This window comes from Rhodoplanes sp. (assembly GCF_013377085.1).
GTDB lineage: Bacteria > Pseudomonadota > Alphaproteobacteria > Rhizobiales > Xanthobacteraceae > Rhodoplanes.
Genome location: NZ_JACAAX010000023.1, coordinates 1 through 57195 on the forward strand (window position 1 = coordinate 1; position 57195 = coordinate 57195).

General features: G+C 69.5%; 50 protein-coding genes and 1 riboswitch (1 of these 51 only partly in view). Of the genes, 14 read left to right on the forward strand and 36 right to left on the reverse strand.

All coding sequences use genetic code 11. The features are described from left to right. Positions 1-188: 188 nt before the first annotated feature. From HXX10_RS16525 to HXX10_RS16535, 3 genes are all read right to left on the reverse strand, one after another. The gene (locus tag HXX10_RS16525; RefSeq protein ID WP_296523869.1) at positions 189-1043 is read right to left on the reverse strand and encodes an MlaD family protein; all 855 of its coding nucleotides are present in this window, start codon (positions 1041-1043) and stop codon (positions 189-191) included. Between the two features lie 111 nt (positions 1044-1154). Further along, complete coding sequence (locus HXX10_RS16530) at positions 1155-1967, reverse strand: ABC transporter ATP-binding protein (protein ID WP_296523870.1); 813 nt, start codon at positions 1965-1967, stop codon at positions 1155-1157. A gap of 152 nt (positions 1968-2119) precedes the next feature. Continuing rightward, entirely contained in the window at positions 2120-3250 is a 1131-nt protein-coding gene (locus HXX10_RS16535) for an ABC transporter permease (RefSeq protein ID WP_296523871.1), read from the reverse strand. A gap of 532 nt (positions 3251-3782) precedes the next feature. Between HXX10_RS16535 and dgcA the strand changes: the two genes are divergently transcribed. Together dgcA and HXX10_RS16545 are read left to right on the forward strand one after the other, a co-directional pair. Further along, complete coding sequence (dgcA, locus tag HXX10_RS16540) at positions 3783-4766, forward strand: N-acetyl-D-Glu racemase DgcA (RefSeq protein ID WP_296523872.1); 984 nt, start codon at positions 3783-3785, stop codon at positions 4764-4766. A 114-nt stretch (positions 4767-4880) separates the two neighbouring features. After that, positions 4881-5411 carry a hypothetical protein gene (locus tag HXX10_RS16545; RefSeq protein ID WP_296523873.1) on the forward strand — a complete coding sequence of 177 codons (531 nt, stop codon included), beginning with the start codon at positions 4881-4883 and terminating at the stop codon, positions 5409-5411. Here HXX10_RS16545 and HXX10_RS16550 read toward each other — a convergent pair. Then, positions 5336-6442 (reverse strand): MFS transporter, encoded by a 1107-nt coding sequence (locus HXX10_RS16550; RefSeq protein ID WP_296523874.1) that lies wholly within the window; start codon positions 6440-6442, stop codon positions 5336-5338. The genes HXX10_RS16545 and HXX10_RS16550 overlap by 76 nt on opposite strands. 166 nt (positions 6443-6608) lie before the next feature. On the opposite strand from HXX10_RS16550, the gene HXX10_RS16555 reads away from it, so the two are divergent. After that, positions 6609-9164, forward strand: coding sequence for a hypothetical protein (locus HXX10_RS16555; protein WP_296523875.1), 2556 nt, complete (start codon positions 6609-6611; stop codon positions 9162-9164). Positions 9165-9273: 109 nt separating this feature from the next. Here HXX10_RS16555 and HXX10_RS16560 read toward each other — a convergent pair whose 3' ends face one another. From HXX10_RS16560 to HXX10_RS16570, 3 genes are read right to left on the reverse strand one after another with little or no spacing between them, the layout of a single operon-like run. Then, positions 9274-10281 (reverse strand): threonine/serine dehydratase, encoded by a 1008-nt coding sequence (locus HXX10_RS16560; RefSeq protein ID WP_296523876.1) that lies wholly within the window; start codon positions 10279-10281, stop codon positions 9274-9276. Positions 10282-10324: 43 nt separating this feature from the next. Beyond that, a complete protein-coding gene (locus HXX10_RS16565; protein WP_296523877.1) occupies positions 10325-11014 on the reverse strand; it encodes a class I SAM-dependent methyltransferase in 690 nt (229 codons plus the stop codon). 46 nt (positions 11015-11060) lie between these two features. Next, positions 11061-11858, reverse strand: a complete 798-nt coding sequence (locus HXX10_RS16570) for a UDP-2,3-diacylglucosamine diphosphatase (RefSeq protein WP_296523959.1) — start codon at positions 11856-11858, stop codon at positions 11061-11063. Between the two features lie 132 nt (positions 11859-11990). Between HXX10_RS16570 and HXX10_RS16575 the strand changes: the two genes are divergently transcribed. Together HXX10_RS16575 and HXX10_RS16580 are read left to right on the forward strand one after the other, a co-directional pair. Further along, positions 11991-13133 carry a ceramide glucosyltransferase gene (locus tag HXX10_RS16575; protein ID WP_296523878.1) on the forward strand — a complete coding sequence of 381 codons (1143 nt, stop codon included), beginning with the start codon at positions 11991-11993 and terminating at the stop codon, positions 13131-13133. 85 nt (positions 13134-13218) lie between these two features. Then, positions 13219-13998, forward strand: coding sequence for an SDR family oxidoreductase (locus HXX10_RS16580; protein WP_296523879.1), 780 nt, complete (start codon positions 13219-13221; stop codon positions 13996-13998). Here the strand turns inward: HXX10_RS16580 and HXX10_RS16585 are convergent. From HXX10_RS16585 to thiM, 9 genes are all read right to left on the reverse strand, one after another. Continuing rightward, positions 13995-14741 carry a secretin N-terminal domain-containing protein gene (locus HXX10_RS16585; protein ID WP_296523880.1) on the reverse strand — a complete coding sequence of 249 codons (747 nt, stop codon included), beginning with the start codon at positions 14739-14741 and terminating at the stop codon, positions 13995-13997. The two genes, HXX10_RS16580 and HXX10_RS16585, sit on opposite strands and share 4 nt — an antisense overlap. Positions 14742-15288: 547 nt before the next feature. Continuing rightward, positions 15289-16494 carry an RHS repeat-associated core domain-containing protein gene (locus tag HXX10_RS16590; protein ID WP_296523881.1) on the reverse strand — a complete coding sequence of 402 codons (1206 nt, stop codon included), beginning with the start codon at positions 16492-16494 and terminating at the stop codon, positions 15289-15291. Further along, complete coding sequence (locus HXX10_RS16595) at positions 16491-16655, reverse strand: hypothetical protein (protein WP_296523882.1); 165 nt, start codon at positions 16653-16655, stop codon at positions 16491-16493. The genes HXX10_RS16590 and HXX10_RS16595 overlap by 4 nt, the downstream gene beginning before the upstream one ends. Positions 16656-16998: 343 nt before the next feature. After that, complete coding sequence (locus HXX10_RS16600) at positions 16999-18192, reverse strand: hypothetical protein (RefSeq protein WP_296523883.1); 1194 nt, start codon at positions 18190-18192, stop codon at positions 16999-17001. Positions 18193-18544: 352 nt separating this feature from the next. After that, a complete protein-coding gene (locus HXX10_RS16605; RefSeq protein WP_296523884.1) occupies positions 18545-19411 on the reverse strand; it encodes a fumarylacetoacetate hydrolase family protein in 867 nt (288 codons plus the stop codon). A 153-nt stretch (positions 19412-19564) separates the two neighbouring features. Then, on the reverse strand, positions 19565-20638 hold the full coding sequence (locus HXX10_RS16610) for a TRAP transporter substrate-binding protein (protein WP_296523885.1): 1074 nt from the start codon (positions 20636-20638) through the stop codon (positions 19565-19567). A gap of 170 nt (positions 20639-20808) precedes the next feature. Beyond that, on the reverse strand, positions 20809-21606 hold the full coding sequence (thiD, locus tag HXX10_RS16615) for a bifunctional hydroxymethylpyrimidine kinase/phosphomethylpyrimidine kinase (RefSeq protein ID WP_296523886.1): 798 nt from the start codon (positions 21604-21606) through the stop codon (positions 20809-20811). Beyond that, complete coding sequence (gene thiE, locus HXX10_RS16620; protein ID WP_296523887.1) at positions 21606-22265, reverse strand: thiamine phosphate synthase; 660 nt, start codon at positions 22263-22265, stop codon at positions 21606-21608. The genes thiD and thiE overlap by 1 nt, the downstream gene beginning before the upstream one ends. Next, positions 22265-23053, reverse strand: coding sequence for a hydroxyethylthiazole kinase (thiM, locus tag HXX10_RS16625; RefSeq protein WP_296523888.1), 789 nt, complete (start codon positions 23051-23053; stop codon positions 22265-22267). Before thiM ends, thiE begins: the two co-directional genes overlap by 1 nt. Then, positions 23043-23185, reverse strand: a riboswitch (TPP riboswitch). It overlaps the preceding gene by 11 nt. Positions 23186-23393: 208 nt before the next feature. Here thiM and HXX10_RS16630 point away from each other — a divergent pair. After that, positions 23394-23630, forward strand: a complete 237-nt coding sequence (locus HXX10_RS16630; RefSeq protein WP_296523889.1) for an Lrp/AsnC ligand binding domain-containing protein — start codon at positions 23394-23396, stop codon at positions 23628-23630. 129 nt (positions 23631-23759) lie between these two features. Here the strand turns inward: HXX10_RS16630 and HXX10_RS16635 are convergent, their stop codons facing one another. The 5 genes from HXX10_RS16635 to HXX10_RS16655 form a co-directional block, all read right to left on the reverse strand. After that, entirely contained in the window at positions 23760-25124 is a 1365-nt protein-coding gene (locus HXX10_RS16635) for an outer membrane beta-barrel protein (RefSeq protein ID WP_296523890.1), read from the reverse strand. A 204-nt stretch (positions 25125-25328) separates the two neighbouring features. After that, the gene (locus HXX10_RS16640) at positions 25329-26285 is read right to left on the reverse strand and encodes a DMT family transporter (protein WP_296523891.1); all 957 of its coding nucleotides are present in this window, start codon (positions 26283-26285) and stop codon (positions 25329-25331) included. Between the two features lie 146 nt (positions 26286-26431). Then, positions 26432-27346, reverse strand: a complete 915-nt coding sequence (locus tag HXX10_RS16645; RefSeq protein ID WP_296523892.1) for a cytochrome c — start codon at positions 27344-27346, stop codon at positions 26432-26434. A gap of 17 nt (positions 27347-27363) precedes the next feature. Then, positions 27364-27801, reverse strand: coding sequence for a cytochrome c (locus HXX10_RS16650; protein WP_296523893.1), 438 nt, complete (start codon positions 27799-27801; stop codon positions 27364-27366). Between the two features lie 274 nt (positions 27802-28075). After that, complete coding sequence (locus HXX10_RS16655) at positions 28076-30376, reverse strand: xanthine dehydrogenase family protein molybdopterin-binding subunit (protein ID WP_296523894.1); 2301 nt, start codon at positions 30374-30376, stop codon at positions 28076-28078. Positions 30377-30475: 99 nt separating this feature from the next. Here HXX10_RS16655 and HXX10_RS16660 point away from each other — a divergent pair, with 99 nt between their 5' ends. Further along, entirely contained in the window at positions 30476-30826 is a 351-nt protein-coding gene (locus HXX10_RS16660) for a hypothetical protein (protein ID WP_296523895.1), read from the forward strand. Between the two features lie 348 nt (positions 30827-31174). On the opposite strand, the gene HXX10_RS16665 is transcribed toward HXX10_RS16660, so the two are convergent. Together HXX10_RS16665 and HXX10_RS16670 are read right to left on the reverse strand one after the other, a co-directional pair. Next, positions 31175-34351: an efflux RND transporter permease subunit gene (locus tag HXX10_RS16665; RefSeq protein WP_296523896.1), complete on the reverse strand. Its 3177-nt coding sequence runs from the start codon at positions 34349-34351 to the stop codon at positions 31175-31177. 10 nt (positions 34352-34361) lie between these two features. Further along, positions 34362-35552: an efflux RND transporter periplasmic adaptor subunit gene (locus HXX10_RS16670; protein ID WP_296523897.1), complete on the reverse strand. Its 1191-nt coding sequence runs from the start codon at positions 35550-35552 to the stop codon at positions 34362-34364. 334 nt (positions 35553-35886) lie between these two features. Between HXX10_RS16670 and HXX10_RS16675 the strand changes: the two genes are divergently transcribed. The 3 genes from HXX10_RS16675 to HXX10_RS16685 all read left to right on the forward strand — a co-directional run bounded on the left by HXX10_RS16675 (position 35887) and on the right by HXX10_RS16685 (position 38831). Beyond that, positions 35887-36786, forward strand: coding sequence for a trypsin-like peptidase domain-containing protein (locus tag HXX10_RS16675; protein ID WP_296523898.1), 900 nt, complete (start codon positions 35887-35889; stop codon positions 36784-36786). A gap of 220 nt (positions 36787-37006) precedes the next feature. After that, positions 37007-37756: a nuclear transport factor 2 family protein gene (locus HXX10_RS16680; protein ID WP_296523899.1), complete on the forward strand. Its 750-nt coding sequence runs from the start codon at positions 37007-37009 to the stop codon at positions 37754-37756. A 7-nt stretch (positions 37757-37763) separates the two neighbouring features. After that, positions 37764-38831, forward strand: a complete 1068-nt coding sequence (locus HXX10_RS16685; RefSeq protein WP_296523900.1) for an ankyrin repeat domain-containing protein — start codon at positions 37764-37766, stop codon at positions 38829-38831. 10 nt (positions 38832-38841) lie between these two features. Here HXX10_RS16685 and murJ read toward each other — a convergent pair whose 3' ends face one another. The 9 genes from murJ to HXX10_RS16730 form a co-directional block, all read right to left on the reverse strand. After that, entirely contained in the window at positions 38842-40425 is a 1584-nt protein-coding gene (gene murJ, locus HXX10_RS16690) for a murein biosynthesis integral membrane protein MurJ (protein WP_296523901.1), read from the reverse strand. A 143-nt stretch (positions 40426-40568) separates the two neighbouring features. After that, positions 40569-41729, reverse strand: coding sequence for a DegT/DnrJ/EryC1/StrS aminotransferase family protein (locus HXX10_RS16695; protein ID WP_296523902.1), 1161 nt, complete (start codon positions 41727-41729; stop codon positions 40569-40571). 41 nt (positions 41730-41770) lie between these two features. Next, positions 41771-42769 (reverse strand): Gfo/Idh/MocA family oxidoreductase, encoded by a 999-nt coding sequence (locus HXX10_RS16700; protein ID WP_296523903.1) that lies wholly within the window; start codon positions 42767-42769, stop codon positions 41771-41773. 186 nt (positions 42770-42955) lie between these two features. After that, positions 42956-44203 (reverse strand): D-amino acid dehydrogenase, encoded by a 1248-nt coding sequence (locus tag HXX10_RS16705; RefSeq protein WP_296523904.1) that lies wholly within the window; start codon positions 44201-44203, stop codon positions 42956-42958. A 246-nt stretch (positions 44204-44449) separates the two neighbouring features. Further along, a complete protein-coding gene (locus HXX10_RS16710) occupies positions 44450-45436 on the reverse strand; it encodes a tripartite tricarboxylate transporter substrate binding protein (RefSeq protein ID WP_296523905.1) in 987 nt (328 codons plus the stop codon). Between the two features lie 40 nt (positions 45437-45476). After that, positions 45477-46256 carry an SDR family oxidoreductase gene (locus HXX10_RS16715; protein WP_296523906.1) on the reverse strand — a complete coding sequence of 260 codons (780 nt, stop codon included), beginning with the start codon at positions 46254-46256 and terminating at the stop codon, positions 45477-45479. A 36-nt stretch (positions 46257-46292) separates the two neighbouring features. Further along, a complete protein-coding gene (locus HXX10_RS16720) occupies positions 46293-47234 on the reverse strand; it encodes a 4-hydroxy-tetrahydrodipicolinate synthase (protein WP_296523907.1) in 942 nt (313 codons plus the stop codon). Positions 47235-47267: 33 nt separating this feature from the next. Then, a complete protein-coding gene (locus tag HXX10_RS16725; RefSeq protein ID WP_296523908.1) occupies positions 47268-49571 on the reverse strand; it encodes a molybdopterin-dependent oxidoreductase in 2304 nt (767 codons plus the stop codon). Between the two features lie 88 nt (positions 49572-49659). Then, complete coding sequence (locus tag HXX10_RS16730; protein ID WP_296523909.1) at positions 49660-50430, reverse strand: aspartate/glutamate racemase family protein; 771 nt, start codon at positions 50428-50430, stop codon at positions 49660-49662. Between the two features lie 114 nt (positions 50431-50544). On the opposite strand from HXX10_RS16730, the gene HXX10_RS16735 reads away from it, so the two are divergent. Beyond that, positions 50545-51018 (forward strand): Lrp/AsnC family transcriptional regulator, encoded by a 474-nt coding sequence (locus HXX10_RS16735; protein WP_296523910.1) that lies wholly within the window; start codon positions 50545-50547, stop codon positions 51016-51018. 198 nt (positions 51019-51216) lie between these two features. Here HXX10_RS16735 and HXX10_RS16740 read toward each other — a convergent pair whose 3' ends face one another. The 3 genes from HXX10_RS16740 to HXX10_RS16750 all read right to left on the reverse strand — a co-directional run bounded on the left by HXX10_RS16740 (position 51217) and on the right by HXX10_RS16750 (position 53595). Next, on the reverse strand, positions 51217-51726 hold the full coding sequence (locus HXX10_RS16740; RefSeq protein WP_296523912.1) for a RidA family protein: 510 nt from the start codon (positions 51724-51726) through the stop codon (positions 51217-51219). A gap of 97 nt (positions 51727-51823) precedes the next feature. Then, positions 51824-52843, reverse strand: a complete 1020-nt coding sequence (locus tag HXX10_RS16745) for a putative sulfate exporter family transporter (protein WP_296523913.1) — start codon at positions 52841-52843, stop codon at positions 51824-51826. A gap of 209 nt (positions 52844-53052) precedes the next feature. After that, positions 53053-53595 carry a hypothetical protein gene (locus HXX10_RS16750; protein ID WP_296523915.1) on the reverse strand — a complete coding sequence of 181 codons (543 nt, stop codon included), beginning with the start codon at positions 53593-53595 and terminating at the stop codon, positions 53053-53055. A 227-nt stretch (positions 53596-53822) separates the two neighbouring features. On the opposite strand from HXX10_RS16750, the gene modB reads away from it, so the two are divergent. From modB to HXX10_RS16765, 3 genes are all read left to right on the forward strand, one after another. Next, entirely contained in the window at positions 53823-54518 is a 696-nt protein-coding gene (modB, locus tag HXX10_RS16755) for a molybdate ABC transporter permease subunit (RefSeq protein ID WP_296523960.1), read from the forward strand. Beyond that, positions 54515-55612, forward strand: coding sequence for a molybdenum ABC transporter ATP-binding protein (gene modC, locus HXX10_RS16760; protein ID WP_296523917.1), 1098 nt, complete (start codon positions 54515-54517; stop codon positions 55610-55612). The genes modB and modC overlap by 4 nt, the downstream gene beginning before the upstream one ends. Before the next feature lie 264 nt (positions 55613-55876). Further along, the gene (locus tag HXX10_RS16765; RefSeq protein ID WP_296523918.1) at positions 55877-56332 is read left to right on the forward strand and encodes a hypothetical protein; all 456 of its coding nucleotides are present in this window, start codon (positions 55877-55879) and stop codon (positions 56330-56332) included. A gap of 81 nt (positions 56333-56413) precedes the next feature. On the opposite strand, the gene HXX10_RS16770 is transcribed toward HXX10_RS16765, so the two are convergent. After that, a protein-coding gene (locus tag HXX10_RS16770) for a tripartite tricarboxylate transporter substrate binding protein (RefSeq protein WP_296523919.1) crosses the window boundary here: on the reverse strand, positions 56414-57195 show its 3' portion. It continues 232 nt past the right edge of the window; only the last 782 of its 1014 coding nucleotides appear in the window; the start codon falls outside the window, past its right edge; it ends in the stop codon at positions 56414-56416.

A 57195-nucleotide genomic window follows, 5' to 3' on the forward strand; every position in this document is an offset into this window, starting at 1 on the left:
TGAGGTCGACGAACGCCCTCTGGTCCGGCGCGAGGCGTCGTAGCCGCGTAGCGGCGTAGGGCGCAATGAGCGTGAGCGAATTGCGCCGGAAAGGCGCGGACGTCGGCCGGCTCATCCGACGGACTGAATTCGGAAGTCGTTCCGGTGCAATTCGCTCGCGCTCATTGCACCCTACTCGTTCGTCCCGCCTACTGCGCCCGCGTCGCGGGCCGTCCGGCCGGCTGGGCCGGCGAGCCGCCGAACAGCAGCCTGCTCGGGTTCTGGTCGATGTTGCGCACCGCCTGCTCGAGCGTCGAGATGGCGCGGCGTCCGTCGACCGCGAGGCGCTCCCATTCGCGCAGGCCGGTCTGGCTGAAGCGCGTCAGCCCGCTCGACATCTGGGTGACGTTCTTGTCGAGATTGTCGGCGAGGACGCGGATCGAGCGCGCCGCCTGGGCGATGTCGTCGAGCTTGCCCTCGGCGCCGTTCATCACCGACTCGGCCGTCGCCATGATGCGGTCGATCCGCCCCGAGTTGTCGGCGAGCGTCTGGGTGAACGCTTCCATGTTCTTCAGCGTGGTGCGGAACGAGGTCTCGTTGTCGGCGACCAGCGCGTCGAGCCGGCGCAGCACGCTGCGCGCCGCCGAGGTGACGTCCTGGCTGGCCGTGAGGTCGGCGCGCAGGATCGGCGGATCGAGCATCGGCGCGCTCGCCGAGCCGCCGCGCAGCGCCACCGAGGCGAAGCCGGTGAGCCCCTGGAACTCCAGCCCGACCCAGGTGTCGGTGCGCAACGTCACGGTCTTGTCGACCGTGATGCCGACGATCACCTGGCGCGGTGCGTCCGGATCGATGCGGACCGAGGTCACGTCGCCGACGCGAATCCCATTGAACAGCACCCAGGAGCCGGGCCGCAGGCCCGACACGGCGCCTTCGAAGACGACGTCGTAGCGAGCCCGGTTGGTGCCGCCGGGCGGCGCGCTGAACCAGTAGACGAAGGCGAAGCCGCCGATCATCACGGCCAGCGTGAACAGGCCCACCAGGATGTAGTTCGCTCGCGTTTCCATCGTCGGCCGGCCCGCACCTTTCAACGTCGCGCACGGCCGTGGCCTGGCCGGCGTCTTCTTTGCCCGTACGTGCCGTTCGGCCGCGTCGGACCTCCGCTTCAGACCGCCGCTTCAGACCGCCGCGGCGGCGTGCCCGACCCGCGAGCGCGTCCCGCGGAAGTAGGATCGGATCCACGGATGATCCGATGCCAGCATGGCCGCCATGGGGCCGACCGTGATGACGCGCCGATCAGCCAGCACGGCGATCCGGTCGCAAACCGCATGCAGGCTGTCGAGATCGTGGGTTACCATGAAAACCGTGAGTCCTAAAGTCTGCTGTAAGGTCTTGATCAGAATATCGAATTCTGCGGCCCCGATGGGGTCCAGCCCGGATGTCGGCTCGTCCAGGAAGACAATCTCGGGATCCAGCGCCAGCGCGCGGGCGAGCGCCGCCCGCTTGATCATGCCGCCCGACAGCTCGGCCGGGAACTTCTCGCACACGCTGGCGTCGAGCCCGACCATCTCGAGCTTGGCGACCGCCACCTCGTCCATCAGCCGGCGCGACAGCCGCAGGTGCTCGCGCATCGGGAACTGCACGTTCTGCCGCACGGTGAGCGAGGAGAACAGCGCGCCCTGCTGGAACAGCACGCCCCAGCGCCGCTCCAGCGCGCGGCGCGCCCGCGCCCCCAGCGCCAGCGGGTCCTCGCCGAACACCGCGATGCGCCCGGCCCGCCGCGGCAGCAGCCCGACGATGGTGCGCAGCAGCACCGACTTGCCGATACCGGAGGCACCGACGCAGGCGAAGATCTCGCCGCGCTCGACGTCGAGCGAGACGCCGTCCAGCACGGTCCCCTCACCGAACCCGGTGACCAGGTCGCGCACGCTGATGACCGTCTCGCGGATCCCGGCATCGCCGGTTGCGGCCTCGCGGGTTGCGGCGTCCATGGTCACTCCCGTCTCCAGAAAACTCCGACTCGTCATGCGCGGGCTCGACCCGCGCATCCATCGCTCGAAAGAAGAGCGTCTTTCGAAGGTCGATGGATTGCCGGGTCAAGCCCGGCAATGACGGTGTTGGTCGAGGATGACAAAGGTTGGTATCACATCCCGATCGAGGCGAAGAAGATGGCGAACAGGCCGTCGAGCCCGACCATCAGGAAGATCGACTTCACCACCGACGAGGTGGTGTTGAGGCCGAGCGACTCGGCCGAGCCCTTCACCTCCAGGCCCTCGACGCTGGCCACGATGCCGATCACGACGGCCATGAACGGCGCCTTCAGCAGGCCGACCGCGAAGTCGTCGACCGAGATCGCATCGCGCAGCCGTGACAGGAAGATGTCCGGGCTCATGCCGCCATAGAGCCAGCACACCAGGCCGGCCCCGTAGAGCGCCGCCATCGAGCCGACGAAGGCGAGCGCCGGCAGCGCGATCACCAGCGCGACGAGGCGCGGCAGCACCAGTACCTCGAGCGGGTCGAAGCCCATGGTGCGCAGCGCGTCGATCTCCTCGCGCATCTTCATCGAGCCGAGCTCGGCCGTGTAGGCGCTGCCCGAGCGGCCGGCGACCATGATGGCGACCATCAGCACGCCGATCTCGCGCAGCACCAGGATGCCGACCATGTCGACCACGTAGATGTCGACGCCGAAACGGCGGAAATGAAACAGGCCCTGCTGGGCGATGATGCAGCCGAGCAGGAAGGTCATCAGCAGGATCACCGGAACGGCGCGCCAGCCGACCCGGTCGAGATGATGAACCATCGAGGTGAGGCGGAACGTCCACGGCCGCGCCAGCGTGCGCAGCGTCACGATCGCCATGGCGCCGAACATCTGCATGATCAGCAGAAGGTCGCGGGCGATGTCGACGACGGTGTGGCCGAGCCTCGCGAGCGCGTCGGCGATCGGATTGGTCCGCCGCCGCGGCACCGGAGTGCGATTGAGATGATGAGCTTCCTCGACCAGGCCGCGATATCGTTCCGGCAGGTCGAGCACGGCCGCCTCGCGCCCGTCGGCTGCGAGCGTGCGCACCAGCCGCTCCAACAGCCACGCCCCGAACGTGTCGAGCCGCTCGACCTGCCCCATGCGGATCTCGACGGCCGCGACGCCACGGGCGCGGCGCACCGCGGTCTCGATCAGGCGCTCGAGATCGCCGGCACGGTCGGCCGTCCACGAGCCCGCCGCGGCGAGCGCGAGGCGCCCTTCGGTGACGCTGAGATCGAGCAGGCGATCGCGCATGGTGAGGCTCCGGCCGGCCCGCGCCCAGGTCGTTCGAGTCGCAGCGGCGGCCGATACTTGACACCGCCCCGCCGGCCTGTCGAGGTCTCGCTCTTCAGCAGAACAGTGCAGTTGCGCGCTGCGCTTGGCCATGGCACGGCGTTGCCGCACCTCCCCCTGGGCAGCGCGGCGGAGCCGCGCCAGGGAGGTCGGACCGCGAAGCGGTCCGGGAGGGGGTGACAGGCGAAGCCTGCGTTCGCGGCTTCACCCCACCCCGGTCGTGCGCTGACGCGCACGCCCGACCCTCCCCTCCAGCCGACCTTGGGCACACATCGCTGGTGCCGCATCCGAGCGTCATGCGCGGGCTCGACCCGCGCATCCATCACTCTTCACAAAACGCCCTGTTTCGCAGAGAGATGGATCGCCGGGTCAAGCCCGGCGATGACGCCGAGGAAAATCGCCGACGCCTCGGATCACTCCGAATTTCAGAGGCTTTTCGAGATCTGTGCTCAAGCTGGCCCTCCAGGGGAGGGTGACACAACCGAGGCCACCAATGCCGCTCCGTGTTTCCGTCGCCACCGAATCCTGGCCGATCGCCGGCACCTTCACGATCAGCCGCGGCGCCAAGACCGAGGCGCGCGTCGTGGTGGCGAGCTTGACGGACGGCACCCGCACGGGCCGCGGCGAATGCGTCCCCTACCCGCGCTACGGCGAGAGCGTCGAGAGCGTCCTCGCCGCGATCGAGCGGGCGGCGCCTGCGGTCGCGGCCGGTTGCGGCCGCGCAGGACTCGCCGATGTTCTTCCGGCCGGCGCGGCCCGCAACGCGCTCGACTGCGCGCTGATCGATCTCGACGCCAAGCAGCAAGGCGTGCCGGCCCATGCGCTGCTCGGCCTGCCGGCACCAAAGCCGCTCGTCACCGCCTACACGATCTCGCTCGCCGCACCCGACGTGATGGCGCGGGCTGCCGCCGCCTCGGCGCAGCGCCCGCTGCTCAAGGTGAAGCTCGGCGGACCGGAGGATCGCGACCGCATCGCCGCGGTGCGCCGTGCCGCGCCCGCCGCGACCCTGATCGTCGACGCCAACGAAGGCTGGACGGTCGCAGACCTCGCCGACAATCTCGCGGCCTGCGCCGAGGCCGACGTAAGACTCGTCGAGCAGCCGCTGCCGGCCGGCGACGACGCGGCGCTCGCGCGCGTGCCGCATCCGGTGCCGGTCTGCGCCGACGAGAGCGTGCACGACCGCGCGACGCTCGCGGCGCTCCGTGATCGCTATGACGCCGTCAACATCAAGCTCGACAAGACCGGCGGGCTCGACGAGGCGCTCGCCGTCGCGGCCGAGGCGCGGCGGCTGGGCTTCGACATCATGGTCGGCTGCATGGTCTCGACATCGCTCGCCATCGCGCCCGCCGTGCTGCTGGCGCAGGGTGCACGCTTCGTCGACCTCGACGGACCGCTGCTGCTTGTGGGCGACAGGCCACACGGTCTGACTTATGACGGCAGCATCCTCCATCCTGCTACCTCCGTGCTGTGGGGGTAAGGCCTTCCCCCATTGAGCGTCAGGAGTTCGCCTTGTAGCTCTTGAGTCAGGTGGACTTGGGGACGGCTCATTCGGGGGAGTGGGACCATGCGGGCATCAGCCTGGATTCTAGGCGTGTCACTCGCGTGCGCCGTGGCGGCGCCGGCCGGTGCGGAGATCCTGATCGGGTCGGACGCCGGCGGCATGATCGGCGACTATGTGGCGCGCTATCAGCGCGTCCGCCAGACCGGCGAGCGCGTCGTCATCGACGGCACCTGCCTCTCCGCCTGCACCATCGTGGTCGGCATGATCCCGCGCGACCGGCTGTGCGCGACCCGCAACGCCGTGCTCGGCTTTCACGCGGCCTGGGTGCCGGACGCCGCCGGCCGGCGGGTGACCAGCGCGGTGGCGACGCAGGCGCTGTGGGGCCTCTATCCGAGCGGCGTGCGCCAGTGGATCGCCCGGCGCGGCGGGCTCACGCCGAACATGCTGATGATGCAGGGCCGCGAGCTCGCCGCCATCGTGCCGCCCTGCGACGGCGCGGCGCAGCGGGTCGCCGCCTCGCCGCGGCAGACGTCGGCGACGGGGCGTCAGGCGCGGGCGTATCGGCGGGCGCCGAGCGCGATCACGGCACCGGCCGTCGCCGAAGCCGCCATGGCCAGATAGGCGAGGCTGCCGAACGCCGAGACCAGCAGGCCGGAGGCGCCCATCGTCACGGCGAACACCACGGCGACGACGCTCGCATAGTCGCCCTGGGCCGTGGCGCCGCGCCGTTCGTCGGCGAGAAACTGCATGGCCCCGAGATGGGTCGCCCCGAACGACAGTGCGTGCAGGCACTGCAGCGCCGGCAGCATCGCGGTCGGCGGATCGAACGCCATCACGATCCAGCGCAGCACCGCGCCGAGCGCGCCGAGCGCCAGCATGTCGAGCGGGCGCAGCCGGGCCTGCAGCCGGCCCGAGACCGCGAACAGCGCGATCTCGGCGACGACGCCGATCCCCCACAGGGCGCCGATCTCCAGCCCGTCGAGCCCCTTGGCGGCCCATTGCAGGCTGGCGAAGCCGTACAGCACCGCGTGGCTCGCCTGCACCAGGCTGCCGGTCGCGACCACGGCGACGAATGTCCGCGACCGCCACAGGCTCGGCCCCGCCGCATGGGCGGCAACCGCTTCGGGACGCGGTCGCAGCGGCCGCAGCGTCGTCGCCGTGAGCGCCGTGACGGCGAGCGCCGCGACCAGGGCCCAGACGACATTGGGGGCGCCGAGCCGCTCCAGCAGCAGGCCGCCGCCCAGATTGGCGGCGATGAAGCTCGCCGAGCCCCACATCCGCACCGGCCCGTAGGCGCGGCCGCGCTCAGTGAGCCCGCGCAGCGCATAGGCGTCGGCGAAGGGCAGGATCACGGCCTGGGTCAGCGAGGCGAGCGCGTAGGCGGCGAGGATCGGCGGGAAGCCGTGGCAGGCCTCCAGCAGCACGAAGGCCGCCGCCGTCACCCAGGCGGAGGCGACCAGCGGGCCCTTCAGCCAACCGAAGCGATCGGCGAGGCGGGTCGCGAGGGGCACGACGGCAGGTCGCGCCGCCATCGCGAGCGCCAGCACGAGGCCGATCTGGCGCGAATCGAGGCCGCGATCGGCGAGCCAGACCGGCAGGAAGGGGAGCTGGATGCCGCCGAAGACGAAATAGGCCGCGTAGAAAAGCCCCATACGCCGGGCGAATCCGTCGTCCGGCGAATGGGTGGGGCGTAACGGCATCTGGCGGATTGCACTCCGGTGGCGAGTCGTGCAGATGCTTTAAATCGCGGTCGCCGAAAGTGGAATCCGGTTTTGCGTCCGGCCCGCCCCACACTGCGCCCCCGGGGCGATCCCACGGGTGACCATGTCCGACGCGCTGTCCGCCTCCTTCCCGCCCGAGCACGCCGACCCGGCGGCCCACGACGCCGAATTCGACGCGATCTGCAGCACCCTGATGGAGACCGGGCGGGGCCGCTGGTTCCTGGCCGAGCACGCCCGCCGCTGCCGCGCCGTCGAGACCGACGCGCTCGCGGCCGCACTCTCCCGCATCGAGACGGCCCTGGCGGCGGCCCGTGACCGGCTGGACGAGGCGCCGGCGCCGCTCGCCCTGCTCGACGGCCTGCCGGAGACGCTGGGCCGCATCGAGGCCCGCCTCGCCTTCCTGCCCGACCCCGCGGCCGATCGCTCCGACGAGATGCTGGATGCCCTCGCCCGCCTGGAGACGGCGGTGGCCGAGCGGCCGGAGCCGCCCGCTCCTGCCATCGACCCGGAGGCCGTGACAGCGGCGCTCGCCCGCATCGAGGCGGCGATCGCCGAGCAGGCCGAGCAGCCCGCCCCGGAACCGGCGGTCCGTCCGGACGATCTGGCGCCGCTCGGGCGGATCGAGACGGCGCTCTCCGCCATGCAGGCCACCGCGCCGTCGCCCGGCTGGTCGGACGACTTGGTCGCCGCGCTCGGCCGCATCGAGGCGGTGCTGGCGGAAGAACGCGCGCCGGCGGCCCTCACGGGTCTCCTGGAGGATCTGGTCGCCGCGCTCGCCCGCATCGAGGCCGTGCTGATGCGCGAGCCCGACGAGCAGGAGGCCACGGCCGCCGCGCGGAGCGAGCTTTTCGCCGCGATCGAACGCCTCGAGGCGAACATCGACGCAGGCCTAGCGGCTTCGCGCGAAATACCCGGCACGGCCGAGATGCGGGCCGAGATGGTGTCGCTCGCCGGCGCGGTCGAGAGCGTCGGCACCGCGGTCGCGGCGTTGGCGGCGGCACCGGCCCATGCCGACGCTCCCGACGAGACGCCGCGGCTGCTGCGCGAGCAGAACGACCGCCTGGACCGCCTGGCCGATATCTGGGCCCGCGTGGCGACGCCGGCCATGCCGGCGGCCGAAGCCGCGCCCGAGCCGATTTTGCTGCCCGAACCAGTCGTCGAGCCCATTGCCGAGCCGGTCCGAGCGTTCGCAGCCGAGACCGCGGCCGCGCCCGCGCCGGAACCGGTCATGGAGATCGCTGCGGCCCCTGCGCCGGACGCACCGGCATTGGACGCCCCTTCGTTGGACGATATGGCGGCCCGTCTCGCCGACCTGCTCGCCGCGGTCCCGGCGCACGAGCCGATCACGGCCGAGGCCGGCCCCGCTCCCATCGCCGAGGCCGACGCGCCGGAAATCCCCGACGCCGCCGAAGCACTCGACGCCGCCGAAGCACTCGAGGTCGCGGAAGCACTCGACGCTGCGGGAGCACCCGAAGCCGATACGGCGATGGTCGCAGTCGAGCCGACCGCGGCTGCGGCGGCCGATGCAGAACCGGGACTGGGCGACATCGCGGCCCGTCTCGCCGACCTGCTCGCCGCGGTCCCGGCGCACGACGCGGGGGCCCCTGTCGCCGAGCCGGACACGCCGCCCACGGCGGTCGGCGCAGACCCCGTGGCGGCGTCACCTGCGGTGGTGGCGATACCGGCCGACGAGGACGCCGATCTGTTCGCCGGCGAGCCTGAGACGAACGTCACGGCCGAGCCGGCGTTCGGCGGCGACCTCACGCCGGAGGTCGAGCATCGCATCGCGCCGGAGGCCGTTGCGGAACCGGAGCCCGGCGTCGCGCCCGACCTGGAGGCTGTGGCCGAACCCGCTTCGGTGATCGGCCCGGTCGATGACATCCCGGTCGAGGACATCCCTGTCGAGAAAGCGGTCGTCGAGGACGTCGCCATCGAGAACGGCGCCGTCGAGGATGTCGCCGCGACGGCCGAGCCCGGCGCGGACATCCCGGCCGAAGAACCCGCCGCCGTGCCGCTCCCGACCGTCGATTTCGACATCGCGGCGCCCCCCGCACCGACCGAAGCGACTGCGACGCAGGCCGCTTCCGGCGTCGAGGTGGCAGAGACCGTCTCCGAGCCTGCCGAGATCGCAGTAGTGCCGGAAGAGGGCGCGCCGGCGGAGGCTGCCGCGGCGGCAGAGCCCGCCGCCGAGCCGGCGGACGAGGATGCGCAACAGCCCGCCTCCAAGGCCGCGGACACGGCCGGAAGCGAACCGGTTTATCTTCCGTCCTGGCTGGTCGGCGACGACGCAGACGCGGCGGCCGCCGCCGAGGAGATCGCGCATCCGACGCCGGCGGCCATCGAACCGGCGGCCATCGAGCCCGCCACCATCGAGTCGGCGGCCGCGATCGGCGCCGTGGTGGTCGACAACGATCCCGTCACGGCCTACCGGTTCTCGATCGGCGACGTGCCGGCAGCGGCCGCCGGCCGCGATCCCGGCTCGCTCGCGGCGCTGCTCGGCGGCCCCAACTGGGGCCTGCTCGGCCGTATCCAGGAGGAAGAGGCCGCCGAACAGGAGCGGCCCGAGCCGCTGCCCATCCACACCGTGCCGATCGACCCGCTGGCGCCGCTCAAGACGCTCACCGAGGAAGAGAAGATCGCGCTGTTCAGTTGAGCGGCGGCCGTCGGCGTTTCAGCAAAGCCGCAGCGCAGTCCGTCTCGGTCATTCCGGGGCGCCGCGCAGCGGCGAGCCCGGAATGACCGACTTGATGATCCCGCCGTCGTCAGCCGATCAGCCGGGCAAAAACGTCGGCATCGACATTGCCGCCGGACAGCACCACGACCGCGACCTTGCCGCGCGCATCGACGCGGCCGGCCAGGAGCGCCGCGAGCCCGACGGCGCCGCCCGGCTCGACCACCAGCTTCAGCTCGTGGAACGCGAAGGCGACGGCGTGGCCGACCTCCTCCTCGCTCGCCGTGACGCCGGCGACATTCGACGCGGTGTTGACCGCGAACGTGATCTCGCCCGGCGAGGGCGACAGCAGCGCGTCGCACAGCGAGCCGCTCATCGCGGCGTTGCGCTCGCGCCGGCCGCTGGCGAAGGAGCGGGCGTGGTCGTCGAAGCCCTCCGGCTCCGCCGTGAAGATGCGCGCCTGCGGCGCCGCCGCCTTCACGGCGAGCGCGATGCCGGCCGTGAGGCCGCCGCCCGAGGCATTGACCAGCACGATGTCGGGCGACAGGCCGAGCGCATCCAGATCGGCGACGATCTCGATGCCGACCGTGCCCTGCCCGGCGATGACGAACGGGTCGTCGAAGGGCGGCACCAGCGTCGCGCCGCGCTCCTGCGTGATCTTTTTGGCGATCGCCTCGCGGTCCTCGCGCACCCGATCGTACAGCACGACCTCGGCGCCGAACGCCGCCGTGCGGGCCCGCTTGCTCGCCGGCGCATCGGCCGGCATCACGATCACGGCCGGCAGGCCGAGAAGCGCCGCCGCGGCGGCGACCCCCTGGGCGTGGTTGCCGGACGAGAAGGCGACGACGCCGGCGGCGCGGCGGCTTTCGGGGATCGCGGCGATCTTGTTGTAGGCGCCGCGGAACTTGAACGAGCCGGTGCGCTGCAGCGTCTCGGCCTTGAGAAAGACCCGGCCGCCGATGCGCGCGTCGAGCGCCGGCGAGGCGATCAGCGGCGTGCGCAGCGCGACGCCGGCGAGCCGGGCGACGGCGGCCTCGACGTCGGCGATGGTGGGGAGAGCGAGTGGCGGGCCGGAGGCGACAGAGTCGGGCGTGGTCATGGGCCGCGACCCTAAACCGCCGCGACGCCGCGTCGCAAGAGCGCTACGCGGCGGCGCGGGCGCGCGCGTCGAGAAGCCGTCGGAAGCGCACCAGGGTGTAGACGCCGAGCGGCTTGATCGGCCGGCGCTCGACCAGGGCGACGGCGCCGTGCCGCTCCGCCCAGGCGGCGAGCCGCGCGAACGGAAACTCGGGCCGCAGCCCCATCTTGCGGGCCGGCCGCGCCAGCAACCGCTCGAGCACGGCGGTCACGCCCTTCTCGGAATAGAGATGGTTGACCAGGATGATCTCGCCGCCCGGCCGCACTACGCGCGCGCACTCGTCGAGCACGCGCTCCGGCTCGGCCACCAGCGTGATGACGAACTGCGCCACCACACAATCGAAGGCGCCGTCGCCGAAGGCGAGATCGGTGGCGTCCATCACCATCACGGATTCGACATGCGGAAATTGCCCGCTGGCGAGCCGTTCCTGCGCCTTGGCCACCATCGGGGCCGACATGTCGATGCCGACGACCGCCGTGGTGTGATCGTAATCGGAAAACGACAGACCGGTGCCGACGCCGACCTCGAGAATGCGGCCGCCGACGCGGCGCGCCGCTGCCGCCGCAGCCCGCCGGCCACTCTCGAAGATCGGCCCGCACACGAGGTCATAGAGCGGCGCCCAGCGGGCGTAGGCCTTCTCCATCACGTGACGATCGGGATCCGCAAACGCATCGCGACGCAACGACTCGGGCATCAGGTTCTCCGGAAGGAAACAATTCAGCGACGGACAGCGTGGCCGTTCACGCGGCCTGGGCGGCGATGGTCTCCCGCTCGGGCTCGATGCTCTGCTCGCGCTGCGTCCAGGTGATGATCTCGAAACGACCGTCGAAATGCTCGGCCACCGCCGTGCAGCTCTCGACCCAGTCGCCGCAATTGATGTAGTGGACGCCGAACCCGTCGTGCATGGTCGCGTGGTGGATGTGGCCGCAGATGACGCCGTCGACGGCATGGTGCTGGGCCTCGGCGGCGAGCGTCTTCTCGAAGTCGCCGATATAGTTGACGGCGTTCTTCACCTTCAGCTTGGCCCATTTGGAGAACGACCAGTAGCCGAAGCCGAGGTGCCGCATCAGCCCGTTGACCAGGCGATTGATCGTGATGGCGAGGTCGTAGGCCTTGTCGCCGAGCAGCGCCAGCCAGCGCGCCTGCGAGATCACGAAGTCGAACAGGTCGCCGTGGATCACCAGGTAACGCTTGCCGGTCGGCGTCACGTGGATGGCGTGCTCGACCACCTCGATGCCACCGAAATGCGTGCCGTAATATTCGCGCAGGAACTCGTCGTGATTGCCCGGCACATAGACCATGCGGGCGCCCTTGCGGCCCTTGCGGAGCAGCTTCTGCACCACGTCGTTGTGGGCCTGCGGCCAGTACCAGCTCGACTTCAGATGCCAGCCGTCGACAATGTCTCCGACCAGATAGACCGTATCGGCTTCGTGCCAGCGCAAGAAATCGAGCAATTTGTCGGCCTGGCAGCCGCGGGTCCCGAGATGCACGTCTGAAATGAACAGCGTGCGGAATCGCCGCAATCCGCTCTCCGTCACGCTCCGCCCCCCGTCGATTGAATTCAGCATGGCTGGGTTCTGGCAGAGTCCTGTTGCGGTTCGATGACGCACACGGACGCCGCCCGCGCCGACTGTCATCCCGCCGTCACGCCATCGTTGTAGTCGCCGGACATGACACTCCTCGGAATCGCCACCGTCTTCTGCGGCCTGACCGTGCTGGTTCATGTCGTCAGCGTCGTCGTTGCCGCCTTTCGCTGCCGCGCCCGCACCGGCCACATGGCGCCGCGTCGGGACACGCCGCCCGTCACCATCGTGCGGCCGGTCTGCGGCATCGAGAACTTCATCGCCGAGACGCTCGAGACGACCTTCACGCTCGATTATCCCGACTACGAGATCCTGTTCTGCGTCGCGTCCCCGTCCGACCCGGTGATCCCGGTGGTGGAGGAGCTGATGCGGCGGCACCCCGGGGTGCCGGCCCGCCTGCTGATCGGCAATGATCCGGTCAGCAGCAACCCGAAGCTCAACAACTGCGTGAAGGGCTGGCAGGCGGCGGCGCACGGCTGGGTCGCCATCGCCGATTCGAACGTGCTGATGCCGTGCGACTACCTGCAGCGCCTGCTCGCCGCCTGGCGAGACGACACCGGGCTCGTCTGCGCGCCGCCGATCGGCAGCCGCCCCGAGGGTTTCTGGGCCGAGGTGGAATGCGCCTTCCTCAACACCTATCAGGCCCGCGCCCAGTATGTCGCCGATTCGATCGGGCTCGGCTTCGCCCAGGGCAAGACGCTGTTCTGGCGCCGCGACGTGCTGGAAGGCGGCGGCGGCATCAAGGCGCTCGGTGCCGACGTCGCCGAGGATGCCGCCTCGACCAAGCTGGTGCGCGCCGCGAACCTGCGGGTGCGGCTGGTCGATGCGCCGTTCGAGCAGCCGCTCGGGCGGCGCGGCGCCACCGAGGTGTGGCGGCGGCAGTCGCGCTGGGCGCGGCTGCGGCGTGCCTGCTTTCCGTCTTATTTCCTGCCCGAGATCGCGACAGGCGGGGTGCTTCCGGCGCTCGCCTTCGCGGTGGCCGTGCACCAGCTCGGCGGGCCGGTGGTGCCGCTCCTCGTCGTGTTCGTTCTCGCCTGGTACGGCGCCGAGATGGCGCTCGCCCGCGCGGCCCGCTGGCATCTCTCGCCGTGGTATCCGGTGCACGGTCTGCTGCGCGACCTGATGCTGCCCGCCCTGTGGCTCGATGGTCTGCTCGGCTCGTCGTTCGAATGGCGCGGCAACGAGATCCAGGTCGAGGCTCAGGTCGAGGCCGACAGCCGCGCCACCTGAACGGGCCGGACGACGGCCCTCTGGCGCGGGGGCCGGCGCGGCTGCTATCCAAGCCGGATACGCTCGGACAGCCAGGACGCGCCCCATGGATCTCGGATTAGCCGGCCGCACCGCCATCGTCTGCGCCTCGAGCCGTGGGCTCGGGCGCGCCTGCGCCCAAAGGCTCGCCGAGGCGGGCTGCACCGTGGTGATCAACGGGCGCGACCGCGAGCGCCTGACGGTCACGGCGGTCGAGATTGCCGAAAGCACCGAGGCGGCCGTGATCCCGGTGGTGGCCGACGTGGCGACGGCGGAGGGCCAGGCGGCGCTGCTCGAGGCCTGCCCGAACCCCGACATCCTGGTCAACAACAATGCCGGCCCGCCGTTCCGCGATTTCCGCGAGCTCGACCGCGAGGCCATGATCGCCGGCGTCGTCGCCAACATGGTTTCGGCGATCGAGCTGACCCAGAAGGTGATCGACGGCATGCGGGCGCGCCGGTTCGGCCGCATCGTCAACATCACGTCGGGCTCGGTGAAGATGCCGCTGGCCGGGCTCGATCTGTCCTCCGGCGCCCGCGCCGGGCTGACCGCCTTCATGGCCGGCGTCGCCCGCTCGGTGGCGGCCGACGGCGTCACCATCAATGCGCTGCTGCCCGGCGTCTTCGCCACCGACCGGCTGCAGGCGATGTTCTCGACCATCGCCGCGAAACGCGGCGTGCCGGTCGACCAGGTCGAGGCCGAGCGCGTCGCCACCGTGCCGGCGCGGCGGCTCGGCGATCCGCAGGAATTCGGCGCCGCCTGCGCGTTCCTGTGCTCGGCCCATGCCGGCTACATCACCGGCCAGAACCTGCTGATCGACGGCGGCGCGTTTCCGGGGGCGTTCTAGATTTCGGAGGCGAAGACGGTCTTCAGCTCGTTCGCGATGGCGTCCGGCTGCGATGTCTTCACCGGCACGAGGGCGAACGACATCCCCTTCATCGCGTCGACATCGAACAGGTGGATCGCGTCCATCATGGCGGCGACCTCCTGGCGATTGCCCGACAGCGTGATCAGGTTGCGGGCATCGTCGGTCCGCACGACCCCGCGCCGCGGCGCGATCGGTTCGAGCACGCGACGGATTTCGGAAGCGGAAACGTATTTGAGCTGCACGACTTGCAGACCGGATCCGATGCGCTCGGAGGTGTCGGCCACACCTTCGACCCGGATCGCCGCCCCGGTCGCCGCCTGGTCCAGCGGCACGATCTTGTAGCCGTCACCTTTACTGACGACCGCCGCGTTATTGGACCGTAGCGCCGTCTGGAACAAATCGAGCGCGGCCAGCCGGGTCACCGGCTTCGGGGTCTGGATCGTGATGCGGCCGTCGATCGTCGGGTCGATCGAGTATTTCACGGAGAGCATGTCCCCGAGGATTGCTTTCGCCGCCTGTGGCGCCGAGACGTTGACGAGATTGACGGTCACCCCGTCGGCCCCAGCGTCTGCCGAGGATGTCGTTCCCGTCGGCGGCTCACCGACGAAGCGGCCTGAGCCCTCGAAAACACTCGCCTGCGTTGCCTGCCGATCGTCGGCCCGCCTCGTCGATAAAGGCGCACCTATCGGATTGGCCTGCCCCATGGGCTGCTCACGCCGCATCTGGCCTCGCACGGATTCCGTCGCCCGGAACACAGATGTGTCGTCCGCGGTGTGGCACGCAGCCAAACAAATCGTCAAAACCGCGGGGCAAACCATACGTCGCACGGGTCGACCTTCCAACCGCGAGGATTCACTCCCGGACGTCGCTTCCATCTACCAGACGGAGCAGCTGACCTCCGACTTACGCCTGTCCCGCCGAAACTCGGCGAAGCCTCAGTGCGGTACTTTGTTTAGCTACTCACTGCCATATCCAAATACATCTCGTGTATATCAATACTTTGTCCATCTTCGAATTCCACCGAATACACAGCCCCTGAGGGGAATTTATCAAAATACTCTCCATTTCTATTTTCAGAGGTGAACACCATAGTAATCCACGCCAAGCTACCCGGACGACAATCCGATGGAGCATCCTGGCTTATTCGAACCACATCATTATATGTGAACCGAGCGGCCATGCTGTTTACTCCCGAACAGGAAGATGCGGATTTCCATCAGGTTGAGTTATTCCCGGGCGATGTCCATGCGGCCCTTGAGCGAAGGGGTCCTACTGCCCAGAGTGCCCGCCATAGTCGCCACGAACCCCAGTGGGCTGACCGTTTACACCTCGCACTTGAACATACTGTCCGTCGTCGCTACCCACTAGGGTTTCACCAGGCGCGAGCGGAATATTGTTTCCTTTTGAGTCTCCAATAATGACATCCTCTGGATAAGGGCCGACTTTCATCGAGTTGTAGATACTTTGCGTCCACGCATCTCCGATGATATCGCTGATCAGCCCAATCGCGCCTCCGATGAGGACGTCAAATCCGCCAACAAGGAGCCCAGATGGAGTCCCTAACCCTCCCGTTCCGCCAGCAATTGCGGCTGCGCTGCCGGTGCCAACGACAATCCCTGTGGCGATTCCGGCCTTCAGGCATCCGTTTTTTCCTCCGCAAGCATTGTACAGATATCCGAAGGCGGCGGTGACGGCACCGTTCTCGAACTTGCCGCCACCGGCCACGGAGGCGAGCCCACCGGCGGCGCTGGTCAGGGCGAGGCCGCCGACGAACTGACCTGCATCGGTTCGATAGTTCGGGAACGCTGTTGGAACCAGCGGCCCGACGCCGGCTCCGACCGCCGCCGACAAAGCACCATCGCGACACGATCCTCCCGACGCCGCGGAGCTGAGACAACCGACCGCGGCGTGACCGGCGACGTTTTGAGCATAGACACTTGGCTTGAAGTCGGGGGAGTCGAATGGGCCCATCCCGTGGGCGGTGGCGCCTCCGACGACGTTGAACGCGAACGCTGTGGCCCCGGCTATGGCTGCGGCCTTGAGCATGTCTCCTAGCTTTCCACCCGAGAGGCCGGTGGTAATGCCAGAGCCCGCCGCGGCGGAGACTATGGGTGCAAGGAATGCATACGCACCATACACTCCCCCCGTCGCAACCGCGATCGCTGCGGTGATCACGAACTGAAGGATCGCCCGCACGATCGGGAACTTTTGGAGGAAGGTCGCCGCACCGTGGAAGAAGCTCGACAGCCACGAGAAGCCGCTCGGGTCCGTGAAGGTGAGCGGATCGTTGCCGACGTAGGAGTAGCGGTTCCAGGCCTGCGCGTTGAGCGGATCGGGGACGGTCGGATCGGCGCTGATCATCCGCCCGACCAGCGGGTCGTAGACGCGGCCGTTCATGTGCACCAGTGCGACCGCGTCGAGCTGCTCGTGGCCCGTGAATCCACGCGTCGTCTGGCTCTCGATGCTGCCGGTCACGTCGTCGGCACCGTTCGGATGCCGCCGCTTGCCCAGGCGTCGTAGCTCAGCCGCTCGACCACGGCGCTGGCTTCGTTGGTGACCACCGTGATCGAGCCCAAATGGTCGATGTGGAAGTAGCGTGTCGAGACGGTCTGGCTGACCACCTCGGTGACCCGCATGCCGACCTCGACGTTGCCGACCGCCAGATAGTCGGTCCACCGCGCTCCTGAGCCACCCGCTCCGGACAGTTCGCCAGAACGCCAAATCCAGAGATGTAGAGGGTGGTTCCTTCGGGCGCCGCCTGATTGAAGCGCAGGCGGTCGACGTCGCGCAGGAAGGTGATGGTGCGGTCGCCCTGGGCGATACTCGCAGGCTTGGCGCAGCGTCGCTGCGCGGCGCTCCGGAACGACGACTTCTCGTGTGTCGGCCGGAAAAGAAAACGGGCGCCCGCAGGCGCCCGCTCTTTCTGGAAGGTTCTTGGACCGGCGGATTGCCCGCCGGCCCCATGGTCGGCGGTTCTTCTCAGGCCGCCTTGCCGAGCACGCGCTTGGCGAGTTCGCGGAACTCGCCCTTGGACAGCAGCTTCTTGTGCTTGAGCGAGTGGGCCTTGACGGCCTGCAGCACGGTCATCGCATCGTCGTCGGACACCTGCAAGCCGAGCTCCTGCAGCCACATGTTGACCGAGTCGATGCCCGAGCCCTTGCCCATCACGATGTCGGCCGGCGGCTGGCCGACCGATTGCGAGGTGAACGGGAACAGCTCGGTGGCCATCTGCTCGCCGCAGTTCTTGAACCAGCTCGCGATGATGCCGGACTCGATCTGATAGAGGCCGTTGCCGACGATCGCCTTGTTCGACGGCACCTGCACGGCGGCGAGCCGCTGCACCAGATTGGCGAGCGGGGTCAGTTGCGTCGTGTCGATGCCGATGTCCTGCCCGTACATGGTCTTGAGCGCCATGACCAGCTCTTCCATCGGGGTGTTGCCCGAGCGCTCGCCGATGCCGAGCACGGTCGTGTGCGCCACCTGGACGCCTTCGGCCAGCGCCATGATGGTGTTGGCCACGCCCATGCCGAAGTCCTGGTGGAAGTGCGCCTCGAGGCGGACATTCAGGCGCTTCTTCACCTCGCGGGCGAAGTAGCCGGCGGCGTGCGGCGACAGAACGCCGAACGTGTCGACCAGCGCCACGGCGTCCATGTGGCCTTCCTTGCCGACGCGCTCGATCAGATCGATCGCCCACTTCAGCTCGGCGCGCGAGAAATCGATCGGGAAGAACACGACCTCGAGGCCGTTGTCGTGAGCATAACGGGTCGACTCGATCGAGGTCTCGATCGCCTTCTCCATCTTCCAGCGATAGGCGTTCTCGACCAGGTGCATGCTGGAGGGGATCTCCATCACGACACCCTTCACGCCGGTATCGACGGCGCGCTTCACGTCGTCCTTCATGCAGCGGGCGAAGGCGAAGATCTCGGGGCCGAGATTACGCCTCACGATCTCCTTGATCGCATCGTTGTCGGAGGGCGACACCACCGGCATGCCCGCCTCGATGCGGTGCACGCCGGCCTCGGCCAGCGCCTCGGCGATCCTGATCTTGTCGTCCTTGGAGAAGATGACGCCGGTCTGCTGCTCGCCGTCGCGGAGCGTGACGTCGTGGATCTTGATGTTCTTGGCGAAGTTGAGGCCTTTGGTGGCCTCAGCGGCGTAGTTCCACGGGCTCACGAACCAATCTTTCGCTTTCCACGGCTCACTCGCCATCTGGCTGCTCCTCTCGGGGTAAAAGGTTGTCGAACGACATCGGTGGGACTTCTGCGGCCGTCGCCGGACGACGGGGCCAGCCGTTCCGCTCCTGACACGGGCCGCATTCTACAGGCTTTGATTTGCCCCGGGACCGAAAAGACGCCCCGCGGCTGTGCTGAATTCTCCGATCAGTCATGCACTTGAAGCTGACATGGGCCCCCTGCCGGAAGCGCAGAGCGGCGTCTCGACCGGACGAAATCGAGTCGAATTGTCCTCGCCCGCGCGCGGCGATGCGTCCGCAGAGGACGCAGCCCCGGCCTGCCGCAGCGCAGCATCATGCGATCGGATTGGTCAGATCTCCGATGCCCTCGATCGACACGGTCACGAGGTCGCCCGGCCTCAAAAAGCGTTGCGGCCGAAAGCCGATCCCCACCCCGGCCGGCGTGCCGGTGGCGATCAGGTCGCCGGGCTCGAGCGTCACATAGGCGCTGACGGTGGCGATGATGGTCGGCGTGTCGAAGATCATGTCGCGCAGCGGCGCCGCCTGACGGCGTTCGCCGTTGACGACGGTCGTCAGCATCTGTCCGTCGAGCGGCCCCATCTCGTCGGCGGTGACCAGCCACGGACCGACCGGACAGAATCCGTCGAGGCTCTTGCCGAGGAACCACTGCTTGTGGCGCTGCTGCACGGCGCGGGCCGTCACGTCGTTGACCACCGTGTAGCCGAACACGAAGTCGAGCGCCTCCTCGGCCGAGACCTTGGCGCAGCGCTTGCCGATCACCACGCCGAGTTCGCCCTCGTAGTCGGTGGTGTCGGTCGGATCGGCGGAGGCCGGCACCGGCTGCAGCGGATCGGCGAGCGACGAGGTCGCCTTGGTGAAGACCACCGGAAACTCGGGACTCTCCTGCTTGTCGCCCGACTGGTCGACGCCGCTGCGGGCGAACTCCTGAGCGTGGTCGTGATAGTTCTTGCCGACGCAGATCACGTTCTTGGCGAGCGGCCCGACCGGCGCCGCGAGCTTGACCCTGTCGAGCGCGACGGCGTCGCCGTGCTCGAATCGGTCGGCGCCGGCGTCGACCAGCGTGATCATGTCACGCAGGTCGCGCACGGCCGCGCCGCCCTTCAGCAGCGGCCGGAACTCGTTGTCGGTGATGATGCCGAAGATCTTTCCGTCGGGGGAGTGCACGGCGGCGATGCGCATGTTGTCAGGCTGGCCTTCCGGTTCGGCCGGCCAGGACCGGCCGGTCGCGGCCGGCCCCGAGCGGCCGGTCGCCGCCGGATGGTATGTCAAGTGCCGCGGCGGGGAAAGCCGCCCGACCGAGCGACGCGCTGCCGTGCTGCACCGCAAAAACAATCAGACTCCGCGGGCCTCCAGCACGGCCCGGATCGACACGCGCGACCAGCCGGCGACGCGGTCGCGGAACCCCATGTAGGAGTCATGGACCTTTCGCGCCAGCGCATTGCGCTCCGCGATGCCGGCGAGCACGTCGGTCGCCTGCGCCCGGGCGGCGTCGACGATGTCGAGCGGGAACGTCTCGAGCTTCACCTTGTGCCGCTCGATCAGCGCGGCCAGCGCCTCGGCGTTGAGCCGCTCCATCTCGGAGAGCGCATAGGTCGCCTCGGCCGCGCAGGCATGCGCCACGATGGCTTTCAGCTCGGAGTCGAGACTGGTCCATGCAGTGAGCGCCACCAGGCACTCGCCGGTGCCGTTTGGCTTGTTGAAGCCGGGCCCGACATAATGCGGCGCGACGCGATAGAGCCCGAGCGCGATGTCGGTGCCGGGGCCGACGAACTCGGCGCCGTCGAGCACGCCCGACTGCAGGCTCACCAGGATCTCTCCCGGCGCCGTCGTCTGCGGCGTCGCCCCGAGCCGGCGATAGACCTCGCCGCCGAGGCCGAGCGAGCGCACCTTGAGGCCCTTGAGATCGGCGAGCCCCTTCAAGGGCTGGCGGAACCAGCCGCCCATGCACACCCCGGTGTTGCCGCCCATGAAGGGCTTGGCACCGAACGGGGCATAGAGCTCGTCCCACAGCGCCTGGCCGCCGCCCGCCTCCACCCAGGCGACGTGCTCGGCCGGGGTGAGGCCGAACGGCACCGTGGTGTAGAACGCCGCCGCCGGCTGCTTGCCCTGCCAGTAGAACGCCGCCGTGTGGCCCATCTCGACCACGCCGCCGCCGACCGCGTCGAGCACCTCGAAGGCCGGCACCACCTCACCCGCGGCGTGGACCGTGATCTGCAGGCGGCCGCCCGACATCGCGGCGATCCGCTCGGCGATCCGCTCGGCCGACATGCCGGGGCCCGGCAGCCGCTTCGGCCACGACGTCACCATCCGCCAGCGCCTCGTCTCGGCCCGCGCCACCGCAGGGGCCGCCAGCGCCGCCACTCCGGCTGCGGCGCCTGCGAGATGCCGCCGGGTGAACTTTCTCATGTCACGCTCCTGAACTCACACTTTCGTCGTTCCGGGGCGCTGCGAAGCAGCGAGCCCGGAACCCATAACCCCGGTTTTTCGTGAGCCACCGCCCCAGGGCGTATGGATTCCGGGCTCGCGGACCTGCGGTCCGCGCCCCGGAATGACCAGCTCGGTGATCTGCGCATCGCTCACCACCACCGCGAAAAATGATGGACCGGCCCGTGTCCCGAGCCGATGCTCAGCCGATCGGCGGCGGCGATCGCCTCCGCCAGATAGGCCTTGGCGGCGCCGACCGCGGCGACGAGGTCGAGCCCCTTGGCGAGCCCGGCCGCCACCGCCGAGGACAGCGTGCAGCCGGTCCCGTGGGTGTTTCGCGTGGCGATCCGGGGCGCCGCGAAGCGCCGCACCCCGGCGGGCGTGACCAGCAGGTCGGCGCTTTCCGGCCCGGCGCCGTGACCGCCCTTGATCAATACGGCCCGCGCCCCACGGGCGAGCAGCCCCTCGCCCTGCGCCCGCATCTCCGCCTCGTCGTGCGCGACGGCGGTGCCGAGCAGGGCCGCGGCCTCGGGCAGGTTCGGCGTGACGAGATCGGCGCGCGCCAGCAGCGCACGGATCAGCGCATCGACCGCCGCGGGAGCGAGCAGCCGCGCCCCGCTGGTCGCGACCATGACCGGGTCGAGCACCACGTTGCGGGCGCCGTGGCGGTCGAGCCCCTCGGCCACCGCCGTGATGGCGGCCGGCACCGACAGCATGCCGATCTTGGTCGCATCGACGGCGAGGTCGGAGAACACCGCGTCGATCTGGGCCGCGATGAAGGCGGGCGGCACGTCGTGGATTGCCGTGACGCCGGTGGTGTTCTGCGCCGTCAGCGCGGCGATCACCGAGGCTCCGTAGACGCCGAGCGCCGAGAAGGTCTTCAGGTCGGCCTGGATGCCGGCGCCGCCGCTCGAATCCGAACCCGCGATGGTGACGGCGATGGCGGTCATCACGCCTGCCGTTGCGCCAGCGCGCCGTCCACGATGGCGCGCAATGCCCGCGCCGCCATCTCGGGATCGGCCGCCAGCGACAGCGCCGAGATCACCGCGACGCCGTCGGCGCCGGCCGCGATCGCGGCGGCGGCGTTGGTCGTGTCGATGCCGGCGATGCCGACGACCGGCATCGTCGGTGCGCGCCGCCGCAGCACGGCGCGGATCGCGCCGAGACCCGCAGGCCCCATCGGCGGCGCCGGATTGTCCTTGGAGAGCGTCGCATAGACGCCGCCGACGCCGGCATAGTCGATCAGCTCGATCGGCACGGCCTCGGCCTGCGCGATCGACTTGATCGAGTGGCCGATGATCGCGGCGGGACCGAGCAGCGCCCGCGCATCGGCGATCTCCATGTCGTCCGGCCCGAGATGCACGCCGCTGGCGCCGGCCGCGAGCGCGACGTCGACCCGGTCGTTGACGATCAGCGGCACGCCGAGCGGCGACAGCTCGTCGATCAAGGCGCGCGCCGTGTCGATCAGCCGGCGGGTGTGGCCGTGCTTGTCGCGGAGCTGCACCAGCGTGGCGCCGCCGGCGACGGCCGCGCGGGCGAGGTCGACCAGCGGGCGGCCACCGGCGCGCTCGGGATCCACGATGGCGTTGAGACGAACATCGACCGGCATCAGCTCACCCTCGCCCGCTCGTGCAGGTCCTTGCGATCGAGATCGAACAGCGCATCGAGAATGCTGGTGGCGAGGCTGCCCGGCCCGCTCGACACGACGGCGGCGCGCTCGGCCGCGACCCCGAGCACCAGATGCGCCGCGATGGTGGCCCGCCACGGGTCGTCCTCGACGGCGAGGCAGGCGGCGACCAGGGCGGCGCCGGCGCAGCCCATGGCGGTGATGCGCGTCATCCAGCGATGGCCGTTGGCGATCGCTGCGTGCCGGGCGCCGTCCGAGACCTGGTCGGTCTCCCCGCTCAGCGCCACCACGGCATGCAGCCCGGACGCGAAGCGGTCGATCGCGGCCGGCTCCGGCGGGCCGCCCGCCAGCGCCGAGAACTCGGCCGGATTGAGCCGCACCACGGTCGGCCGCATGGCGAGCAGCGCCTGGGCGAAGCCGGCGCGGTCCGGCGAGCGGTCGACGAACACCGGATCGAGAACCCAAGGCAGCCCGTTGTCGGCGGCGGCGTCGATGGCGAGGCCGATGGCCGCCCGCCGCGAATCGTCGAGCGTGCCGACATTGACCAGCAGCGCATCGGCGCTGGACACGAAGGCCGCCACCTCGTCGGCCGCGATGGTCATCGACGGGATGGCGCCGGCGGCGAGCAGCAGATTGGCCGTATAGGTCTGGGCCACCGTGTTGGTGATGCAATGAACCCGCGGGCGACGCTCGCGCAGGCGGGCGAGCACGTCCGCCGCCGCGTCGACGAGGTCGCTGGTTCCGACGGGATCGCTGTCGCGCGCGCGCATCTCGAGCTCCCTCCGCCGGCATGATCCGGATCAGGTTCGACGGGTTGGCAGACAGCCTGCCCGAGGCGTTCGGGCCGGCCGCGGCGCCTCTCAGTCCGGACGCGGATTCGCCGGACACCCCGCTGAGATTGCAGGCGGAAACTAGTCGCTCGCCTGCCGGGGCGCAAGGGATGGCGTCCCGGCGCGCGGCGGCGCGGCCCCCCGCGGGCCGGGTGGGCGGGCGGCGCGCGCTGCGCTTGTCAAAGCCGCGCGGTTTTGCTCGATTGCGGCGGGTCGTGATCGCGGCAAGTTTTTGGCGCGACATCGCGGCCGGGCGCCGGGCCGGCGCGGGGGGAAGCCGATGGTTCCGTTCTTCGTGCAGATCAAATGCAACCTGGGCAAGTCGTACCAGGTCGCCAACCAGCTCGCCGACGCCGAGATCGCCTCGGAAATCTACTCGACGGCGGGCGACTACGATCTCCTGGTGAAGTTCTACGTCGATCAGTCGACCGACATCGGCCATTTCGTCAACGAGAAGGTCCAGACCATCCCGGGCATCATGGACACCAAGACGATCATCACGTTCAAGGCGTTCTGAGCCGCCGCGCCGGCCGAAGACCGGCCCCGGAGAGCGCGGCGGGCCTGCATCGGCGCAGCCGCGCGGTCGCCTGGAATCGAAAAGCCCCGGCCGAGGCCGGGGCTTTCGCAAAGCGTCGAGCGAGCGCGTTCAGTACCGGGCGACGATCGGCTCCGGCATGTTGAAGCTGTAGTTCAGGCCGGCGCGAACCACCTGGAAGCGGTTGTTGAACTCGGCCGTCAGCGGCACGCCGGGTGCGAACGCAGCCGTCGTCGTGACGTCGGTCCGGCCGAGATCCATGTACAGGTATTCCATCCGCACCGACCAGCGCGAATCCAGCGCCGTCTCGATGCCGCCGCCGACCGTCCAGCCGGACCGTGTCTGCGACGTCGTCACGCTCGGATTGCCCCAGCGGGTCGACACGTCGGCAAAGGCCGCGCCCGCCGTTCCGTAGATCAGGGCCGGACCCGTGCTCATGCCGACACGGCCACGCGCCGTCGAGTACCAGGTGGTCTTGGTGCCGAACTCGGTGCCGGAGTCGAACCAGTCGCGGTAGCTGTGGTCGATGCCGAGATAGCCGACATCCCCTTCGACGCCGACGATCCAGTTGGAGAACACCAGCCAGTTGTAGCCGGCCTGCCCGCCGCCGGTGAATCCGGTGCCGTTGACGTTCTCCTCGCCGTTCGGACCCGGCGTCATGATGGTCGGCACCTTGACGTTGGAGATGCCGAGGCCGGCGTTGACGCCGACATAGAAGCCCGCCCAGCGCTGCGGCGAGGACAGCGGCCCGCCGAAGAGCGGGTACATCTCGAACGGCCCGTCGCCGAACTTGTAATTGATGCCGGTCTTGATGACGTGGGCGCGGTTGGTGAACGTCGCCGTGTCGGCGAGGCCATAGGGGTTGGCGGCGAAGCTGTTGCTGCCGAGATCGACGTAGAGATACTCGGCCGTGGTGCTCCAGCTCCGCGACAGCTTGGTCTCGATGCCGCCGCCGGCTGTCCAGCCCCATTCGGTGGAGCGCGTCTCGGTCGCCGCCAGCACGCTACTGCCCCCGAACGTCTCGCGGACGCGACTGAACGCAGCGCCGCCCGTGACGTAGAGCAGCGACGGCCCGGTCACGTAGCCGAACCGGCCGCGCACCGTTCCGAAGGCGTCTGTCTTGACGCCGACCCTGACCGGATCGTTGTAGTCGATGAAGCTCCGCTCGGTGCCGAGCCAGCCGAAATCGCCCTCCAGGCCCACCAGCCAGGTCGGCGCGAACTGCCAGTTGTATCCGGCCGTGACGCCGGCCGAGATGCCGGTATCGTTGACCTCGGCATCTCCGGCGAAGCGGTTCGAGCTGGCACGGGACTGGGCGATCGACGTCGCGTAATAGGCGCCGACATAGAAGCCGGTCCAGTTGTAGACCGGGGCCGGCGGCGGCGCCTTCAGGGGCATGCGGGCGGGAAGATCGGCTGCAGCGGCGGCCCCGACCAACGCAAGCGACGCGGCACCCGCCAAGAGCATCCGTTTCATCGCGCCATCCCCTTCCAGAAATTGTCCCGTGCGGCATCGTACGCTGATCCGGCCTGATTACCCGGTAAGACTTGCGGAATTGTTTCCCAGCGGCATCCGCATCGGCGATTTCTCGGGACGTGTGCCGGGCGGGCCACAGTGCCGGACCGCGAGGACCAGCGGTCGCCTCCCCGGATCCCGGGCTCGGCCTGCGCCTCCGATCGCTCAGTCGTCGGACGGACTGTCCGGGGTGCCACTGCGCAGGCGCTGGCGTCGGGCGGCGAGCTGGCGCTCGCGCCAGATCACGAACAGGCCCGACAGCACCACCACGACAGCCCCCACATAGGCGTAGACGGTCGGGATTTCGCCGAAGGCCGCGTAGCCGATCACAAAGGCGAACAGCAGCGTCAGGTAGTCGAACGGTGCCATGATGGAGGCGGCGGCGTAGCGGTAGCTCTCGGTGAGCAGGATGTGCGACATGCCGCCGAGCACGCCGACCGCGATCAGCGCCACGAGCTGCGGCAAGGTCGGAGTCTGCCAGACGAAGGGCACGATGATGCCGCCGGCGATGGTGCAGATCAGCGAGAAATAGAACACGATCGACGACGTCGTCTCGCTGTCGGTCAGGCGCCGCGTCTGGATCACGGCAAAGGCGTTGGTGAAGGCCGAGCCGACCGCGCACAGCGCTCCGACGCTGCTCTCGGCCGAGCCCGCCGTCACCAGCCGGCCGAGCCCGAGATAAGGCCACAGCATCACCAGCACGCCGCAGAAGCCGACCGCCACGGCCGACCAGCGATAGGCCCGCACCCGCTCGCTCAGCACCAGGGCGGCGAGCGCCACCGTGATCATCGGGGCCGCGAAGCTGATCGCGGTCGCGTCGACCAGCGGCAGCCGCGACAGCGCGGCAAAGTTGAGGAACATGCCGACCACGCTGATGCTGCCGCGACCGAGATGGCCGAGCGGCCGGCTGGTGCGCACCGCCGAGGCGAGCTCGCGCCGCGCCGCAAAGATCAGCACCACCGGGATCAGGGCGAACAGGCTGCGGAAGAACACCACCTGGCCGAGCGGGATCCCGGCCTCGCCGACATAGCGCACCAGCGCCGACATCACGGCGAACAGGAGCACCGAGACGACCTTGATGAGAATGGCGGCGTTGAGGCTCATGGCGGACGGGGGACGCATTCCGGGCGTGGCGCTGCGACCCTTTGTGGCACGTGGGGGCGCGTCGGGGAACCTCGTCCCGACGGGACCCGGCTGTGCGGGGCGACCGCTGTGTCGTGGGTCGTTCCGGGACGCCGCGCAGCGGCGGGCCCGAAACGACAGAAAAGTCACCGCCGCGCAGGCCGCGGCGGTCCGTCGACGGGCGGCAGCGATTTCAGGTACTCGGCCATGGCGGCACGGTCCTCGGCCGAGAGCTGCGCGGTGTTGCGCACCACTGCGGCCATGCCGCCGCCGACCGAATCACCATCGGGCAGCTCGCCGGTCTCCAGCATGTAGGCGACGTCCTTGGCGGACCACTTTGCCAGCCCCTTGCCGGTGATGTTGGGGACCCAGCCTTCGCCTTCCGGGTTCGGACCTCCGGCGAAACGCTGGCCGGCCCGGATGCCACCGAACGAGTCGCGCGGCGAGTGGCATTCGGCGCAGTGGCCGGGCCCGTTGACCAGATAGGCGCCGCGGTTCCACGCCGCCGACCGCGACGGGTCGGGGCGGAACGGCGTGCCGTCGAGATAGACGAGCTTCCACAGGCCGATGCCACGCCGCACCGAGAACGGGAAGGCCATGTCGTGGTCCTGCACCTTGCCGGCGACGGCGGGCAGCGTCTTCAGGAAGGCGAACAGATCGCGGAGATCGGACGGCTCCATGCGCTGATACGACGTGTAGGGAAACGCCGGATAGTAGTGGCGGCCGTCCGGCGAGGTGCCGTCCTGCATGGCGCTGACGAAATCCGCCTCGCTCCAGCGGCCGATGCCGTCGGCCGGGTCGGGCGAGATGTTGGGCGCGTAGAAGGTCCCGAACGGCGAGTGCAGGGCCATGCCGCCGCCGAGCCGCGTACGGTCCTCCTTGGAGGAGGCGTGGCAGGAGGCGCAGCCGCCGGCGAAAAACATGGTGCGGCCGTTGTCGAGATTCGGCGTGTGGGCCGCGAGTATCGCGGTCGGCACCCGCGCCGGCTCGGTCAGCACGTAGACCGCCGCGGCGCCGGTCACCAGCACCAGCACCGCGACGATGATCAGCTTGCGCAGCATGGGAACTCCGAGCGCACTCAGCTCTTCTTGAGCCGGTAGGTCTCGTGGCAGCCGCCGCAGTTCTTCTGCACCTCGGAGAAGTTGGCCTTGAAGCTCGCTTCGTCCTTCACCTTGGCCTTGGCTTCGGTCGCGTCCTGGCCGAACTTGGCGAGCTTGGCCTGGAAGTCGCTCATGGTCTCCCAAATACGCGGATCGGCCGCCGTGTCGCCGCCCGTCTTGGTGTTGTCGGGGAAGAGCCCCTTCACCTTGGCCACGCTGTCCGCATAGGTCTGGAAGACCGCCTGCGCCTTGGCGAGATCGAACGGCGCCTCGCCGCGCGCCATCAGGGCGCCGATGCGGGCCTGGTCGCCGTTGGCCTTCATGGTGGCCTTGCGCTCCGCGATCGGGTCCTGCGCGGCGGCGACGGTCACGCCCGTAACGAGCACGGCGGCGGCGAGCATCATACGCGTCGTCATGAGGTCTCCTGTCGTTGGTGTCGGCGGGGGTGATCGGACCGGCAGGACGCCCGCCCGGGCGGCGAGCGGGTCGCCAACCATGACCTACGGAGCTTTACCTATATTTCCGCGGACAAACAGCATGCTTCGACGCCGCACGGGATCACGAAATTGCGATGGTATGGTGATGGCGATTTCGGTGGACTGTGGCTTTCGCAGCGCATCCTCGGTGTGCGGTGCGTCGCGACGAGCATCGCGGACAACCAAGCCGCAGCGCAAGGCACTCCGACGATGGCTACATCGTATGCATCCGCTCGTTCTCGCGCAGCACCGCCCACACCCGCTCGGGAGTCGCCGGCATGTCGATGTCGCTGATGCGATGGGACCGCCACAGGGCATCGACGACGGCATTGATCACGGCCGGTGCCGCCCCGATGGTGCCGGCCTCGCCCGCTCCCTTCACGCCGAGCGGATTGGTGACGCAGGGCACGTTGCAGGTCTCGAAGACGAAGTCCGGCATGTCGCCGGCGCGCGGCAGCGCATAGTCCTGCAGGCTCGCGGTGAGGAGCTGGCCCGACTCGGCATCGTAGACGGTGCGCTCCAGCAGGGCCTGGCCGATCCCCTGGGCGGCGCCGCCGTGGATCTGGCCTTCTAGCAGCAGCGGATTGAGGGTCATGCCGACATCGTCGACGATCACGTATTGCACGATCGCCACCCGCCCGGTGTCGGGGTCGATCTCCACCTCGGCGAGATGCGTGCCGTTCGGATAGGTCGCGACCTGCGGGCTGAAGGTCTCCGCCACGGTGAGCCGCGCAGGATCGACACCGGATGCTGCAGCGAGCGCCGCGAACGTCGCGGCCCGGTCGGTGCCGGTGATCCGCACCATGCCGTCGGCGATCTCGATATCGGCCGTGGCGGTTTCGAGCAGATCGGCGGCGAGCTCCTTCACCACCTCGGCGAGCTTTTTGGAAGCGCCGTCCACGGCCACGCCGCCGCACGGGATCGAGCTCGAGCCACCCGTGCCGGCGCCGGTGGCGATCCGGTCGGTGTCGCCCTGCACGATGTGGACGCGCTCGGGCGGCAGGCCGAGATGCTCGGCGACGATCTGCGCATAGGCCGTGTGATGGCCCTGGCCGGTCGATTGCGAGCCGATCAGCACCGTGACGGTGCCGTCGCGGTCGAGCCGCAGCGTCGCGGTCTCGGGTCCGTTGCCGCCGCAGGCCTCGACATAGGTGGCGAGGCCGATGCCGCGCAGCCGGCCGTGGCGGTGCGCCGTCGCGGCGCGGTGGGGGAAGCCGGACCAGTCGGCGATCTCCTGGGCGCGCGCCATGTGGACCGCGAAGGCGCCGGAGTCGTAGGTCTTGCCCGTCGCGGTCGTGTAGGGCATCGCCGGCGGCTTGATGAAGTTCTGCCGACGCAGCGCGTCCGGCGCGACGTCGAGCTCGCGCGCCGCGGTATCGACCAGCCGCTCGATTACATAGGCCGCCTCGGGCCGCCCTGCCCCACGATAGGCATCGACCGGCACCGTGTTGGTGAAGGCGCCGCGGATGCGCACGTGACAGGTCGGGATGGCGTAGACGCCGGGCAGCATGCCGGCCCCGGCGAACGGGATGTAGGGCGCGTAGCACGACAGATACGCCCCCATGTCGCAGACCATGTCGACCGACAGCGCCAGGAACCGGTTGTTGTCGTCGAGTGCGAGCCGCGCCGTCGTGACATTGTCGCGGCCGTGGCTGTCGCCGACGAAATGATCCGAGCGATCGGCGACCCAGCTCACCGTGCGACCGAGCCGTTCCGCCGCGACGGCGGCGAGCGCGTACTCGCGATACGGAAACAGCTTGGTGCCGAAGCCGCCGCCGACATCCGGCGTGACGACGCGCAATCGCTCCGGCGGAATGCGCAGCACCTTGCGGGCCAGGACGTCGCGCACCGCATGCGAGCCCTGGCTGCCGAGCGTCAGGGTGATGCGCCCGTCCGCCGCGTCGAACGCGGCCGTGACGGCGCGGGTGTCCATGTAGTTCGCGACCAGCCGCTGATTCACCAGCTTCAGCGCGACGGTACGGGCGGCCGTCGCGAAGGCCGCCTCGGTCGCAGCCTGGCCGCCGAGCGTCTGCGTGTAGACGAGATTGCCGGCGCGACCGTCCCACACGACCGGCGCCTCGTCGCCGAGCGCCGCGACGGCGTCGACCACATGCGGGCGCGGCTGCCAGTCGATGACGATCGCCTCGGCGGCGTCGCGCGCCTGGTCGACCGTGTCGGCGACCACGAAGGCGACGGCATCGCCGACATGGCGCACCACGTCGCGCGCCAGGACAGGATAGTCCGGCACGTCGAGCCTGACGCCGCGCGGAATCCCCCGGCAGGGCAGCGGCCCGAGCGAGGCGATATCGTCGGCCGTCAGGACCAGTTTTACGCCCGGCTTGGCGCGGGCAACGGCGAGATCCGCGATTCGGAAGCGGGCATGCGCGTGCGGGCTGCGCAACACCACGGCGCGCAGCGCGTCGGCCGGCACGAGATCGGCAACGTAGCGCCCGGCGCCGCGCAGAAACGCGTCGTCCTCCTTGCGGGTCACGGCCTGCGACATCCCGAACTTCATGATGGCTCCTCGCCCGCGCCACGGTTGTGCGCTGCCGCGACCATGTTACCGTAGATGGTGCAAGTTCGCTTTCAAGACGAAGCTATTTCGGAGGAAACCATGCATCCATCGGTTCGTTGCGCCGCCTCCGTCCTCGTCACGGCCACGGTCCTGCTGCTCGGCGCCGCATCGGCCGGCGCCCAGGCGCCGGGTCCCGCCGGCGGCCCCACCGCGGCGACGACATCGCCGCCCGGCGGCGATGCCACCCAGCCCCCGAAAAAGGGCCAGCGGAGCGCCAAGACGCGCAGCCGCCAGGGCAGCCAGCAGCAGCAGGGCATGCAGCGCGCCAAGCAGTACCTGCCGCCCGAGTATCACCAGTACCTCGGCAGCGGCGCTGGTGGCGGCGGCGCCGGCGGGACGGGTGGCGGCGGAATGGGTGGCGGCGGCGGAATGGGCGGTTACGGCCGCTGAGGCCGACCGACACGCTCACGGACGGCCTCTCGTCCTCGCGAAAGCGCTACGGGATGCACACATCGCTTGCCATGCATGAGAGCGTCATGCGCGGGCTCGACCCGCGCATCCATCGATTTTCGCAAAAATGCTTTGTTCGCAGGATGATGGATCGCCGGGTCAAGCCCGGCGATGACGACGGTGGGGAAGGCGCTCTTTTTGCCGTACCACCAGATGGTCTCGACAAAACGAGATCTGTGCATCCCGTAGCGCGAAAGCGGGGACCCAGGAGTCACGCGAAGACGGTCGAGAGTCCCGCTTGCGCGGGACTGAACCAAGATCCGAACCGCCGCACCAGCGACGGCACCGTCACTCGGCCGGCTGGCCGGTCGGCGCCGCCGGCTGCGCACCACGACGCCGGCTGGCGAGGCCGGCGAGCCAGCTCGTGACCACGTAGAAGGCCGGCGTGAAGATCAGGCCGAACGTGGTGACGCCGATCATGCCGGAGAACACCGCCGTACCGAGCGCCTGGCGCAGCTCGGCGCCGGCGCCCGTCGCCCACACCAGCGGCACCACACCGAGCACGAAGGCGAGCGACGTCATCAGGATCGGCCGCAGCCGCAGCCGCGCCGCCTCGACGGCGGCGTGCGCGCGGTCGTGCCCCTGGTCCTCGAGCTGCTTGGCGAACTCGACGATCAGAATGGCGTTCTTGGCCGCCAGTCCTATCAGCACCACGAAGCCGACCTGGGTGAGGATGTTGTTGTCCTGCCCGCGCAGAATGACGCCGCTGATCGCCGCGACCAGACACATCGGCACGATCATGATGACGGCGAGCGGCAGCGTCAGGCTCTCGTATTGCGCCGCCAGCACCAGGAACACGAAGACGACCCCGAGCCCGAAGGCGAAGATCGCGGTGTCGCCGGCCTTGAGCTGCTGAAGGGCGATGCCCGTCCACTCGTAGCCGATGCCCGGCGGCAGCGTCTCGGCCGCGAGCTTCTCCATGATGGCGATGGCCTGGCCCTGCGAGTAGCCGGGCGCGGAATCGCCGTCGAGCTCGGCCGCCGGATAGAGATTGTAGCGCGGCACCCGGTACGGCCCGGAGATGTCGCGCACCGTGGTGAACGAGCCGAGCGGCACGGTCTCGCCGCGGGCGTTGCGCACCCGCAGGCTCAGCACGTCCTTCGGCTCCAGCCGGTGCTCGGCCTCGGCCTGCGCCTGCACCCGGAAGGTGCGGCCGAACAGGTTGAAGTCGTTGACGTAGGACGAGCCGATATAGACCTGCAGGGCGTTGAACACGTCGGCCAGATTGATGCCGAGGAGCTGCGCCTTGGTGCGGTCGATGTCGAGATAGAGCTGCGGCGTCGAGGTCTCGAACAGCGAATACACCTGCTTGAGGCCCGGCGTCTGGGCAGCGCGGCCCATCATGCCGTAGACCGCGCCGAGCAGCGCCTGCGAGCCGACGCCGTCGCGGTCCTGCACCATCATGCGGTAGCCGCCGGCATTGCCGATGCCCTGCACGGGCGGCGGCAGCACCACCACCATGAAGGCTTCCTGGATCGCCGCCAGCTTGCCGAACAGCGCGCCCTGGATGCCCGCCGCGGTCTTGGCCGGGTCGCCGACCCGTTGGTCGAACGGCTCCAGGATCAGGAACATGGCGCCGGCGTTCGGGGCATTGGTGAAGGTCGCCCCCGAGAATCCGACGATGTTGATGGCGTGACCGACGCCGGGCGTCGACAGCGCCAGTTCGGCGGCGCGTTTCATCACGGCGTCGGTCCGCTGCAGCGAGGATCCGGGCGGGAGCTGCGACGCCACGATCAGGTAGCCGCGGTCCTGCTGGGGAATGAAGCCGCGCGGCGTGTTGCGGAACTCGTTGAGGCCGAAGCCGAGCACGGCCGCATAGGCGATCAGCATCAGCACCACGAGACGCACGACCCGCCCGGCCAGCCAGCCGTAGCCGTTGGCGACGGCGTCGAAACCGCGGTTGAACAGGCGGAAGAAGCCGTGAACCGGCTTCTCGAACCATCTCTCCCGTTGGCGCGGATCGTGACTCTTGAGCAGCAGCGCACACAGCGCCGGCGACAGGGTCAGCGAGACGACGAGCGAGATCAGGGTCGAGCCCGCGATGGTGAGGGCGAACTGCTGGTAGAACTGCCCGGAGATACCGGTGATGAAGGCGGTCGGCACGAACACGGCGGTCAGCACCAGCGCGATGGCGACCAGGGCGCCGCCGACCTCGTCCATGGTCTTGTGCGCCGCCTCGCGGGGCGTCAGCCCCACCGAGATGTTGCGCTCGACGTTCTCCACCACGACGATGGCGTCGTCGACGACGATGCCGATGGCGAGCACCAGGCCGAACAGCGACAGGTTGTTCAGCGAGAAGCCGAACAGGCTCATCACGAAGAAGGTGCCGACCAGCGAGATCGGGATCGCCAGGATGGGGATCACCGCGGCACGCCAGGTCTGCAGGAACAGGATGACGACCAGCACGACCAGGATGGCGGCCTCGAAAATGGTCTCGACGACGGCGCGCACCGACTCGGCGATGAACAGGGTCGGGTTGTAGATGATGGCGTGCTTGACTCCCTCGGGGAATCCCGGCGCGAGGCGGTCCATGGCCGCCACCACGCCCTGCCCGGTCGTCAGCGCGTTCGAACCCGGCCGCTGGAAGACGCCGAGCGCCACCGACGGCTGCCGGTCCAGGTAGGAGGTCGAGGAATAGTCCTGCGCGGTCAGCTCGACCCGGCCGATATCCTTGATCCGGACGACGGCGATTTCGGTCTGCTTGACGACGATGTTGGCAAACTCCTGCGGGTCGCTCAGGCGGCCGAGCGTGCGCACCGCGACCTGGAAGGCGAGCTGGTCCGGCACCGGCGGCTGGTTGAGCACGCCGGAGGCGACCTGGATGTTCTGCGCCTGCAGGGCGGCCGTGACGTCGTTCGCAGTCAGGTTGAGCGACTGCATGCGGTCGGGATCGAGCCAGATCTGCATGGCGTAGTCGCGGCTGCCGAACACCGTGATGGAGCCGACGCCGTCGACGCGCGACAGCACGTCCTTGATCTGGATATTGGCGAAATTGGAGATGAACAGCGTGTCGCGCGAGGAGTCCGGCGAGTAGAGGTTCACCACCATCAGGATGTCGGGCGATGCCTTCGCCACCGTCACGCCGATCTGCTGGACCTGGAGCGGCAGGCGCGGCGCCGCGATCGCCACGCGGTTCTGCACCTGCACCTGCGCGATGTCGAGATTGACGCCGATGTTGAACGTCACGGCGATCGAGAAGCGGCCGTCGGCGGTCGAGTTCGAGGAGATGTAGAGCATCCCCTCGACGCCGTTGATCTGCTGCTCGACCGGCGCCACCACGGTCTCGGCGACAGTCTCGGCGCTGGCGCCCGGAAACTGGCCCGTCACGTTGATGACGGGCGGCGCGATCTCGGGATACTGGGCGACCGGCAGGCGCACATAGGCGACCGCGCCCAGAATGACGATGACGATCGAGATGACCGAAGCGAAGATCGGCCGCTCGATGAAGAAGTGCGACAGCTTCATCGGATGACTCTCAATCGGCCTTGGCGGTCGGCGCCTTGTCGGCCGCGGAGGCCTGCGGGCCGGCGGGCGCCGGCGCCTCCTCCTTCGGCGTGACCTTCTGGCCCGGCCGGGTCTTGGCCATGCCGTTGACGATCACCCGGTCGTCGGGCGACAGGCCGCTCTTGACCACCCGCAGCTTGTCGACGAGCTGGCCCAGCGTGACGAATTTCTGGCGCGCGACATTCTCGCCGTCGACCACGAGGACGTATTTGCGGACCTGCTCGGAGCCGATCGCCACGTCCGGCACCAGCAACGCGGTTTGCGGTTGCGAGGCAGGCACCTGCACGCGGGCGAACATGCCGGGCGTGAACAGGCCGTCGGCATTCGGCAGCACGGCGCGACCCCGGATGGTGCCGGTCAGCCGCTCGATGACGTTGTCGACGAAGTCCATCGGGCCCTTGTGCTTGAAGTCCGGCTCATCGATCAGCTTGAGGGCGATCTCGACGCCGCCCGAGCGGCTGGCCGGGCCGTCGGCCGCCGAACGCCGGTAGCGCAGATAGGCCGCCTCGTCGAAGGTGAACTCGAAACGGATCGGATCGTAGGTGACGATGGTGGCGAGCAGCGTGGTGGTGCCGCCGGTGCCGCCGGTGACGAGATTGCCGGGCGACACGCGGCGATCACCCATGCGGCCGCTGATCGGGGCGCGCAGCTCGGTGAACTCGAGGTCGAGGGTCGCCTGCCGCACCGCCGCCTCCTGCGCCGACACCGAGGCCTGGGCGACGCGCTTCGATTGCGTGCGCTGGTCGAAGGTCTGCTCCGTGATGGTGCGGTCGCGGACGAGCTGCTGGGCGCGCGCGAGGTCCGCCTCGGCGAAGGCGAGATTGGCACGCGCCTGTTCGAGATTCGCCTTGGCCTGGTCGAGCGCGGTCTGGAACGGCCGCTTGTCGATCGTGAACAGGAGGTCGCCCTGCTTGACGAGCTGGCCGTCCTTGAAGTTCACCTGGTCGAGATAGCCGGAGACGCGCGCGCGCACCTCGACGGAGTCGATCGCGACGAAGCGGCCGACATACTCGTCGTAATCGGTCACGGTGCGCTGGACCGGCTTCGCCACCGTCACTTGCGGCGGCGGTGGCGCGGCCGCAGGCTGCTTGGTCTCACCGCCGCATCCCGCCAGGACAACGGCCAAGCTGACGGCGGCAAGGCGCGCGCAGATCGGACTCATGACAGCTCCGTCGGATTTTCTCGGATCGGCAGACATCGCGCATCCTTGTGGCCCGACAAAGGCCCGCCTGGGGAAGGAAGCCCGGCGCTGGCGCGACGTCCCGATGGTCTTCCATAACAGCGTGGCATTCCCCATATCCGCCCGTGCCATGCAAGTCCATCCCCGAAAAGGCCGCACGCCCGACTGCGATACCGACGCAGCCGCGCGGTGTATTCATATCGTTTACACCTCTTCCAAATCGAACCCGGAGTTCGATGATCGGCCGCAGCCCGCACCGTCGCGATCAGACGACGACAGCGCGCTGCTCGATGCCTATTCGCGCGCCGTCACGTCGGTGGTCGATCGCATCGGCCCGGCGGTGGTGCGCCTCGACGTGGCCGGTCCGCAGGGTCGCGGCGGATCGGGATCCGGAGTCATCGTCTCGCCGGACGGGCTGATCGTCACCAACCACCATGTCGTCACGGCAAGCCCCCGGCTGAAGGTCACCACGGCCGACGGCATGCGGCTCAACGCCCGGGTGGTCGGCATCGACCCCGACACCGACCTCGCCCTGGCACGGGTGGAGGAAAGCTTGGCTTTGCCTGCCGCCACCCTCGGCGACTCGCGAAAGCTGCGGCGTGGCCAGCTCGTCATCGCCATCGGCAATCCGCTCGGCTTCGAGTCGACCGTGACGGCCGGCGTCGTCTCGGCGCTGGGCCGCTCGCTGCGGGCGTCGAGCGGCCGGCTGGTCGACGATCTGATCCAGACCGATGCCGCGCTCAATCCGGGCAATTCGGGCGGCCCGCTGGTCGCCTCGCACGGCGAGGTGGTGGGCATCAACACGGCGATCATCCAGGGCGCGCAGGGCATCTGCTTTGCCATCGCGGCCAACACGGTGAAGCATGTGATCGGCGAGCTGGTGCGGCACGGCCGGGTGCGCCGGGCCTGGATCGGCATTGCGGCGGCCCAGACCGCCCTGCCGGCGCGGCTGCGGCATCTCGCCGGGGTGGCCCAGGACAGCGCCGTGATGGTCGCCTCGGTCGAGCCGGGAAGCCCCGCCGCCGAGGCCGGAATCGCCGGCGGCGACGTCGTGCTGGCGATCGACGGCCGCCCCGTGACGGGCGCCGACGAGCTGGTGCGCAGCCTCACCGGCGAGCAGATCGGCCGCACCATCGCGGTCGAGATTCTGCGCGACGGTGCCCGGCGCATCGTGTCGCTGGTGCCCAACGAACGCCCTCGCCGCGCCGCCGCCTGACCGGTGAAATCCGGATCTGGTTTTTCCGGGACGCCCCCCACCAGGCCGGCGCGCTGAACAGTTGCGCACGACGATTTGTGCGACTTTTGCGTTTACATCACCTATGACGCTCGTTTAGGTTGCATTCCGCAACCCGCAGGCGCCGCGCCGCCGGGATGACCTCCGACCCGTCCTCCGGGCCGCAGGTCCGGCCCACGCCTGCCACCAAAGGGGTCCGGCGATGCTGTTCTACGTGCAGATGAGGTGGAACTATCAGGGGCGGATCTCGCAGGACCAGCTCTGGGACCTGGAGGCGCAGGAGGGCGACCACGGCGTCGAGGGCATCCGGGCCGGCTTCGTCCAGCTCTACAAGGTGGTGTCGCAGCATCGCATCATCGCCATCGTCAATGCCTCGTCGCTCGAGGATCTCGACCGCAACTCGATGGGCTGGCTGCCCATGCGCGAGTATCTCGAGTTCGAGGAGGTGTGGGCGCTGCGCGACTACGAAGGCTTTTTGGCCGACGTGAAGGCCAAGTTCCCGCAGCCGGCACAGCCCCTGCCCGCCCCCGTCGACCCGGCCGAGACCCGCGCCGTCGCCACCGCCTGGTTCCACAACATGCAGACCGGCAAGCCAGACGACGCGATCGCCCTGCTCGATCCCGACGTCACCTGGGACAATGTCCCGCCGGTCGCCGGCGTCAGCGATCTCGCGCCATGGCTCGGCTCCTACCGGGGCGTGCCGGACGTGCTGAAGAGCTTCGGGGTGTGGGCGGCGCATTCCAAGATGCTGAGCTTCACGCTGCAGGGCGACGTGATGGTGGACGGCGAACGGGCCGTCGGCATCGTCCACGAGCACGCCCAATGCCTCGCCAACGGCAACGAGTACGACCTGCAGGTCGCCACCTTCCTCACGGTGCGCCGGCGCAAGATCGTCGCCTGGCGGGTGTGCTGGGACGTGTCGCCGCTGGTGCGCGCCTATCGCAATCTGTGAGGCCGGCATGAGCGCGACCGCAAAGGCTCCCGGCGCCGACCTCGTCGCCGCGGTGCGGACCGGCGACGCCGCGGCGGTCCGCACGCTGCTCTCCGCCGGGGCCGATCCGAACCATACGGACCCGGCGAGCGGCCTCACCCCGCTGATGTTCGCGGCCGGTATCGGCAACCGCGATGCGGTCGCCGCCTTGATCACAGCCGGCGCGCTCGTCGATGCGGTCGACCGCAAGGCCGGCGCCGGCGCCCTCCACAAGGCCTGCCAGGGCGGGCACTTCGCCGTGGCGAAGCAGCTCGTCGAGGCGGGCACGTCGATCGACCTGCAGGCGACCTCGACGGGCCACACGCCGCTGTTCGAGGCGATCTGGTTCAAGGCCGACGACATCGTCGCGCTGCTGCTCGACCGCGACTGCCGGCTCGCGCCGACCACCTATTACGGCTTCACGCTCGACCAGCACATCGCCTACGCCAAAAACGTGAGCCTCGGCCAGGACGATCAGAGGAAGCTCGCGCGCATCGAGGACCTGGTGCGGGCGCGGCGCGCCCGCGACGAGGTGGCGGACGGAGAGCACGCGCTGATCCGCGCCGTGCACGGCGGCGACGTCGGCGCGCTGCGCGCCGCCCTCGCAGCGGGCGGGCCGGTCGACAGGCGTTTCCCAATCGTCGGCGGCTTCGACGACGGCCACACGGCGCTGCTGGTCGCGGCCCGCGACGGCGCGACCGAGATGGTCGGCCTCTTGATCGATGCCGGCGCCGACGTCAACGCCATCGAGCCGGTGTTCGGCGCCGTTCCGCTGCACAAGGCGACCTACAACGGGCACCTCGACATCACCCGGCGGCTCGCCACCGCCGAGGGTGTCCACCTCGACTATCAGGGCCCGTCGAACGGCTATACGCCGCTGCACGACGCGCTCTGGCACGGCTTCGCCGACTGCGCCGAAGCCCTGGTCGATGCCGGCGCCCGCACGGATCTGGTGGCCTGGGACGGCAAGCGGCCGGTCGATCTCGCGGCCGAAAAGCTCGGGCCCGACCACCCGCTGACGCGCCGGCTGCGCGAGATGGCGACGGCGGTGGCGTAGGCCTGTCTGATCACACCGGATCGGTCGGCGGAACCACCGGCGTGGTGCCCGTCAGGGCGGCCCGGCGCCTGCGGGCGAGGCCGCGCAGCCATTGCCGGCCGAACAGCGCCGCGACCGCGGCCGCGTAGACGACGCCGCCGAAGAGCGCCAGCGCGGCGAGCGACAGCTCCTGCCGCCACGCCTGGCCGGGCTCGATCATCACGGCGACGAGGCGCAGGCCGGCCATCAGCGCGAAGGCCAGCACGACGGCCGCGACCGCGAGCCGCACGATCGAATTGGCGAGCCGCTTGTCGAGATCGAGGAACCCGGCGCGCTTGGCGAACCACACCACCAGACCGAAATTGATCCAGGCGCCGATCGAGGTGGCGAGCGCCAGCCCCACCTGGGCGAACGACCCCATCAGGGCGAGCTTGAAGGCGACGTTGACGACGACGGAGGCGAGCAGCGCCTTGACCGGCGTCGCCGTGTCGCCGCGGGCCAAGAACGTCGCCGTGACGCTGCGGATCAGCACGAAGGGCAGAAGACCGATCGTGTAGGCGGCGAGCGTCGCGCCGGCCGCGCCCGCGTCGGCCGCCGTGAAGGCGCCGCGCGAGAACAGCGCCAGCATGATCAGGTCCGGCAGCAGCAGGAAGGCGACCAGGCACGGCACCGAGAGGAGCAGGGTCAGCTCCATGGCGCGGCTCTGCGCCGCGCGGGCGCCGTCCTCGTCGCCAGAGGCAATGCGGCTCGCCATCTCGGGCAGGATCACGGTGCCGACCGCGATGCCGATCACGCCGATCGGAAGCTGGTTGAGTCGGTCCGCGTAGTAGAGCGCCGACAGGGCGCCGGCCGGCAGGAAGCTCGCGATGATGGTGTCGGCGAACAGCGCGATCTGCAGGCCGGCCGAGCCGATGGTCGCCGGGCCGAGGGCGCGGAAGAATTTCTTAACGTCGTCGTCGAGGCTGAAGCGGGCGAAGCGTGGCAGCCCGGTGCGCCGCGCCGTGTCGGCGCCGACCAGCAGAACCTCCAAGACGCCGGCGATCAGCACGCCCCAGGCGGCGGCGTGGCCGGCGGTCGGGAAGAAGGCGGCGAGCGCCAGCGTCGCCATCATCGAGAGGTTCAGCAACACGGGCGCCGCGGCCGGCGCGGCGAAGCGCTGCACGGCGTTGAGCATGCCGCCATAGAGGGTGACGAGACTGACCAGAACCAGGTACGGAAAGGTGATGCGGGTGAGATCGACGGCGAGCCCGAAGCGTCCGGCATCCGCCGAGAAACCCGGCGCCAAGAGGCTGATCACGGCCGGCGTGAAGGCGAGCGCCAGCGCCAGCAGCACGGCCTCGGCCGCCATCAGCATGGTGAAGACGCGGTCGGCGAACAGCCGCGCCGGATCGGCGCCGCCCTGCTGGCGGATGCGCGCATAGGCCGGCACGAAGGCGGCGTTGAAGGCCCCCTCGGCGAAGATGGCGCGGAAGTGATTGGGCAGCCGCAGCGCGACGAAGAAGGCGTCGGCGGCCGGCCCGGCCCCGAGCACGGCCGCCAGCATGATGTCGCGCAGAAAACCGGTGACGCGCGAGACGAGCGTCAGTCCGCCGACCGTGAAGATGCGCCCGAGCATGGCCTGCCCCGCCCCGGTCATTCCGGGACGCCGCGCAGCGGCGGGCCCGGAATCCATACTCACAGACAGGGGTTATGGATTCCGGGCTCGCGGGCCTGCGGCCCGCGCCCCGGAATGACGCATACCCAATGATCCGATCGTCATCACCCCCGCACCGCGCGCCGCACCGATTCGATCACCCGGTCCTGCGTCGGCGCGTCCATGTAGGCGTGCATCGGCAGGCTGATCACTTCGCCGGCGACGCGGTCCGACACCGGCAGGCCGTTGCCGGCCGTCGGGAAGTGCTTGTAGGCGACCTGGCGGTGCAGCGGGATCGGATAGTAGATCGCGGTCGGCACGCCGTCGGCCTTCAGGGCCGCGGCAAATTTTTCACGCGATCCTGCGGGGATGCGGATGGTGTACTGGGCCCACACGGAGGAGCAGCCCTCCGGCACCACCGGCACGCCGACCACGTCGGCGAGGCCCTCGGCATAGCGGCGCGCAACCACGTCGCGCGCAAGAATCTCGTCGGGGAAGATCCGCAGCTTCTCGATCAGCACCGCGGCCTGCACGGTGTCGAGCCGCGATGTGAGGCCGATGCGGATATTGTCGTACTTGTCGGAGCCATGGCCGTGCACGCGCAGGCTCTTCAGGGTGGCGACCAGATCGTCGTCGTCCGTGAAGATCGCGCCGCCGTCGCCGTAACAGCCGAGCGGTTTGGCCGGGAAGAAGCTGGTGGCCGTCGCCGTGGCGAGACCATCGGTGCCGAGCCGCTTGCCCTTGTAGGTCGCGCCGAACGACTGCGCGGCGTCGTCGAGCACGAACAGGCCCTCGGCCTTGGCCAACGCCGCGATGGCGTCGTGGTCGGCCGGCAGGCCGAACAGATCGACCGGGATGATTCCGCGCGGCTTCAAGCCGAGTTGCTTCGCCCTGGCGATCGCCGCGGCGGCGCTCTCGACCGAGAGGTTGTAGGTCGTCTCGTCGATGTCGGCGAACACCGGCGTCGCGCGATGCAGCGCGACCACCTCGGCGGTGGCGCAGAACGTGAAGGACGGGCAGATCACCGCGTCGCCGGGCCCGATGCCCTTCGCCATCAGCACCAGCGACAGCGCGTCGGTGCCGCTGGCGCAGGTGACGGCCTTGCCGGCGCCGCAGAACGCGGCGAGCTCGGCTTCCAGCGTCTGCACCTCGGGGCCGAGGATGAACTGGCAATGCGCGAGCACGCGCGCGACCGCCTCGTCGACGCGGGTGCCGAGCGCGCGGCGTTGCGCCGCCACGTCGATGAAGGGGATCGGCGACGGCTGCAAGCGGGCGTGCTGGGTCATGGGTATCCTGGACGTGAGGGAGCGCCGAGCGGGTTCGCGCGTCAGCGCGCCGCGACCCGCGGCTTGCGCACCGGCTGGTTGAGCGCCGCGCTGCCGCCTTCGAGGCAGCGGATGGCGATTTCGAGGCTGGCGACGCCCTCCTCGCCGCCGACCGGCGGCTTGGTTCCGGTGCGCACCGCCTTGACGAAGGCGCCGAGCTCGGACCGCAGCGGCTCGTCGTGGCCGACCGACAGGTGGCGCATCGAGTAGCTGCCGTCCGGCTGGAAGCCGAAGCATTCGGTGACCTGGCGGGTCAGCAGGTCGCCCGTGATGTATTTCCGCTTGGTCGCGATCTGAACGGTGCGCGCCTTGAACGGCGTCAGCCAGTTGGTGTTGATGTGGGCGAGCACACCCGAGGCCGTGCGGAACTGCAGGAGCGCGATGTCCTCGCGCTCGGCCTTGGCGCTGGAGAGCTGCGGCTGCACCTCGACGATCTCGGAGTCCGTGAACCAGCGCACCAGATCGATGTCGTGCACGGCGAGGTCGATGACGATGCCGACATTCGACATGCGGGGCGGGAACGGCCCGACCCGCGTGATGGCGATCGACAGGATATCCTCGTTGCGGATCGCTTCTTTCAGGGCCTGGGTCGCCGGGTTGAAGCGCTCGACATGGCCGACCATCAGCGTGAGGTTGGCCCGGCGCGCCGCATCGATGATCTCGCGGCCCTGCTCGACCGTCGAGGCGATCGGCTTCTCGACCATCACGTGAACGCCGCGATGGATACAGGCGAGCGCGAGGTCGCGGTGCAGATGGGTGGGGCCCGCGATCGTCACCGCGTCGACGCCGAAATCCAGAAGCTTGCCGACGTCCGGAAAGGTGCCGCAACCGAGCGTGCGGCCGACGAACTCGGTCTGGCCGACATTCGGATCGGCGACGCCGATGAGCTGCACGCCGGGCAGGCCGGCGAACACGCGCGCGTGGTTGCATCCCATCACGCCGACGCCGACGACGCCGACGCGCAACGGCTTCTGTCCGCTGCTCCTCGCGTTGTCGACCATGCCCAACCCCCGTCTTTTTGCCTGCCGCCCTCCTAGCACGCTGCGCCGCGCCGTGCGACGTGAAAAGACGGTCAGTCAAACACGTTTTGATTCAAATATTTACAATTCGACTTTGGCGCGTCCTGCCAGCTCTTGTGCAGCCCGCGACGGTCGCGCCGTGCAGTATTCGGCGCCGCGGGCGACTGGTCAGCGGGCGATCCCGTATCCCTCGAGATCGATCTCCGGCGTGCGGCCCGAGACGATGTCGGCGACGATGCGGCCGCTGCCGCAGGCCTGCGTCCAGCCGTTCGAGCCATGGCCGACGTCCAGGAAAAGCCCCTCGATCGTGGTCGCGCCGAGATAGGGCGGACCGTCCGGCGTCATCGGCCGCAAGCCTGCCCAGGGTGCTGCCGCACCGTCGACCGCAGCGCCCGGGAAGATCGCCCGCACGGTCCGCAGCACCGCCTCGATACCATCCGGCCGCACGTCGAGGCCGTAGCCGGCCACCTCCGCCATGCCGGCGGCGCGCAGGCGGTTGCCGAGCCGCGCGATCATCACCTTGGAATGCTCGTCCATCACGGCGGAGCGCGGGCCGTCGTCGTTCGATGCGAGATCGACCGTGATGGAATAGCCCTTCACCGGATAGATCGGCAGGTCGAGGCCGATCGGCCGCAGCAGGAACGGCGCCTCGACGCCCAGCGCGATCACGACAGCGTCCGCCTCGTGGGTGCCTTTGTCGGTCTCGACACCGCGCAGCCGACCGCCATCGACACGCAGCCTGGTGACCGTGGTATCGAACGCGAAGGTGACGCCCTCGCCCTGCAGGCGCGCGGCGAGCCCGGACGTGAACAGGGCGCAGTCGCCGGTCTCGTCACCCGGCAGGTTGAGGCCACCGGCGAACCGGATCCGCGAACGCGCCAGCGCCGGCTCGGCGGCGAGCACGCCTGCTTCGTCGAGCAGCTCATGAACGACGCCGAACTGTTGCAGCACGGCGGCGGCGCGACGGCCGCCCGCCACCTCGTCCTCGGTACGGAACAACTGAAGGACACCGCCCTCGCCGTGATCATAGGCGATGCCGGTCTCGTGGCGCAGCGCCACCAGACACGCCTTGCTGTAATGGGCGATGCGCTGCATGCGCGCCTTGTTGCGGGCGAAGCGCTCGGCCGTGCAGTTGCCGGCGAAGGCGGCGAGCCATGCCCACTGATGCGGATCGAGCTTCGGCCGCAGCGCCAGCGGCGCATAGCGGTCGAGCATCCAGCGCAAGGCTTTCACCGGCATGCCGGGCGCCGCCCACGGACCGGCGAAGCCGGGACAGACGCCGCCGGCATTGCCGAAGCTCGTCTCGAGAGCGGGCGCGGACCGCCGCTCCAGCACGGAGACACGATGGCCGGCGGCGTGGAGATAATGAGCGCAGGCGGTGCCGACCACCCCTGCCCCGAGCACGAGAACGTTCATGATGAAGCGCTTCCGATCACTGCGGGATGAGTGTTTGGTCCCCGTGTAGACAGCCGACCGGCACGGACAGAACCTGTCGTGGGCCAGAGGTCCACCCTCCCCTGGAGGGGGAGGGTCGGGCGCGAGCGAAGCTCGCGACCGGGGTGGGGTGAAGCCGCAAACGCCGGCTTCGCCGATCACCCCCTTCCGCCGAGCTGCGCTCGGCGACCTCCCCCCTCCAGGGGGAGGTGAAGGCGAGCAAACACCTCACTCCGTCTTGATGTTCGAGTCCTTGATGATCTTCAGGTAGCGGGTCATCTCGTCGTCGATGAACTTGGCGAACTCGGCCTGGCTGGTCCCGATCGGCTCGAAGCCGAGCGTGGCGAAGCGCTTCTTGGTATCGTCCTGGCCCAGCACCTTGACGGACGCCGCCTGAAGCTTGTCCGCGATCTCCGGCGGCAGGCCCTTGGGCGCCCACAGCCCGTACCAGGAGACGAAGTCGAGCGGCTTCATGCCCGACTCCTCGACGGTCGGGATCTCGGGCGCGATCGTGGCGCGCTTCAGGCTGGTGATGGCGAGGGCCTTGATCTTGCCCGACTGGGCGAGCGGCAGCGACGACACCATCGGATCGGCGATGAGCTGAATCTGGCCGCTCATCAGGTCGGTCAGCATCGGGCCGCCGCCCTTGTAGGCGATCACCAGCGCGTCGACACCGGCCTCGCGCTTGAGCAGCTCGACCGCCAAATGGCCGGCCGAGCCGAAGCTCGAGGTCGCGAAGGTGAACTTCTCCGGCGACTTGCGGACCAGATCGAAAAACTCCTTCAGATTGGTGGCCGGCACGTTGGGGCTCGTGCTGACGACCAGTGGCCCGGCCGCGACCAGGGTGATCGGGGTGAAGTCCTTCACCACGTCGTAAGGCGCGCTCTTGAACAGAAACGGCGTGACCACGTGGATCGACGCCTGCAGCAGCAGCGTGTAGCCGTCGGGGGTCGCCTTGGCGACCGAGTTGGCGCCGACCAGGCCGCCGGCGCCGCCGGCGCGGTTCTCGACGATCACGCTGACGCCGAGCGACTCCTGCAGCTTCTGCGCCATGATGCGGGCGACGCCGTCGACCGAGCCGCCGGCCGGATAAGGCACCACCATGGTGATGTTGCGGGACGGATAGGGTTGGGCATGGGCCGGCGCCATCGTCAGCGCCGTGCCCGCCAGGGCCGTGACCGCGACGGCCATGGCCGCCAAGCTCGCTCGTATCATCTCGTTCCTCGTGTGCTCGGGTCGAGAGCCTGGACGGCCCTCAGTAGGTCCCGGGGTAGCTTCCACCGTCTATCAGCAAATTCTGGCCGGTTATGAAGCCGGCCTTCGAGGAGCACAAAAAAGCAAAATACGCGCCGAGTTCTTCCGGATCGCCATAACGTCGTGCTGGATTCGCTGCCGCACGCGCATGCCAGACCTGCTCGAAGCGATCGCCGACGTCGTCGATCATGCCACGGATGTGCCGGCGCTGCGCGTCGCTGTCGAAGATTCCCGGCAGCAGATTGTTGATCGTGACGTTGCTGGCGACCGTCTGACGCGAGATGCCGGCGACGAAGCCGACCAGGCCCGAGCGCGCGCCGTTGGAGAGGCCGAGCTCCGGCTGAGCGATCTTCACGCTGCGCGACACGATGTTGACGATGCGGCCGAAGCGGCGCGCCGTCATGCCGTCGACGGTGCGGCGGATCATGTCGATCGGCCCCAGCATCATGGCGTCGAGCGCGTCGATCCAGTTTTCGCGGGTCCAGGTTCGAAAATCGCCCGGCAGCGGCCCGTCGGCATTGTTGAGCAGGATGTCGGGCTCGGGACAGGCGGCGAGCAGCGCGGCCCGGCCCTGCTCGGTGGTGATGTCGGCCGCGACGACCGTCACCTCGGCGCCGGTCTGATCACGAATCTCCTGCGCGGTCTGTTCCAGCGTCTCGCGGGTGCGCGCCGCGATGGTGACGGCGACGCCCTCGCGGGCGAGCGCCACCGCACAGGCCTTGCCGAGGCCGCGGCTCGCGCCGCACAGAAGCGCCTTGCGGCCGGCAATTCCCAGATCCATGACAAGGCTCCTGACGCGTGAGGCGTCCGCGTTCCGTCAGGCCGCGACCGCCGCCAGCGGCTTCAGCGTGTAGCCGTAGGTCTTGTCGAGGCCGAGCTCCGAGATGATGCGCAAGCCCCTGGCGAGATGATCGGCGGCGAGTCCGGTGAGCGGCTTGCGCAGATCGCCGGCCGGCAGGCCGACCGCCTTCATCAGCGACTTCACCGCGACCGGGTTGATGGCCGAGTAGGTGAAGTGAAGGAGCGGCAGCATGCGCAGATAGGTCTCGCGGAAGTTCACGGCGTCGGAATAATCCTTCCACGGCGTCGAGATGGTGGCGATCTCGCGCGGCGCCACGTTGCCGGTCATGTTGGCGGTGCCGTGGCCGCCGAGGCTCATGGTCGGCACCACGAGGCCGAGATTGGGGCTGTCGCAGCACATCACGGCGACGTCGGGCTTGCCGGCCAGCACCTGCGCGACCTGGCCGACCCGGCCGGTCGACTCCTTGTGCACCACGTAGTTCGGATGCTTGAAGATGCGCAGCAGGCTGTCCCAGGAGAGGTCGCTCTTCACCCGCGGCGGATTGTTGTAGATGCCGAGCGGCAGATCGGTCGCGTCGGCGACGTCGAGGAAGAAACGCTCGATGTCGTCCTCGGGGGCGCAAATATAGGCAGGCGCCGCCAGAATGGCGCCGTCCGCGCCATTGTCCTTGGCGAACGTCACCATCGCGATGGTGGACTCGGTGTTGTTGCCAGTGCAGCCGAAGAAGATCGGCATCTTCGGCGTCTTCATCTTCGCCGTCTCGACGATGATGGCCTTCTTCTCCTCGATCGACAGCATCGAGGTCTCGCCGGTCGAGCCCATGATCAGGATCGCGGCCGTGCCGTTGTCCTCATGGAATTTCAGCAGCGTGCGGAACGCCGCGAAGTCGACCGTGCCGTCCTTGTTGAACGGCGTGATCAGCGCGACGAACGAGCCGGCCAGCTTGGTCTTCGACATGGTGATCTCCGGAAGTCCTGATTGACGATGGTTTCACACCGGCGCGCTCGCGCGCGCAAGGGGCGGCGGATCGAAGGCCCGCACGGGTGGCGCGATCCCGACGAAACGCTCCACCTCGACGAGCGTCGACTGGGCGCTCGACCCTTGCGTGAGGCGCGAGGTGCCGATGTCGGGCGTCAGCACGTTGGGGTTGCCGTGAACGTCGAGGCCGTCACCGGCAGGCGACGGATCGAACCAGGCGCCGGTCGCCATCACGACGACGCCGCGGGCAAGGCCGGGATCGATCACCACCCCGGCGAGGCACGCACCCCGCGCATTGTGGACCCGCACCATGTCGCCGTCCCCGAGGCCGCGGCAGGCCGCGTCGTCCGGGTTGAGGCGGATCGGCTCACGCCCGTGAATTTTTCCCGCGGCCGAGACCGGCCCGGGATCGGTCTGGCTGTGCAGACGGCGCACCGGCTGGTTGGTGATCAGATGCAGCGGATGGCGCGCCGCCTCGGGCGCCCCCAGCCATTCGGCCGGCGGCAGCCAGGCGGGATGCGGCGGCGCGTCGTCGTAGCCGAAGGCCGCGACCGCCGCCGAGGCGATCTCGATCCGTCCCGAGGGCGTCGCCAAGCAATGGCGCTCCGGGTCCTGGCGGAACTCCTCGAACAGCACGAAGTCGCGCTTCGGCGGCGGCAGCTCGATGAATCCCTCGGCCCAGAACTGCTGGAACGACGGCAGCTCGATCGCGCGCGCCGCGGCGGCGGCGCGAAAGCCGTCATAGACCAGCCGGCACCACGCCATCTCGTCGCGGCCTTCGGTGAAGGCCTCGGCATAGCCGAGCTTGCCCGCGAGCGCAGCGAAGATGTCCATGTCGTTTCGCGCCTCGCCGACCGGCGCGATGGCGCGATGCATGGCGAAGATGAAGGCGTCGCGCGAGGTGCCGCCGACATCGTTGCGCTCGAGCGGCGTCGTCGCCGGCAGCACGATGTCGGCATGGCGCGCCGTCGGCGTCCACCACGACTCGTGCACCACGATGGTCTCGGGCTTCTGCCAGGCGCGCTGCAGACGGTTGAGATCCTGGTGGTGATGGAACGGATTGCCGCCCGCCCAATAGACCAGGCGCACGTCCGGATAAGTCAGCGCGTGGCCGTTGAACTCATAAGACCCGCCGGGATCCAGCAGCATGTCGGCGACGCGGGCGACCGGGATCGCCAGCTTGGCCGGATTGGGCGGCGTCGCGGTCTCCGGTCCCGGCATCGCGGTGCGCGGCAGGCCGGTGCCGTGGATCGAGCCGTGGCCGAAGCCGAAGCCCTCGCCCGGCAGACCGATGCCGCCCAGCATCGCGGCGAGCGTGATCAACCCCCAATAGGGCTGCTCGCCGTGATGGGCGCGCTGCAGCGACCAGGTCGCCGTCATGTAGGTTTTCTGCGACGCGGCGCGGCGCGCCAGATCGACGATCGTGTCGGCCGGCACGCCGCAGATTTTTTCGGCCCAGTCGGCCGTCTTGGCGACACCGTCGCTGCGACCCGTCAGATAATCGGCGAAGGTCTCGAAGCCGGCGCAGTAGCGTGCCAGGAAGGCCGCATCATGACGGCCTTCGACAAGCAGCGTGTGGGCCATGCCGAGCATCATGGCGACGTCGGTGTTGGGCCGGATGGGGATCCACTCGGCGTCCAAGAACTCCGGCGCGTCGGCCTTCATCGGGCTGACATTGACGAACGCGATCCCGGCGGCGCGGGCGCGGCGCAGCCACGTCTCGGTGTCGTGCGAGCCGACGCCGCCGGAGCCGACCTGGCTGTTCTTCAGGGCGAGGCCGCCGAAGGCGATCATCAGCCGGGTGTTGGCGATCACGCTGTTCCAGTCGGTGGCGCGGCCCGTCACCGGCTGGAACGTGCCGAGCACATGCGGCAGCAGGAACTGGGCGGTGCCGAACGAGTAGTTGGAGAGCTGGTCGACGAAGCCGCCGCCGAGCGCCAGGAAACGCCGTACCAGCGTGCGGGCGTGATGCACGCGGCCCGCCGACGACCAGCCGTAGGAGCCGCCGAACAGTCCCGCCGGCCCGTGCGTCTCCCGCACCCGCGAAATCTCACCGGCGACCAGATCCAGCGCCTCGTTCCACGACACCTCCCGGAATGCGTCGTGGCCGGTGCGCGGCCGCCCTTCGCGAAATCCTTCGCGCACCGCCGGCCGGGCGATGCGCAGCGGCGAGTGCACCATCTCCGGAATGGCGGCCAGCATCGGCGAGGGCGCCGGGTCGCGGGCGAAGGGCGCGCAGCGGACGACGCGGCCGTGCTCGACCGTCGCCGTGAAGGCGCCCCAGTGGGACAGCGAGGGGATGCGTTCGGGGGTCATCGGCTCGGGGTCGGGGGTTCGCGGGGCTCGGTCCCGCGGGCTATTCGGCCCGCGGAGATGGGGCGCGACTGTGGATCAGCCCCGGTCGCTAAGCAACCAGGGCCGCGCTTCTCGCGAGTGCGAAATCGACGGCGGCATCGGCATGCAGGAAGGTCGAATCGAACACCGGCAGGTCGCAATCGTCCTGCCCGATCAACAGGCCGATCTCGGTGCAGCCGAGAATCACGGCGTCGGCGCCCTTTGCCTTTCCGCGCGCGATGACATCACGGAATTTCTCACGCGAGGTGTCCTTGATCACGCCGCAGCACAGCTCGCCAAAAATCACGTCGTGCACCATGGGGCGGTCGTCGGCGTCGGGGATCAGCGCCTCGATGCCGAAGCGGCTGCGCAGGCGGGCGCGGTAAAATTCCTCTTCCATGGTGAAGCGTGTGGCGAGCAGCAGCGGCCGCGTGATCCGACGGTCCTTCAGGGGCGCCGCCGTGGCGTCGACGATGTGGAGGAGCGGCACCGAAATGGCGCGCTGCACGTCGTCGGCGAGCTTGTGCATGGTGTTGGTGCAGATCAGCACGCAGCCGGCGCCGGCCCGCTCGAGATCGCGACCGATGCCGGCGAGCACGCGCGACGCCTCCGCCCAGGCCCCCGAGCGTTGCAGCGTGACGATCTCGTCGAAATCGACCGAACGCATCAGCACGTCGGCGGAGTGCAACCCGCCGAGGCGCTCGCGCACCTGCTCGTTGATCCGCCGGTAGTACACCGCAGTGCTCTCCCAGCTCATCCCTCCGATCAGCCCGATGGTGCGCACGCCCAGCCTCCTCGCATTTCGCAATGACCAGAGGAGTTTACGGCGGATCGCCAGCATGCGGAGCGCAAAGTCGTGCGCCTCTGGGCCTAAACTGGCAATGCAATTCGACGGATTGCGTGATAAAAGAAATACGATTCCAATAATCGGTCTGCTCAGGAAACAGGCATCTCGATGGACCGGATCGACCAGAAAATCCTCGACCTTCTGCAGGCCGACGCCACCCTGCCCATCGCCGCCGTCGCCGAGAAGGTCGGCCTGAGCGCGGCGCCGTGCTGGCGCCGCATCAAGAAGCTCGAGGACGACGGCGTCATCCAGCGCCGGGTCGCGCTGGTCGACCGCCGCAAGGTCAACGTGCCGATGACCTTGTTCGTCTCGGTGCGCACCACCCGTCACGCGATGGAATGGGTCGACGACTTCCGCCGGATGATCGCGGACATTGCCGAGATCGTCGAGGTGTGGCGGCTGACCGGCGACGTCGACTATCTGCTGCGCATCGTCGTGCCCGACATCGACGCCTACGACGCCGTCTACAAGCGGATGATCGACCGCGTCGAGCTCGCCGACGTCTCCTCCGCCATCGCCATGGAGGAGCTGAAATACACCACCGCGGTGCCGACGGGCTACATCGGCAAGGCGCGGGGGTGAGCCGATAGAGTAAGACAAGCGCCGCCCGCCCGACACGCGGCGTGACACCTCCCCCTGGAGGGGGGAGGTCGCCGAGCAAAGCTCGGCGGGAGGGGGTGATCGGCGAAGCCGGCGTTTGCGGCTTCACGCCACCTCGGTGCGCGCTGTCGCGCGCCCCGACCCTCCCCCTCCAGGGGAGGGTGAAAACGCGCGTTCACATCACTTCAGCGGCACCATCGCGGTCACGTCGATCTCGACCAGCATGCCGGGCCAGGCGAGCTGGTTGATGTTGAGGAAGGTGTGGGCCGGCAGCGGCTGGCCGGCGAAGGCCTCGGTGCGGCACGGGCCGTAGAGCGGCTGGAAGCGGATGTCGGTGACATAGGTGACCATCTTGACGACGTCGCCCATCGTCGCGCCGTTCTTCGCCAGCGCCGACTTGATCTTCTCGTAGGCGTATTTGCACTGGCCCGCGAAATCGCCGGGGTGCCGGATGGTGCCCGGCTTCGCCTCCTCGTCCTCGGCGCCGATGCCGGCCAGGAAGATCGTCTTGGCCGGGCCCGTCACGGTGACGGCTTCGGAGAAGCGGCCCTTGGTCCAATCGGCATAGTTGTAGGTCTTCTTCTCGAAGGCGGGCGGCGTCGCGGCAGGCGCGGTCTGGGCCTGCGCCACTCCGGCGAGAGCGAGGGCGAGGGCGAACAGCACGGCAGGAACGGCAGACAGGTTCGGCATCGTCGGCTCCAAAAATGTCGACGCGGAGCGCGTCGGGGGCGCAGCACCCGAGCAAGAACGATGCCTGGAGTCCAGGCGAACCGGCGGGACTCGACCTTTACGCGAGCGCGAGCAGCCCTGCCGTCACCACCACCAGGATGACGACCGTGGTCACGCTCACGGTGACCAGATGCCGCCAGCCGAGCATCCGCATGGCGGCGAGCGAGGTGCCGAGCCCGAGCGCCGAGATGGCAAGCAGCAGCATGGCATTGGTGAGCGCGACCAGCACATCCTTCACGACCGCATAGGCCGGCGCGATCGCACTCATGCCGGGCGCGACCGTGTTGACGACGCACAGCGCGAGAAACACCAGGGCGAACCCCGGCACGGGTGCCTTGGCGCTGCCGGGCGCCGCCTTCACCATCCACCAGCCGATGGCGAGGATCATGGGCAGCAGCAGGAACACGCGAAACAGCTTGACGATCACGGCCGTGTTGCCGACCGGCTCGGACACTGCATAGCCGGCGCCGACCACCTGGGCGACGTCGTGGATGGTGCCGCCGAGCAGGATGCCGGTCGCATGCGCGTCGAGGCCGAGCCCGCTCGCCAGCGGCGGATAGACCACCATGGCGAGCGTCGAGAGCGCGTTGACGGCGACCACCACGAAGGCGATGTCGGCCTCGCGGCCCGGATAGGGCGGCACCACGGTGGCCGTCGCCAGCGTCGCCGAGGCGCCGCACACGGCCGTGCCGGCGCCGGCGAGCGCGCCGAAGCCGGGCGCCATGCCCATCAGCCGGGCGCAGACGAAGCCGGCCACCACGGTCACGGCCATGGCGACCACCACCAGGGCGGCGGACGAGAGACCGAGCGCGGCGATGTCGCCGAGCGCGATGCGCAGGCCGAGCAGCGCGACCGCCCAGCGCAGGATCGTCTTCACGCACAGGACGAGGCCGCCCTGGAAGACCGGACGGGCGGCGACGCGGTTCAAGGCGATGCCGATCAGCAGCGCCAGCACCATGGCCGGGATCGGCGCGACACGGGCGACCAGCGGGGCCGCCGCAACCGCGGCGACAGCGACCACGGCCGACAATGCGACGCCGGGCACGGCGCCGCGCAGCCACGCCACCACGGGCGTCATCGCGCGAAACGGTTGCAGGAACGCCCGGACGCGGGCGACGCCTCGGTGCCGGCTGTGAGCAAGAGCCAGTCCTCGTCGTGGCGGGGAGAGCGACGGTGGGCGGCGCCTCGCGGGCGACGCATGCAGGACTTTGCTTTTAACGGACCGGCGCGACGCCCGTCAACGCGGCCGGTCGGGCGGCGACAGGCGACCGCGGATGACGGCCACGATCAATTCGGCAGCAGGCGCTCGACCATGTCGCGGCACTCGCCACAGACGCCGTAGCTGACCGCGATCGGAATTGCCGGCAGGTCGTCGAGAGTCGCCGCCTCGCACCACACGCCGTCGCGCAGGAGACGGTTGCAGGTGCTGCAGCGGAACAGCATGCGGCCGCGCGGCACGCCGCTCGCCGAGAACCGCAGCGGCGCCGCGAGCGGCAGCGGCACGGTCCGCAGCAGCCGGTAGGCCAGCAGAATCCCCTCGCCCGGTTCGGGCTCAACCGTCATCTCCATGTGGCGCTCGCGATCGGGTGAATCACAGCGGAACGGCAGCACGACGGAGCGGCCGGCATGGCGGACCCGCCACAGCACGGTGTCCAGGAGCGCGCGCGTCGGCTCGCCGCCGACATGCACGAACAGATCGGTGCCGAGCACCCGCGCCGCCACGACGGCGGCGCCGTCGTTGTCGAGGGCAAAGCGGTCCCAAGCCCCACCCACTCCGACGATTCGATTTCGCTGGTCGAGGCGGCAGAACAGTGCGTCCGGTTCCGTCACGTCGCCCTCCGATGCGGCGACTGCGCTCGCAGCCGGTAATGTCGGTTGGATGGAGCCCCGACGCAACCCCGGTCTATGCCGGCATAAGCCGGCGGCCGGGCTTGGCAGTCGAGCGGCCGCCACGCTATATTCGTACCGCTACAGCATCACGCCCGCCTCCGTCCCCGGATGGCGACCGACCCAGGATCCCGAATGCGGACGAGTTCGAGCGCCGGCGTGCGGCCATGATGGACCTGTCGCCCGAGGAGCTGACCGCCGTCCATCTGTCGCTCCGCATCGCCGTCGTGGCGACGCTCGCCAGCCTGCCGCTCGGCGTCCTGGTCGCCTATGGGCTGGCGCGCTGGCGCTTTCCCGGCAAGGTGCTGATCGACGGGCTGGTGCATCTGCCGCTGGTGCTGCCACCGGTGGTCACCGGCTATGTGCTGCTGCTGCTGTTCGGGCGGCGCGGGCCGATCGGCGCGTTCTTGGCCGAGACCTTCGGCATCGTCTTCTCGTTCCGCTGGACCGGCGCGGCGCTCGCCTGCGCCGTGATGGGCTTTCCCCTCATGGTGCGCGCCATCCGCCTGTCGATCGAGGCGATCGACCGGCGGCTCGAGGACGCCGCCGGCACGCTCGGCGCCAACCGGGGCTGGACCTTTGCGCTGGTGACGCTGCCGCTCGCCTTGCCCGGTCTGATGGTCGGCTCGATCCTGTGCTTCGCCAAGGCGCTCGGCGAGTTCGGCGCCACCATCACGTTCGTGTCGAACATCCCGGGCGAGACGCAGACCATCTCGGCGGCCATCTACACGCTCACCCAGAGCCCGACCGGCGACGCCGGCGCGCTGCGCCTCACCCTCGTGTCGATCGTCATCGCGCTCGTCGCCCTGGTCCTGTCGGAGGTCGTGCAGCGTCTCGCCAACCGCAAGCTGGCGCAGTTCGAATGATCCAGGTCGACGCGCAAAAAAAGCTCGGGAGCTTCGACCTCGCCATCACGTTCGAGAGCGACGGCGGCATCGTCGCGCTGTTCGGCCCGTCCGGCTCCGGCAAGAGCGTGACCATCGCGCTGATCGCCGGGCTGACACGGCCCGACTCCGGCCGCATCGCGCTCGACGGAAGGCCGCTGGTCGACACCGCGGCCGGCGTCTTCGTGCCGGCGCATGCGCGCCGCATCGGCCTGGTGTTCCAGGATGCACAACTGTTCCCGCATCTCAGCGTCAGGCACAATCTGATGTTCGGCCGCTGGTTCACGCCGCGGGCCGAGCGCCGGATCGCCTTCGATCCGGTCGTCGAGACGCTCGGCATCGGCCACCTGCTCGACCGCAGGCCGGGGCGCCTTTCCGGCGGCGAGAAGCAGCGCGTCGCCATCGGCCGGGCGCTGGTCTCCTCGCCACGCCTGCTGCTGATGGACGAGCCGCTCGCCGCCCTCGATGCCGAGCGCAAGCAGGAGATCCTGCCGCTGATCGAGCGGCTGCGCGACGAGTTCCGGATCCCGATCGTCTACGTGTCGCATGCCGTCGAGGAGGTGGCGCGGCTCGCCGCCCGGGTGGTCGTGCTGGCGGGCGGACGGGTGGTGGCCTCCGGCCCGGTCGAGGACGTGTTCGGCGAAAGCATCGCCCAGGCGGGCGAGAGCCGGTTCCGCCGCGCCTCCTTCGTCACGGCCCGGGTGGACCACTACGATGCAGCCTGGGGCCTGACGGCGCTGTCGCATCCCTCCGGCACGATCTGGCTCGCCGGCCCGGCCGGCCCGCCGGGGCGCGACTGCCGCGTCGTCGTGCGGGCGACCGACGTGACGCTGGCGACGGCGCGACCGACGGGCCTGAGCGTGCGCACCGTGCTGGACGGCACGGTCGGCCGCATCGAGACCTCGGACGGGCCGCTCGCCACCGTCACGGTCGACCTCGCCGGCCACGGCCATGTGCTCGCCTCGGCGACCCGCAAGGCGCTGGACGAGCTCGGCCTCGCGCCTGGCCTGCCGGTGGTCGCCCTGATCAAGACGGTGGCGCTCGACGAGCAGTCGGTGGCGGTCGCCCCGCCCTGACCCGGGCCGACGTGCGGCCGTTCAGGCGGCGCCCGTTCACAAGCGCCTCACCACACCGTGATCCGCCGCCGCCAAACCATCCGGCCGGCTCGCGCCACTAAACAAGGGCGCCGCGGCGCGAAACCGCATCGGCGCAGACGTGTCGGCGCACCCTCCCGGAGGTGCGCCGGAACGCCCGACGACCTTCTGCATTGACTCGGTATCGCCTACGGCGCGGGCCGGCGATACCGCCAACCCCCGTGGCAAGACGCTCAGGAGCAGATCATGCGATTCGTGAACACCAAGACGGTGGCGGCCCTCGCGCTCGCGGGCGCCCTCGCGGTCACCACCACGGTGGCCGAGGCCCGCAACGGCCGGTTCCTGGCCGCGGCCGGTGTCGGCCTCGCGGCGGGCGCCATCATCGGTGCCGCCGCGTCGGCGAACGCCTATCGGGGCGGCTACTATCGCAGCGGCTACTATGGAGGCGGCTACGGCTATGCGCCCAGCTACGGCTATGCGCCCAGCTACGGCTACGCGCCCAGCTACGGTTTTGTCGCGCAGCCGGCTTGGGGGGGCTACCAGCAGGGCTATAACGGCTACGCCTACGCCCCCGGCTACAACGGCTACGCCTATGCGCCGGGTTACCGGAGCGTCGGCTGGGGCGGCGGCTGGAACAACGGCTGGGGCCAGAGCAACTGCCCGGTCCGCGGCGCCTATCGGCCCGACTACAGCCAGTGCTGATCCAAGCGTCATGACGTGACACTGCGGGAAGGCGGGCGCGAGCCCGCCTTCCTCGCTTGCGGCCGTGGCACCACACCCGCCCTACTCCGCCTTGATCCCGGCGTCCTTGATCACCTTCGACCACTTGGTCTCCTCGCGGTCGATGTCGGCGGCGTACTCCTCGGGCGTGCTCGGCAGCACCTCGGCACCCTCGACGGCGAGCCGGGCTTTCAGATCGGGCGAGTCCAGCGCGGCGCGCAGCGCCTTGTTGAGCGTGTCGATGATCGGCCGCGGCGTGCCGGCCGGCGCCAACAGGCCGTAGCGCAGCACGACCTCGTAGCCCGGCAGCCCGGTTTCCGACACGGTCGGCACCTCCGGCATCAGGGACGACCGCGTCGCGCTCGTCACGGCGAGCGCCCGCAGGGCACCGTGATCGATCAGCGCATGCACGGCCGGGATCGGCGTGAACGACATCTTGATATGGCCGCCGATCAGATCGTTGAGCACCGGCCCCGAGCCCCGGTACGGTATATGGGTGAGCTTGGCGCCCGACATGGCGACAAACAGCTCGCCGGCGATGTGCGTCACCGTGCCGACGCCGGCGGAGCCGTAGCCGATCTGACCGGGCCTTTGTTTGGCGAGATCGATGAGCGCGCCGGCCGAGGCCACATCGAAGCTCGGATGCACCACCAGCACGGCAGGCGCCGAGCCAATCATCCCCACGGCTGCAAAGTCCTTGCGCGGATCGAAGCCGGCGTTGGGATAGAGGCTGGGACCGATGGCGATGGTGCCCGAATAGCCGAACAGCAGCGTGTAGCCGTCCGGCGTCGCCCGGGTGAAGCTGCGCGCCGCGACCGTGCCGCCGGCACCGCCCCGATTGTCGA

Coding starts and splice junctions, on each gene's coding strand:
- HXX10_RS16525 (WP_296523869.1), bottom strand. CDS start 1,043: ATGGAAACGCGAGCGAACTACATCCTGGTGGGCCTGTTCACGCTGGCC.
- HXX10_RS16530 (WP_296523870.1), bottom strand. CDS start 1,967: ATGGACGCCGCAACCCGCGAGGCCGCAACCGGCGATGCCGGGATCCGC.
- HXX10_RS16535 (WP_296523871.1), bottom strand. CDS start 3,250: ATGCGCGATCGCCTGCTCGATCTCAGCGTCACCGAAGGGCGCCTCGCG.
- dgcA (WP_296523872.1), top strand. CDS start 3,783: ATGCCGCTCCGTGTTTCCGTCGCCACCGAATCCTGGCCGATCGCCGGC.
- HXX10_RS16550 (WP_296523874.1), bottom strand. CDS start 6,442: ATGGGGCTTTTCTACGCGGCCTATTTCGTCTTCGGCGGCATCCAGCTC.
- HXX10_RS16560 (WP_296523876.1), bottom strand. CDS start 10,281: ATGACCACGCCCGACTCTGTCGCCTCCGGCCCGCCACTCGCTCTCCCC.
- HXX10_RS16565 (WP_296523877.1), bottom strand. CDS start 11,014: ATGCCCGAGTCGTTGCGTCGCGATGCGTTTGCGGATCCCGATCGTCAC.
- HXX10_RS16575 (WP_296523878.1), top strand. CDS start 11,991: ATGACACTCCTCGGAATCGCCACCGTCTTCTGCGGCCTGACCGTGCTG.
- HXX10_RS16580 (WP_296523879.1), top strand. CDS start 13,219: ATGGATCTCGGATTAGCCGGCCGCACCGCCATCGTCTGCGCCTCGAGC.
- HXX10_RS16585 (WP_296523880.1), bottom strand. CDS start 14,741: ATGCGGCGTGAGCAGCCCATGGGGCAGGCCAATCCGATAGGTGCGCCT.
- HXX10_RS16595 (WP_296523882.1), bottom strand. CDS start 16,655: ATGCGGGTCACCGAGGTGGTCAGCCAGACCGTCTCGACACGCTACTTC.
- HXX10_RS16605 (WP_296523884.1), bottom strand. CDS start 19,411: ATGCGCATCGCCGCCGTGCACTCCCCCGACGGAAAGATCTTCGGCATC.
- HXX10_RS16610 (WP_296523885.1), bottom strand. CDS start 20,638: ATGAGAAAGTTCACCCGGCGGCATCTCGCAGGCGCCGCAGCCGGAGTG.
- thiD (WP_296523886.1), bottom strand. CDS start 21,606: ATGACCGCCATCGCCGTCACCATCGCGGGTTCGGATTCGAGCGGCGGC.
- thiE (WP_296523887.1), bottom strand. CDS start 22,265: ATGCCGGTCGATGTTCGTCTCAACGCCATCGTGGATCCCGAGCGCGCC.
- thiM (WP_296523888.1), bottom strand. CDS start 23,053: ATGCGCGCGCGCGACAGCGATCCCGTCGGAACCAGCGACCTCGTCGAC.
- HXX10_RS16630 (WP_296523889.1), top strand. CDS start 23,394: ATGGTTCCGTTCTTCGTGCAGATCAAATGCAACCTGGGCAAGTCGTAC.
- HXX10_RS16635 (WP_296523890.1), bottom strand. CDS start 25,124: ATGAAACGGATGCTCTTGGCGGGTGCCGCGTCGCTTGCGTTGGTCGGG.
- HXX10_RS16640 (WP_296523891.1), bottom strand. CDS start 26,285: ATGCGTCCCCCGTCCGCCATGAGCCTCAACGCCGCCATTCTCATCAAG.
- HXX10_RS16645 (WP_296523892.1), bottom strand. CDS start 27,346: ATGCTGCGCAAGCTGATCATCGTCGCGGTGCTGGTGCTGGTGACCGGC.
- HXX10_RS16650 (WP_296523893.1), bottom strand. CDS start 27,801: ATGACGACGCGTATGATGCTCGCCGCCGCCGTGCTCGTTACGGGCGTG.
- HXX10_RS16655 (WP_296523894.1), bottom strand. CDS start 30,376: ATGAAGTTCGGGATGTCGCAGGCCGTGACCCGCAAGGAGGACGACGCG.
- HXX10_RS16660 (WP_296523895.1), top strand. CDS start 30,476: ATGCATCCATCGGTTCGTTGCGCCGCCTCCGTCCTCGTCACGGCCACG.
- HXX10_RS16665 (WP_296523896.1), bottom strand. CDS start 34,351: ATGAAGCTGTCGCACTTCTTCATCGAGCGGCCGATCTTCGCTTCGGTC.
- HXX10_RS16670 (WP_296523897.1), bottom strand. CDS start 35,552: ATGAGTCCGATCTGCGCGCGCCTTGCCGCCGTCAGCTTGGCCGTTGTC.
- HXX10_RS16680 (WP_296523899.1), top strand. CDS start 37,007: ATGCTGTTCTACGTGCAGATGAGGTGGAACTATCAGGGGCGGATCTCG.
- HXX10_RS16685 (WP_296523900.1), top strand. CDS start 37,764: ATGAGCGCGACCGCAAAGGCTCCCGGCGCCGACCTCGTCGCCGCGGTG.
- murJ (WP_296523901.1), bottom strand. CDS start 40,425: ATGCTCGGGCGCATCTTCACGGTCGGCGGACTGACGCTCGTCTCGCGC.
- HXX10_RS16695 (WP_296523902.1), bottom strand. CDS start 41,729: ATGACCCAGCACGCCCGCTTGCAGCCGTCGCCGATCCCCTTCATCGAC.
- HXX10_RS16700 (WP_296523903.1), bottom strand. CDS start 42,769: ATGGTCGACAACGCGAGGAGCAGCGGACAGAAGCCGTTGCGCGTCGGC.
- HXX10_RS16705 (WP_296523904.1), bottom strand. CDS start 44,203: ATGAACGTTCTCGTGCTCGGGGCAGGGGTGGTCGGCACCGCCTGCGCT.
- HXX10_RS16710 (WP_296523905.1), bottom strand. CDS start 45,436: ATGATACGAGCGAGCTTGGCGGCCATGGCCGTCGCGGTCACGGCCCTG.
- HXX10_RS16715 (WP_296523906.1), bottom strand. CDS start 46,256: ATGGATCTGGGAATTGCCGGCCGCAAGGCGCTTCTGTGCGGCGCGAGC.
- HXX10_RS16720 (WP_296523907.1), bottom strand. CDS start 47,234: ATGTCGAAGACCAAGCTGGCCGGCTCGTTCGTCGCGCTGATCACGCCG.
- HXX10_RS16725 (WP_296523908.1), bottom strand. CDS start 49,571: ATGACCCCCGAACGCATCCCCTCGCTGTCCCACTGGGGCGCCTTCACG.
- HXX10_RS16730 (WP_296523909.1), bottom strand. CDS start 50,430: ATGCTGGCGATCCGCCGTAAACTCCTCTGGTCATTGCGAAATGCGAGG.
- HXX10_RS16735 (WP_296523910.1), top strand. CDS start 50,545: ATGGACCGGATCGACCAGAAAATCCTCGACCTTCTGCAGGCCGACGCC.
- HXX10_RS16740 (WP_296523912.1), bottom strand. CDS start 51,726: ATGCCGAACCTGTCTGCCGTTCCTGCCGTGCTGTTCGCCCTCGCCCTC.
- HXX10_RS16745 (WP_296523913.1), bottom strand. CDS start 52,843: ATGACGCCCGTGGTGGCGTGGCTGCGCGGCGCCGTGCCCGGCGTCGCA.
- modB (WP_296523960.1), top strand. CDS start 53,823: ATGGACCTGTCGCCCGAGGAGCTGACCGCCGTCCATCTGTCGCTCCGC.
- modC (WP_296523917.1), top strand. CDS start 54,515: ATGATCCAGGTCGACGCGCAAAAAAAGCTCGGGAGCTTCGACCTCGCC.
- HXX10_RS16765 (WP_296523918.1), top strand. CDS start 55,877: ATGCGATTCGTGAACACCAAGACGGTGGCGGCCCTCGCGCTCGCGGGC.